General features: G+C 60.5%; 47 protein-coding genes, 6 tRNA genes and 1 riboswitch (1 of these 54 running past the window's edge). Of the genes, 16 read left to right on the top strand and 37 right to left on the bottom strand.

Annotation, left to right across the window (positions count from 1 at the left end; genetic code table 11):
• Positions 1–191: 191 nt before the first annotated feature.
• The 13 genes from NQ014_RS09235 to NQ014_RS09295 all read right to left on the bottom strand — a co-directional run bounded on the left by NQ014_RS09235 (position 192) and on the right by NQ014_RS09295 (position 12,306).
• Positions 192–277: transfer RNA gene (locus tag NQ014_RS09235), tRNA-Ser, on the bottom strand.
• Positions 278–455: 178 nt separating this feature from the next.
• Positions 456–803 carry a metal-sensitive transcriptional regulator gene (locus tag NQ014_RS09240; RefSeq protein ID WP_070832679.1) on the bottom strand — a complete coding sequence of 116 codons (348 nt, stop codon included), beginning with the start codon at positions 801–803 and terminating at the stop codon, positions 456–458.
• A complete protein-coding gene (locus NQ014_RS09245; protein ID WP_257074971.1) occupies positions 796–3,006 on the bottom strand; it encodes a cation-translocating P-type ATPase in 2,211 nt (736 codons plus the stop codon). The genes NQ014_RS09240 and NQ014_RS09245 overlap by 8 nt, the downstream gene beginning before the upstream one ends.
• Positions 3,007–3,026: 20 nt before the next feature.
• Positions 3,027–3,236, bottom strand: coding sequence for a heavy-metal-associated domain-containing protein (locus NQ014_RS09250; RefSeq protein ID WP_049172422.1), 210 nt, complete (start codon positions 3,234–3,236; stop codon positions 3,027–3,029).
• 37 nt (positions 3,237–3,273) lie between these two features.
• Positions 3,274–4,452, bottom strand: a complete 1,179-nt coding sequence (locus NQ014_RS09255) for an HNH endonuclease signature motif containing protein (RefSeq protein WP_257074972.1) — start codon at positions 4,450–4,452, stop codon at positions 3,274–3,276.
• 120 nt (positions 4,453–4,572) lie between these two features.
• Positions 4,573–6,093, bottom strand: coding sequence for an AMP nucleosidase (locus tag NQ014_RS09260; RefSeq protein WP_257074973.1), 1,521 nt, complete (start codon positions 6,091–6,093; stop codon positions 4,573–4,575).
• A gap of 102 nt (positions 6,094–6,195) precedes the next feature.
• Complete coding sequence (locus NQ014_RS09265) at positions 6,196–6,549, bottom strand: hypothetical protein (protein WP_038627330.1); 354 nt, start codon at positions 6,547–6,549, stop codon at positions 6,196–6,198.
• Between the two features lie 10 nt (positions 6,550–6,559).
• Positions 6,560–6,680, bottom strand: a riboswitch (SAM riboswitch).
• Positions 6,681–6,771: 91 nt separating this feature from the next.
• Positions 6,772–8,040 carry an Nramp family divalent metal transporter gene (locus NQ014_RS09270; protein WP_257074974.1) on the bottom strand — a complete coding sequence of 423 codons (1,269 nt, stop codon included), beginning with the start codon at positions 8,038–8,040 and terminating at the stop codon, positions 6,772–6,774.
• Between the two features lie 38 nt (positions 8,041–8,078).
• Complete coding sequence (locus NQ014_RS09275; RefSeq protein WP_076773150.1) at positions 8,079–8,531, bottom strand: flavodoxin family protein; 453 nt, start codon at positions 8,529–8,531, stop codon at positions 8,079–8,081.
• Positions 8,532–8,555: 24 nt separating this feature from the next.
• Positions 8,556–9,497 (bottom strand): tRNA glutamyl-Q(34) synthetase GluQRS, encoded by a 942-nt coding sequence (gluQRS, locus tag NQ014_RS09280; protein WP_257074975.1) that lies wholly within the window; start codon positions 9,495–9,497, stop codon positions 8,556–8,558.
• A 64-nt stretch (positions 9,498–9,561) separates the two neighbouring features.
• On the bottom strand, positions 9,562–10,011 hold the full coding sequence (locus NQ014_RS09285; RefSeq protein ID WP_257074976.1) for a thioesterase family protein: 450 nt from the start codon (positions 10,009–10,011) through the stop codon (positions 9,562–9,564).
• Positions 10,005–11,135: an acyl-CoA dehydrogenase family protein gene (locus tag NQ014_RS10995; protein ID WP_373467721.1), complete on the bottom strand. Its 1,131-nt coding sequence runs from the start codon at positions 11,133–11,135 to the stop codon at positions 10,005–10,007. Before NQ014_RS10995 ends, NQ014_RS09285 begins: the two co-directional genes overlap by 7 nt.
• Positions 11,131–12,306 (bottom strand): MFS transporter, encoded by a 1,176-nt coding sequence (locus NQ014_RS09295; RefSeq protein ID WP_257074977.1) that lies wholly within the window; start codon positions 12,304–12,306, stop codon positions 11,131–11,133. The genes NQ014_RS10995 and NQ014_RS09295 overlap by 5 nt, the downstream gene beginning before the upstream one ends.
• Before the next feature lie 182 nt (positions 12,307–12,488).
• On the opposite strand from NQ014_RS09295, the gene NQ014_RS09300 reads away from it, so the two are divergent.
• Positions 12,489–13,214 carry a helix-turn-helix transcriptional regulator gene (locus NQ014_RS09300; protein ID WP_257074978.1) on the top strand — a complete coding sequence of 242 codons (726 nt, stop codon included), beginning with the start codon at positions 12,489–12,491 and terminating at the stop codon, positions 13,212–13,214.
• Entirely contained in the window at positions 13,204–13,980 is a 777-nt protein-coding gene (locus NQ014_RS09305; protein WP_373467720.1) for a queuosine precursor transporter, read from the top strand. Before NQ014_RS09300 ends, NQ014_RS09305 begins: the two co-directional genes overlap by 11 nt.
• Before the next feature lie 60 nt (positions 13,981–14,040).
• On the opposite strand, the gene NQ014_RS09310 is transcribed toward NQ014_RS09305, so the two are convergent.
• From NQ014_RS09310 to NQ014_RS09330, 5 genes are all read right to left on the bottom strand, one after another.
• Complete coding sequence (locus NQ014_RS09310) at positions 14,041–14,820, bottom strand: ABC transporter permease (protein ID WP_257074979.1); 780 nt, start codon at positions 14,818–14,820, stop codon at positions 14,041–14,043.
• 13 nt (positions 14,821–14,833) lie between these two features.
• Positions 14,834–15,787, bottom strand: a complete 954-nt coding sequence (locus NQ014_RS09315) for an ABC transporter ATP-binding protein (protein WP_257075019.1) — start codon at positions 15,785–15,787, stop codon at positions 14,834–14,836.
• Positions 15,788–15,975: 188 nt separating this feature from the next.
• Positions 15,976–17,277 carry a tRNA guanosine(34) transglycosylase Tgt gene (gene tgt, locus NQ014_RS09320; RefSeq protein ID WP_257074980.1) on the bottom strand — a complete coding sequence of 434 codons (1,302 nt, stop codon included), beginning with the start codon at positions 17,275–17,277 and terminating at the stop codon, positions 15,976–15,978.
• Between the two features lie 61 nt (positions 17,278–17,338).
• Positions 17,339–20,356 (bottom strand): MMPL family transporter, encoded by a 3,018-nt coding sequence (locus tag NQ014_RS09325; RefSeq protein WP_257074982.1) that lies wholly within the window; start codon positions 20,354–20,356, stop codon positions 17,339–17,341.
• Between the two features lie 427 nt (positions 20,357–20,783).
• Positions 20,784–20,874: transfer RNA gene (locus tag NQ014_RS09330), tRNA-Ser, on the bottom strand.
• A gap of 233 nt (positions 20,875–21,107) precedes the next feature.
• Here NQ014_RS09330 and NQ014_RS09335 point away from each other — a divergent pair.
• Positions 21,108–22,088, top strand: a complete 981-nt coding sequence (locus NQ014_RS09335; RefSeq protein WP_257074983.1) for a diaminopimelate dehydrogenase — start codon at positions 21,108–21,110, stop codon at positions 22,086–22,088.
• A gap of 108 nt (positions 22,089–22,196) precedes the next feature.
• Here the strand turns inward: NQ014_RS09335 and NQ014_RS09340 are convergent, their stop codons facing one another.
• The 3 genes from NQ014_RS09340 to NQ014_RS09350 all read right to left on the bottom strand — a co-directional run bounded on the left by NQ014_RS09340 (position 22,197) and on the right by NQ014_RS09350 (position 23,598).
• Entirely contained in the window at positions 22,197–22,385 is a 189-nt protein-coding gene (locus tag NQ014_RS09340) for a CsbD family protein (RefSeq protein WP_005510930.1), read from the bottom strand.
• Between the two features lie 135 nt (positions 22,386–22,520).
• Entirely contained in the window at positions 22,521–22,964 is a 444-nt protein-coding gene (locus NQ014_RS09345; protein ID WP_257075020.1) for a nucleoside deaminase, read from the bottom strand.
• Between the two features lie 76 nt (positions 22,965–23,040).
• Positions 23,041–23,598 (bottom strand): tRNA adenosine deaminase-associated protein, encoded by a 558-nt coding sequence (locus tag NQ014_RS09350; RefSeq protein ID WP_005510946.1) that lies wholly within the window; start codon positions 23,596–23,598, stop codon positions 23,041–23,043.
• 38 nt (positions 23,599–23,636) lie between these two features.
• Here NQ014_RS09350 and NQ014_RS09355 point away from each other — a divergent pair, with 38 nt between their 5' ends.
• Together NQ014_RS09355 and NQ014_RS09360 are read left to right on the top strand one after the other, a co-directional pair.
• Positions 23,637–24,662: a prephenate dehydrogenase gene (locus tag NQ014_RS09355; protein WP_257074985.1), complete on the top strand. Its 1,026-nt coding sequence runs from the start codon at positions 23,637–23,639 to the stop codon at positions 24,660–24,662.
• Between the two features lie 9 nt (positions 24,663–24,671).
• The gene (locus tag NQ014_RS09360; protein WP_257074986.1) at positions 24,672–25,520 is read left to right on the top strand and encodes a CoA transferase; all 849 of its coding nucleotides are present in this window, start codon (positions 24,672–24,674) and stop codon (positions 25,518–25,520) included.
• Between the two features lie 47 nt (positions 25,521–25,567).
• Here the strand turns inward: NQ014_RS09360 and NQ014_RS09365 are convergent, their stop codons facing one another.
• The 5 genes from NQ014_RS09365 to NQ014_RS09385 all read right to left on the bottom strand — a co-directional run bounded on the left by NQ014_RS09365 (position 25,568) and on the right by NQ014_RS09385 (position 31,556).
• A complete protein-coding gene (locus NQ014_RS09365) occupies positions 25,568–26,557 on the bottom strand; it encodes an LLM class flavin-dependent oxidoreductase (protein ID WP_257074987.1) in 990 nt (329 codons plus the stop codon).
• A gap of 285 nt (positions 26,558–26,842) precedes the next feature.
• Positions 26,843–26,915, bottom strand: a tRNA-Arg gene (locus NQ014_RS09370).
• 232 nt (positions 26,916–27,147) lie between these two features.
• Positions 27,148–30,807 carry a phosphoribosylformylglycinamidine synthase gene (locus NQ014_RS09375; protein WP_257074988.1) on the bottom strand — a complete coding sequence of 1,220 codons (3,660 nt, stop codon included), beginning with the start codon at positions 30,805–30,807 and terminating at the stop codon, positions 27,148–27,150.
• Between the two features lie 578 nt (positions 30,808–31,385).
• Positions 31,386–31,461, bottom strand: a tRNA-Arg gene (locus tag NQ014_RS09380).
• Positions 31,462–31,464: 3 nt separating this feature from the next.
• A tRNA-Ser gene (locus NQ014_RS09385) sits at positions 31,465–31,556 on the bottom strand.
• A 211-nt stretch (positions 31,557–31,767) separates the two neighbouring features.
• Between NQ014_RS09385 and NQ014_RS09390 the strand changes: the two genes are divergently transcribed.
• The gene (locus NQ014_RS09390) at positions 31,768–32,907 is read left to right on the top strand and encodes a histidinol-phosphate transaminase (RefSeq protein WP_257074989.1); all 1,140 of its coding nucleotides are present in this window, start codon (positions 31,768–31,770) and stop codon (positions 32,905–32,907) included.
• 14 nt (positions 32,908–32,921) lie between these two features.
• Here the strand turns inward: NQ014_RS09390 and NQ014_RS09395 are convergent, their stop codons facing one another.
• The 3 genes from NQ014_RS09395 to NQ014_RS09405 all read right to left on the bottom strand — a co-directional run bounded on the left by NQ014_RS09395 (position 32,922) and on the right by NQ014_RS09405 (position 34,942).
• Positions 32,922–33,815: a hypothetical protein gene (locus NQ014_RS09395; protein ID WP_257074990.1), complete on the bottom strand. Its 894-nt coding sequence runs from the start codon at positions 33,813–33,815 to the stop codon at positions 32,922–32,924.
• The gene (locus tag NQ014_RS09400; protein ID WP_257074991.1) at positions 33,808–34,581 is read right to left on the bottom strand and encodes a hypothetical protein; all 774 of its coding nucleotides are present in this window, start codon (positions 34,579–34,581) and stop codon (positions 33,808–33,810) included. Before NQ014_RS09400 ends, NQ014_RS09395 begins: the two co-directional genes overlap by 8 nt.
• Positions 34,582–34,857: 276 nt before the next feature.
• Positions 34,858–34,942: transfer RNA gene (locus tag NQ014_RS09405), tRNA-Ser, on the bottom strand.
• 197 nt (positions 34,943–35,139) lie between these two features.
• On the opposite strand from NQ014_RS09405, the gene NQ014_RS09410 reads away from it, so the two are divergent.
• A complete protein-coding gene (locus NQ014_RS09410; protein WP_070603645.1) occupies positions 35,140–36,108 on the top strand; it encodes an NAD(P)H-quinone oxidoreductase in 969 nt (322 codons plus the stop codon).
• A gap of 16 nt (positions 36,109–36,124) precedes the next feature.
• On the opposite strand, the gene NQ014_RS09415 is transcribed toward NQ014_RS09410, so the two are convergent.
• The gene (locus NQ014_RS09415; protein ID WP_049193883.1) at positions 36,125–37,393 is read right to left on the bottom strand and encodes an aminotransferase class V-fold PLP-dependent enzyme; all 1,269 of its coding nucleotides are present in this window, start codon (positions 37,391–37,393) and stop codon (positions 36,125–36,127) included.
• A gap of 471 nt (positions 37,394–37,864) precedes the next feature.
• Between NQ014_RS09415 and NQ014_RS09420 the strand changes: the two genes are divergently transcribed.
• The 3 genes from NQ014_RS09420 (at position 37,865) to NQ014_RS09430 (ending at position 40,924) form a co-directional block, all read left to right on the top strand.
• Complete coding sequence (locus NQ014_RS09420; RefSeq protein ID WP_083310490.1) at positions 37,865–38,833, top strand: ABC transporter permease; 969 nt, start codon at positions 37,865–37,867, stop codon at positions 38,831–38,833.
• A 46-nt stretch (positions 38,834–38,879) separates the two neighbouring features.
• Positions 38,880–39,662, top strand: coding sequence for an ABC transporter ATP-binding protein (locus NQ014_RS09425; protein ID WP_005510871.1), 783 nt, complete (start codon positions 38,880–38,882; stop codon positions 39,660–39,662).
• 155 nt (positions 39,663–39,817) lie between these two features.
• Positions 39,818–40,924, top strand: coding sequence for a glycosyltransferase (locus NQ014_RS09430; RefSeq protein WP_257074997.1), 1,107 nt, complete (start codon positions 39,818–39,820; stop codon positions 40,922–40,924).
• A gap of 296 nt (positions 40,925–41,220) precedes the next feature.
• On the opposite strand, the gene NQ014_RS09435 is transcribed toward NQ014_RS09430, so the two are convergent.
• The 6 genes from NQ014_RS09435 to NQ014_RS09460 all read right to left on the bottom strand — a co-directional run bounded on the left by NQ014_RS09435 (position 41,221) and on the right by NQ014_RS09460 (position 48,067).
• Positions 41,221–42,351: an endonuclease domain-containing protein gene (locus NQ014_RS09435; protein WP_257074998.1), complete on the bottom strand. Its 1,131-nt coding sequence runs from the start codon at positions 42,349–42,351 to the stop codon at positions 41,221–41,223.
• Between the two features lie 154 nt (positions 42,352–42,505).
• On the bottom strand, positions 42,506–43,678 hold the full coding sequence (locus tag NQ014_RS09440) for a hypothetical protein (RefSeq protein ID WP_257074999.1): 1,173 nt from the start codon (positions 43,676–43,678) through the stop codon (positions 42,506–42,508).
• 147 nt (positions 43,679–43,825) lie between these two features.
• Positions 43,826–45,748: a glycosyltransferase gene (locus NQ014_RS09445; protein ID WP_016421829.1), complete on the bottom strand. Its 1,923-nt coding sequence runs from the start codon at positions 45,746–45,748 to the stop codon at positions 43,826–43,828.
• A gap of 18 nt (positions 45,749–45,766) precedes the next feature.
• Complete coding sequence (locus NQ014_RS09450) at positions 45,767–46,300, bottom strand: GtrA family protein (protein ID WP_016421828.1); 534 nt, start codon at positions 46,298–46,300, stop codon at positions 45,767–45,769.
• 78 nt (positions 46,301–46,378) lie between these two features.
• Positions 46,379–47,362: a hypothetical protein gene (locus NQ014_RS09455; RefSeq protein WP_257075002.1), complete on the bottom strand. Its 984-nt coding sequence runs from the start codon at positions 47,360–47,362 to the stop codon at positions 46,379–46,381.
• 51 nt (positions 47,363–47,413) lie between these two features.
• Positions 47,414–48,067, bottom strand: a complete 654-nt coding sequence (locus tag NQ014_RS09460; protein WP_257075004.1) for a hypothetical protein — start codon at positions 48,065–48,067, stop codon at positions 47,414–47,416.
• A 19-nt stretch (positions 48,068–48,086) separates the two neighbouring features.
• Here NQ014_RS09460 and NQ014_RS09465 point away from each other — a divergent pair, with 19 nt between their 5' ends.
• The 6 genes from NQ014_RS09465 to NQ014_RS09490 all read left to right on the top strand — a co-directional run bounded on the left by NQ014_RS09465 (position 48,087) and on the right by NQ014_RS09490 (position 57,426).
• Positions 48,087–48,314 (top strand): hypothetical protein, encoded by a 228-nt coding sequence (locus NQ014_RS09465; protein ID WP_048761551.1) that lies wholly within the window; start codon positions 48,087–48,089, stop codon positions 48,312–48,314.
• Between the two features lie 113 nt (positions 48,315–48,427).
• Entirely contained in the window at positions 48,428–49,897 is a 1,470-nt protein-coding gene (locus NQ014_RS09470; RefSeq protein WP_257075005.1) for an FAD-binding oxidoreductase, read from the top strand.
• A gap of 25 nt (positions 49,898–49,922) precedes the next feature.
• Entirely contained in the window at positions 49,923–50,684 is a 762-nt protein-coding gene (locus NQ014_RS09475) for a decaprenylphospho-beta-D-erythro-pentofuranosid-2-ulose 2-reductase (protein ID WP_049189783.1), read from the top strand.
• Positions 50,685–50,804: 120 nt separating this feature from the next.
• Complete coding sequence (locus tag NQ014_RS09480; protein ID WP_257075007.1) at positions 50,805–52,826, top strand: galactan 5-O-arabinofuranosyltransferase; 2,022 nt, start codon at positions 50,805–50,807, stop codon at positions 52,824–52,826.
• 132 nt (positions 52,827–52,958) lie between these two features.
• On the top strand, positions 52,959–56,357 hold the full coding sequence (locus NQ014_RS09485; RefSeq protein ID WP_257075009.1) for an arabinosyltransferase domain-containing protein: 3,399 nt from the start codon (positions 52,959–52,961) through the stop codon (positions 56,355–56,357).
• 40 nt (positions 56,358–56,397) lie between these two features.
• Positions 56,398–57,426: a TIGR00730 family Rossman fold protein gene (locus NQ014_RS09490; RefSeq protein WP_257075010.1), complete on the top strand. Its 1,029-nt coding sequence runs from the start codon at positions 56,398–56,400 to the stop codon at positions 57,424–57,426.
• 27 nt (positions 57,427–57,453) lie between these two features.
• Here NQ014_RS09490 and NQ014_RS09495 read toward each other — a convergent pair whose 3' ends face one another.
• Positions 57,454–57,671: the final stretch of a glycoside hydrolase family 25 protein gene (locus NQ014_RS09495; protein WP_257075011.1), read on the bottom strand. 748 nt of this gene lie beyond the right edge of the window; the window shows 218 of its 966 coding nt (coding positions 749–966); its start codon lies off the right edge, out of view — the gene reads right to left on this strand; its stop codon occupies positions 57,454–57,456.

Here is a 57,671-nt window from a genome sequence, read left to right on the forward strand (position 1 = left end):
CAGGACGACCAGCCCTCTACGACAACGCTATCGACACCGACTACACCCACTCAATCGGCATCCAGAAAGGCCAAATCTAACCCCCGCGCGACACGCCGAGCCAGACACACATTTTGTCGTTTAACCCGCGAATCCACTCACCTGCATAAATACAAGAAAACCCCCGGCGTAAACCGGGGGTTTTCAACCTGCGGAGGATGTGGGATTTGAACCCACGAGGGATGTGACTCCCGCACGCGTTCCAGGCGTGTGACATAGGCCGCTAGTCGAATCCTCCAACGTCGTTAAAGACTACCCAACAAACCCCATTTTCCCAAAACGCGCCCTCTACCAGGGAAAACGAGACATTCAAGCGGCACTCCCGCACAATCGGTGCAACCAACAGCAACCGACGCCGGTTGCCGACTGCCGACTGCTGATTCGCCCCACCCCCACTCCCGGAATTTTTCCGGGAGTTACTTAGCCAGCCGAGCAATCGCCGCCGAGGCCTCCTCCAGCTTGGCATCCAACTCCTCCGGGCCGCCCTCAGCCGCATGCACCACACAGTGATGGAGGTGAGCATCCAGAAGAGTTAACGCCAACGACTTCAACGCCGAATTCACCGCCGAAATCTGGGTCAAAACATCAATACAGTACTCTTCGTTCTCAATCATCCGACCAATGCCACGAACCTGCCCCTCGATGCGACGAATACGGGACTCATAACGCCGCTTCTCTGAGAGATAACCGGGATCAGTGGTGTCATGGCAGCAAGAACCGTCGTCAAGCGAATGCGATTGCGACGAACAACAAGACTCACTCATGAGTTACTCCTTTTTGACTATCTGGTTGACTCGGAGAAAAACCGCGCAGACGCAGACTGTTGCCGACCACAAAAACCGACGAAAACGCCATCGCAGCGCCAGCCAACATCGGATTCAACAACCCCAGCGCGGCGACAGGAATTGCCAAAACGTTGTAGAAAAACGCCCAAAAAAGATTCGAACGAATCGTGCGGAGCGTCCGACGCGACAACCGCAGCGCATCCGCAGCCGCCAACAAATCACCACGCACCAGCGTGATATCCGCGGCCTCCATCGCCACATCGGTGCCCGTGCCCATCGCCATGCCCAAATCCGCCTGCGCAAGAGCCGCCGCATCATTGATGCCATCACCGACCATCGCCACACACGCACCGCCAGCCTGCAACTTCTCAATCGTCGCGACCTTATCCTCCGGCATCACTCCCGAAATCACATCCCCGCGAGCAATACCGACCTCATCCGCAACCCGAAACGCAGGGCCGGCAGCGTCGCCGGTCAGCAGAATCGGCCGCACCCCCCACTCCCGGAACTTCGCGACCGCAGCCGCCGACGTCGGCTTCACCGAATCCGACACCTCCAACGTGCCCAGGAGCTCGCCGTCGCGGCGCACCGCAACCACCGTCCCCCCACTCCCGGAATTTTCCCCGGAGCGGCCGACCTCGATGCGGTGGCCATCCACGGTGCCTTCAACCCCCACTCCCGGAATATCCCGGAAATCCGAAACCGGGAGTAGAGAATCCGGATCCACCGCACGCACAATAGCCTGCGCAATCGGGTGGTGCGACGCCGCCTCCACCGAAGCGGCAAGCGGCAGCAGATTTTCGGGAGTGGGAGGGACCTCCGTCAACTCCATCACACCCGTAGTCACCGTGCCGGTCTTATCCAGCACAACCGTGTCGACCTTCCGCGCCGACTCCAGCACCTCCGGACCACGCAGCAGCACACCAGCCTTGGCACCTTCACTCGTGCCGACCAGGAGCGCTGTGGGCGTCGCTAAGCCAAGCGCACACGGGCACGCGATGATGAGCACGGCGACCGCAGCCGTGACCGCCTCACTCGCGCCGTGCCCTGTAAGCAACCACGCGCCCAGCGTGACCGCGGCAATCGCGATGACGGCGGGCACGAACACTCCCGAAACCCGATCCGCCAGCCGCTGCACCGGCGCCTTACCCGTCTGCGACGCCTCGACCATCGCCGCCATCTGCGCCAACTGCGTCTCCGAGCCGACGCGCGTCGCCCGCACGAGCAGCCGCCCCGACGTATTAATCGTCGCCCCCGTCACCTCATCGCCAGGGCCGACCTCGACAGGCATCGGTTCGCCGGTCAGCATCGACGCATCCACCGCCGACGCGCCCTCCACGACAACGCCGTCCGTCGCGATTTTCTCACCAGGCCTAACGACGAACACCACTCCCGGACGGAGCTGTTCCACGGGCAGCCGCTTCTCCACTCCCGAACTTTCGAGAATGGAGACATCCTTGGCGCCAAGCTTCATCAACTCCCGGAGCGCCTGACCGGCGTTGCGCTTGGAGCGCTTCTCGAAGTAACGACCAATCAGCACAAACATGATGATGCCGGCCATCGCCTCGAGGTAGATGTTCATATCGGCATCACCAGGAGTGACCGTGAAGTGGAACTCGTGCTTGAGCCCCGGCAGCCCGGCACGCCCGAAGAACAACGCCCACACACTCCAGAGGAACGAAGCGGTCGTCCCCATAGTGATCAGCGTGTCCATGGTGACCTCGCCATGACGCAGATTCTTCAGTGTCGCGCGGTGGAACGGCCAGCCGGCCCACACAAAGACCGGCGCCGAGAGCGTGAGACACAGCCACTGCCAATTAGTGAACTGGAGGGCAGGAATCATCGACATTGCGATGACGGGAGCGGTGAGGATGACAGCGCCGATGACTCGGTTGCGCAGGTCTTCCAGCTCCCGGTCTTTCCCTTCGGGAGCAGCACCCGGTTCCTGTTCGGGCTCCTCCTGCGGAAGCTCAGCGGTGTACCCCGCTGCCACGATTGTGTCGATCAGTTGCTGCGGGTTGATGTCCGCCGGCGCCTCCACATGCGCCTTCTCGGTCGCATAGTTCACGCTCGCGTTAACGCCATCAAGTTTGTTCAGCTTGCGTTGAACACGGTTTGCGCACGACGCACACGTCATCCCGCCGACGGGGATATCAAGGGTGAGAAGTTGCTGCTCAGACATCCGCTTTCCTCTTTGGGGGTTTAGTTTGCGACCGCCTTGTAGCCAGCTTCATCCACTGCTGCGATTACGGCAGCGGTGTCAATGTCTGCATCCGAGGTCACGGAAAGGAAATTCCGGGAGCGGTCAACCTGGACATCAGTGATTCCCGGGAGTTCAGAGACTTCCTCCCGCACCGATGCCTCGCAGTGTCCGCATGTCATGCCAGTAACAGTAAAAGTTTGATTAGCCATACCCCAAGATATACCCCCTATGGGTATATCTGTAAAGCTATTCGCGCTGGCGGTAGCCCGAGTAGGCCCGCCCCGCGAGAGCTGTCGGGAAGGCAAGGTTGAATTCGGGCGGCGCGTGCGGAGACGGCGGGTGGAGGTAGACCGCGCCGGAGCCGTCGTCACGCTCGAGGTGCCCGTTGAGGCCTTGCCTGTCGTCATCGTTGGCGGCGTTGTGTTCTTTGCAGGTCATGACCATGTTTTCTATGGTCGTGGCGCCCCCGTTTTTCCTGGCGACCAGGTGATGGGCCTGCCCGGCGTGGGCGGGGCGCGGACACCCGGGCCACGCGCAGATGGGATTGTCGAGGATCATCGCGATGCGCTGTTCCTCCGTCGCCAGGCGCGGGTTGTGTATCGGGAGTAGGTCGGTCGGCGTGTTGTGCTCGTCGTAGACCAGCACCCAGCCGGTATCCGCGAGCAATGCCTCGACGAATTGTCCGGGAGTGAGGACGGAACCGTTGGAGGTCGCCGCAAACCGCGGGCTGTACTCCACGATGTCTTGTGCGGTTACGATGAGCGCGGGCTGGTAACGGAGCTTGTCGACGTCGTCAAGCGGCCCCTCCGACCCGTGCGCCAGGCGTTCTGCCAGCGCCTGACCGACACACCGATCCCGGGTGTAATCCTCGTGCGCTTTGGCGATTTCAGCTGCGCGCACGGTCAGCGGCGCGACCAGGTCGTCAATCATGTTCGCCGGACCGGTGACCTGCAGATGCTTCATCCCGCGGATGTCCGGATTCCGGGAGACGTGGGCGCGCAGGTGCTGCGGCGGCTCGTCGGTGCGGTTGAGCTCCTTGACCTTGGTGCGCATGTAGGTGTCGAGGCCCTCGAAGTCGTAGGCCGCGGCGGCGCGGGTGAAGTCCAGGCGGTAATACTCCCGGATTTCGACGTTGTTGAGCTGCCCGGAGCGCTTGTCGATCTGCATGACCGTGTCCAGCGACAGCTTCAACTCCCGGGCGATCGCGACGGCCTTGTCGCGCGATTCGACGTCCACATCGCCCTCGACGGTGCCGAACAGCCGCTCGGCGCAGCGCAGCAGGCGCTTGAGCCGGAAGGGATCGAAGCCGATGCTGGCTGCCAACTCCCGGTGTCCGGTGGATTTTTCCGGGAGTGCGGCGCGCAGGTCGGCGAGCACGTCAATCCCCCGTGTCGCCAGCGCGCTGAGCAGTCCCAATGTCGTCATGGGGCTAAGGCTAGTTTCCGGGAGTGGGCGGCTTCAATCGCTTTTTGGCGTTGTCCACAGCCGTCGTAAAGCATGCACAATCTGCACAAACGGGCTTGACGACGCGCTCCCGAAAGTGCCCTACCGGAACGCGACCTCTCCCACCGGCCGGCGCAACTTCCGGGAGTGGAGGGTGTCGGGAGCGGCGGCCATGTCCTCACACGCGCGCACGGCGGCCATGAGGTGCTCTTCCTTGGAGGACTGGTAGAACTCGCGGGCGGATTTCGGGAGTTTGGGTTTGTCGTGCAGCGGCATGTCGGAGACGCTGAGCAGCGCGCCGTAGGGCACGCGGAAGCGGTAGCCGTTGGCGGCGATGGTGGCGGATTCCATTTCGACGCCGATGGCGGTGGATTTCTGCAGCTCACGGTAGAGGTCGGCCTGGGAGCGCCACTCCCAGTTGCGGTCGGAGGTCGACAGTACGGTGCCGGTGCGCAGGCGCTTTTTCAGCTCATCGCCGGTGAGTCCGGAGACACGTGCGAGCGCGTTAGTGACGGCGAGCTGGATTTCCGCAATCGGTGGGATGGGTTTTTCCAGGGGCACGTAGTTGTCGAGGACTCCGTCGGCGCGGTCGTAGCCGTTGGCGAGAATCATGTCGCCGATGCGCATGCGACCGTCGAGGCCGGCGCAGTGTCCGACCATCATCCAGCAGTGCGGTCGCGTGACGGCGAGGCAGTCGGTGATGGTTTTGGCATTCGAGGGGCCGACGCCGATGTCGATGATGGTGATGCCGCATTGGTCGTCGCGAAGCAGGTGGTACGCCGGCATCTGCGAGGCGTGCGCGTGCTGACGGCAAATTCCGGGAGTGGGGATGGCGCCAATGTCGTAGCGCTTCCCACCCGGGCACACCAGCGCCGTGTACCCGTGCGGATTTCCGGGAGTGAGGGTGGCGGCGTATTCGAGGAACACGTCGGTGTGCAGCTGATAGTTGGTAAACAGCACGAAGCGCTGGATGTTTGCGGCGTGCGAGCCGGTGTAGTGCTCGAGGCGCTGGAGGGCGAGGTCGATGCGCTGGGCGGTAAAGAGGCTCAAGGGTTTAACGAGAAGGCCCAGGTAGTCGGCTTCGCCATCGGCGATGGTGTCGTCGATGCAGGCGGAGTCGATGGGGGTAAACGTCTTCTCCACTGCCGCCAGCATGCTTGCCGACGCCCCTTCCCTCCCCGCCGCTTCCTCGGCGGCCGCGTCGAATCCGCGGCACATCCGGAGTGGGATGGGCTGGTCGGAGACGCGCACCTCGACTTCGCCGCCGTGGTTGGTGAGCAGGTCGGTGATTTGCTCGATGAGGTAGGTGCGGAACATCACCGGGCGGGTGATGGTGGTGGCATACACTCCCGGACGGTCGACGAAGCCATGTGACAGAGAGGGGTCGACATCCTCGACGGCGCTGCCGGCCGGGACGGTGAAGCGTAGTTCGGGGTAGTAGGCGCGCACCGGCCCACTCCCGGAATTTCCTTCGGTGGCGGCGGTGTATTGCTCGACTAGGTAGGCCATCCCTGCCCGGTGGATTTCGGTGAGCCGGTCGACGGCTGCGGCGGCGTCGGTGTAGAAGTCGCCTTCGCCTTCGGTGGGCCAGAACGGGGGTGTTGCGGAGTCTCGTACCTGCATATCCCAAGGCTAGGCGGAGAGGTTCCCGCGCGCATCCGCGCCACGCTCATCACGCCAGACGCGCCACGCTCATCCACGCAACGCCACGCTCACCGAGCCAGCTCAGTGCCGGCTCCACACTCCTTCGCGGCTGCGGCGGACCTCAAAGACCTGGTGCACGTGGTAGCCGCCGACGGTGGGGATGGTGAGGAAGTGACGGCCGTCGTCAAGCTCGTGCCAGAGGATGCGGCCGTAGCGCACGCCGTCGCGGACGTGGGCGCTGAGGTAGTCGGCGCGTTGTTGTCCGCGGAGGGTGGCGTAGAAGGCGGGGTCGACGGGTAGTTGGACGAGATTCCGGGAGTGGGGGTCGATGTCTGCTTCTTGCAGTCGGATGGCGACGGGTCGGCCGTCGACGAGGAGGTCAGCGGTGTGACGGCTGAGGTGGATGATGTGGACGTCGCTTATTGTGGTGTGCATTTGGCGCTCCTATTCGCTCTTCCCCGCAGGCGGTCTGTGGGGCTGATCTTCCTTTGGGGCACCGGGTCCGCGAATCGGGCGGTTGCCTATCGACGCTGTCAAAGGCCATTTCTCGTCGATATCTTGTGATCGTGTCGCCCACCCTAACACCAACTAGACAGCTTTGTCTACCATCGCACGCACGCTTTACGACGAGGCCCCACCTCCCCCCCCCCCCGGAAGCTACCCCTTCCCCGTCAGCACCAGGACCACCAGCGCCACGTTGAGCGCGATGATGAGCCCGCAGATAACCCACGCAATTCGGCGCAGTAGTGGGGTGTTGGCCCAGATGCCCATCTCGGCATGCGAGGAGGTCATGCGCACCAGCGGGACCAGCGCAAACGGGATGCCAATCGACAGCACCACCTGGCTGAGCACCAGCGCCCACGTCGGCTCCACGCCGCTGGCGATAATGAGCAGCGCCGGAATGATGGTGACTATTCGGCGCACCAGCAACGGCACGTGCACCTTCAGCAGGTCGCGCATAATCAGGTCACCGGCGTAGCAACCGACAGAGGACGACGCCAGCCCGGAGGCCAACAACCCAACGCCGAAGAGCACGCCCACCACGGGGCCAAGCACGCTGGTCACGGCAGCGTGAGCGCCTTCGATGGAGTCAGTCCCCTCCACTCCCGGAAGCGCTTCGGCCGCGAGACACAGCATGCCGATATTCACCGACCCAGCCAGCACGAGGGCGCCGAAGACATCGAGGCGCGTGGCCCGCAGGTGCTGGCGCAGCGAAGCATCATCTTCCACCTTGTACTCGCGGTCGCGCACCAGCCCGGAGTGCAGGTAGACCGCATGCGGCATCACGGTCGCACCCAGCATGGATGCCGCCAGCACCACGGTGTGCGCGCCTTGGAAGCGCGGCAGAATTCCGCTGGCCATCTCCCCGAGACTCAGGCCCGTGACAAACAGCCCGGCGAGGAACCCCACCGTAATGACCAGCAGGAACGCCACAATTACGCCTTCAAAAGTGCGTTGCGAACGCCCACCCTGCAGCAGCAACAGCCCCAGCGAGACCGCACCGACGATGACGCCACCGAGTAGCATCGGCGTTCCAAAGAGCAGATACAGCGCGGTGGCACCACCAATAATTTCCGCCACATCCGTCGCTGCCGCCACAATCTCGGCCTGCACCCAGTACGCCAGCCGCCCCGGCCGGTTCGAACCGAAGCGGTCGGCAACGCCTTCGGTCAGCGACCGCCCCGTCACCAGGCCATACTTCGCTGACAGGTACTGCACAACCATCGCCATGAGGTTGGACACGACCAGCACCCACAGCAGCAGATACCCGTAGCTCGCGCCCGCAGACAGGTTCGCAGCCACATTTCCGGGGTCCACGTAGGCAATCGCCGCCACAAACGCAGGCCCCAGCAGACTCATCATGGGCTTGCGGTTTTTCTCGCTTGACGACGTCACTTGCGACCCTTGTGTCCCTGAATCTTTCACCCGGCCATTATTTCACGGCCTCGATACTAAATCTTCAATCAGCCCAAAATTTGGGCAGCCATGGTGCCACCGAGATTCACCAGGCGGTCGGGGATGTCGTCGTCAAGCGAACCGACAAACACGACGGGCTCGGCCGCAAGCTCCCACTTGTAGCCGGTCGTGATGGTTTTCATGGCGTTTTCCGCGCCGGTGGTGTCGAAGCCGCCGCGGATCCAGTAGGAAAATGGCAGCCCCTTAGTGGCTTCCTGCGCCTCCCGGAAGGTGGTGTCGAAGAAGTGCTTGAGCGCGCCGGAGATGTATCCAAAGTTGGCGGAGGTACCGAGCAGGATAGCGTCGGCGCTGGTCAGGTCATCGATGGTGGCGTCGAGAGCCTCGACAACCTTGACATCCACGCCCTCTAGCGCGGGGTCGTTGGCGCCCTCGAGCACGTGGCTTAAGACTTCCTGCAGGAGCGGGGTTGGGGAATGGTGGACGACAAGAAGAGTAGGCATGCCCCGAGGGTATCGAAGCGCCCCCTAGAAAATCACCTGTTCGCGAGGAATTTTCAGACCCGCACGCAAGGCTTCAGGGAGGTCGGCAATGGAGTCGAGCTCTGCGCTCGCGCCACCATCGCTACCAACACCGCCACCGAGCGAATCCAGAATCCACCGCTGCGCTGCACCCACGGACACCTCGCCGAGAGTCACGTCACCATCACGCTTGGACAGTCGCCGTCCTTCAGAGTTCACCACCAGTGGAACGTGCACGAACGAAGGCGCCGCATACCCCAAAAGACCAGCCAGGTACGCCTGGCGCGGGGCGGAGGCCATCAGGTCATCACCACGCACGACCTCGGTCACACCCTGCTCGGCATCATCGACAACGACCGCGAGGTTGTAGGCCCACATGCCATCGGCACGCTGAAGGACAAAGTCATCGATCGGGGCGGTAATCTCGCCATGCAGCTCATCGGTCGCAGTCCCCTCACTCACCTGAGATTTCAGGCGTAGCGACGGCCTTCTCCCAGCCGCCGCAAATTCGGCCTTCTTCGCGGAGAGGTGCTCGTCGTCAAGCGAACGGCACGTGCCGGGATACTGCCCCGGCACGCCATGGGGCGCGGAGGAGGCGGCGAGGATTTCGCGGCGCGTGCAGAAGCAGGGATAAGTCAGGCCGCGTTGCGTGAGGTCGGAAAGTGCGGATTCATACAGCTCAGAGCGTTCGGACTGGCGGACCGGCGTGCCATCCCAGTCGATACCGATGGCCTCGAGATCGGCGAGCTGCTGCGCCTCATACTCGGGGCGGGAGCGCTGGCGGTCGATGTCCTCGATACGCACGATGAAGCGACCGCCCTGCGCACGGGCGTGCGCCCAGGCCAACACTGCGGTGCGCAGGTTTCCCAGGTGCAGCCGACCGGTCGGCGAAGGGGCGTAGCGGCCGGTGGGAGGTCTCTGATGTGGTTGAAGAGCGAAGCCAAACATAGGTCGAGAATAACGCCAAATATGCTGAACGCACTTCACTGGAATCCCACAATGGAATTAGCGATTAAAGTCCATCACGCAGGGTTTTACCGCCATATAGACTCATACTTCTGTCTAACTCGTTTGTAAATACGTCCCTGTTAACGCAGACCCGCTCATGGATACCAGTGGCAATCACTAGCTCACCCAGTGTTGCAGACACTTCCCATTTAAAGCGATTTCTAGCCTGCATGATGCATTTTGCACGCACCTCAAGCTCAACCCCCTCAGTGCATGGAGCCGTGTGACGTATATTCACACCGAACCCCAAGCTCATCTCTCCTGGGTTCAATAGTTTTTCAGAATCAAGGTGCTTAATACAGGCAAGTTCCAACAATCCCACCGTAAAACCCGTTGCAAATATCGGAGGCATTGAGGCAAATTCGTCCTCGTCGGGATACAAATCGGGAACTGTCTTACCTTCGGGGATTGTATACCTAAAAGCATAGGTTTTTTCAAGAATACTTTTCACCATAACCCTACCTCTCTATAAGCACCTAAGCAGTCATCAGCTAGGCGTTTATTATTTACACTTGCTGTACCAGCGGGATACTGAATCTGAGTTGCAGCTAAAAGCAAATCAGTTAATCCAGTTTCGACCAGCCCGCCACGCGCTCCAAGCACGTTCATGCAGTCAACTACAGTCGTAATTGCACTGTTAACAGATTCGGTTTTCGCTGCGAGGATTAGCGGCTCATTGGGCGTTCCGCGATCTAAGCTAGCCGCTGCAGAAACGCACGCTGCGTTTGAAATAACAAATCGGCGATTGACATTGCCAAGCAGTCCACGGATCGCACTTTTTTGAGATAGGTTTTTTAACTTACCCGTTTCAGATCTTAGATATGCCTTGGTAATATCCAACGCCTTCTGCTGAATTCCCAAAGCAACTGCTGCCAAGTTGAGCTTTCCGAACAGCGTTATCGAACGATGAGCTACCTCCAATCCATCTTTGTCGGAGAGGATATTGTTATTGGTCACACTGCAGCCATCAACGAATTCAACACTTCCAATATTAACTCCTTCAAGCCCCGGCAATAAATACGTGTTTCCCGCCTGAATATTCCGCGAATCAGCCGGCACAATAACTGCCAAAAAATTATCGCCTACCGATCCATTAACATTTCTAGCAACAACACCATGCACATCTGCTATATGCGAGTTAACGATAAAACCCTTCTTCCCCACTAAGGAAGATTCCATCGCCCCTTTAAGTATCCGTGTCTCCATTTTCGCAAGATTCGACCCGGATACGGGCTCTGTTAAGCAAATTGAGGAAATTTTCTCTCCGCTACACAGCGGTGGTAACCATTCTTGTTTCTGCTCCTTGCTCGCATTTAAGAATACCGCTAATCCTAACTGAACGGACTGCACTAAAACGCCGATGCTTGGATCACAGTGAGACGAAGCCTGGATTGAAAATAGACGTTCTACATGAGATGCACCCGCACCGCCAAAATCTACAGGAATAGAAAGCCCAGCCCACCCCATGCGTCCTACTATTCGACATACTTCTCTCGAAAATTCAATCGAGCTTTCTTTGCAGCTTATATTGCCGAATTCTTCGGTTGCTCGTTCAAGGAATATTTCATACGACTTAATTTTTCTCCAATCTGACTTCTCGACTACCCATCACCGCAACCACTACAGCTACGACCGCGAATGCAATACACACAATCCCGACTATCGCGCTACTTCCACCGCTTAGCCCCGCTGCGAGCGGGCCAACTGCCGTTCCCACGTAGCCCACGATGTAGTAGCTGGAAACAGTCGCAGCAAGATCCTTTCCACGTGCCGCTTCGGAAACTCGCAGCAGCGAATACTTGAAAGAAATCCCTTGGCCGACACCACAGATAACGGTTGCGATAATCAGCAAAACAGCATTTGAGCTAAGCAAACTCAGTGTTACGCCGCCCAGCCCGAGCGCGAGAATCACCAGCCCCACCGGATACGAGACCCGCTGCACTCTCCGCCCGAGCATCACCTGAGTCACTGCCGATACTCCGAGCATCAAAGCTGTAATCGACGCGATCTTCAGCTGCGTATCGAAGCCCATATCCTTCGCAGCCAGGGGGACGACGGACTGAAAGAGACCGTTGACTCCATACGCACAGCCAATCGCTAACGCTCCCGGAATGAAAACTCGAATCACAGCCCGAGCCACACCAAACTGCGGCCGCCAGTTCGCTGAATTTCTCTCGAAGCTACGCTCCCGCACCCGAGCGACACCAACCATCGACACCACGGTAAGCGCTGCGTAGATCCAATACGGCATCTGCAGCGGCGACGATGAAAACTGTGCCACCACAGCCGAGTACAACGGACCTAAAGCTAATGCCCCAGAGACCGCCACCGTACTTGTGAGCGCGCCGATATGCGTGAGTAATTTCTCCTGCAACAAGGCAGTAAATGATCCCGTTGCGAGACCGACTGAGAATCCTGAAATCACTCGAGCGGCATATAGAACCATTTCATGTGAATCGACTAACCCCGCCGCCAGAAACATCAGGGTTGATGCCAATGACAGCGCCATACTGACTAGTGCGATCGGCTTTCGCCCCAGCGAGTCTGACAAATGTCCGTATGTGAGCGTGACCACTACACCCACCGCATAGCATGCAAAGACAACTACCGTTTTGTTGGCACTCAAACCCCAATCATGCTGGTATAAGGCATATAGACCGGAGGGCATCGTACTTCCAATTACTACGATGACCAGCCCAAGCGCTAGCGCTGCTCCATCTCGAACATTAGCTTGAACTTCACCCGACATTTCCACCTCCGTCCATACTTTCCGTTCATGAAAAGTATGATTTCACAGAATGTGTTGTACGGCTAGAGGTTTGGTGAAATCAATCTAGCCTCACGTTTGAAACAGCACTAAAACCCCGTTTCAGTCCATTCTTCCGCGTACGGTAACTTGCTTCGAACATCGCAAAGTGATTCGCTAACACCATGAAACAGCGCACGTACTTCGAGCAGGCAGCCGCGATTGCCGCAGAATGCTCATCGCCTGTGCGCCTGGCAATCCTGGAGTACCTTCTCAAAAACGGTCCCACTCGCGTGCGCAGACTTGCCGAGTCAACCAACATCGCCGAATCGACGCTGTCCAACAATCTCCGGCGCCTCCGCGAAGCCGAAATCGTCGATGTCGAACGACAGGGGAAAAGCGCGACCTATTCCATCGCTAACCCTTCAATACGCCAGGTAATTGCCAATCTTTTCCAGGCTGCCGGCGCCGACACTGCCGCGCCCATCCCCGAGCACCAACCAGCAATTACCTTCGCCCGGTCTTGCTACGACCATCTGGCAGGATCCCTCGGAGTACAACTCACGCGGGCTCTGTTCACCAAAGAAGCACTCATCACCGACGCCGGTGAAATCACCTTTGGCCCCAACGCCGAGAAATGCTTCGCCTACCTCGGCACAGGCCTATCCAGCCTCGATGCAAGCAGGAAGACAGCATTCCTCTGCAACGACTGGACACACGCCGATTCTCACCTGGCCGGATCGCTCGGCGCCGCGCTCCTGCGTGGCCTCATTTCAAAGGGTTGGTTGACCCCAATCCCCGACTCCCGCGGACTCGAACTCACAGAGGAAGGCAGAGTCGGCCTCGAAGACTTCATCGGCACTCGCTTGGAGCCCCAGCCGGCAGGTAACATTCCCTCCCGTGACAAATAACGAAAACCTGCCCAAGTCTGGGCCGGGCAACGCCGAGGCTGCCGCTGTGAGCACCTCGCACGCGCCCGAGAACGCAACTAAGTTTGAATCCACAGCAACCACGCCACGCCACATCCCGGTACCGAAATCGCTGTACCCGATGTTCACGGCCATTTTCATTGGCGTGCTAATCGTCTCCAACATCACCGCCACCAAGGGCGTGGAAATCTTCGGCCTGGCCACCGACGGCGCCTTCTTCCTCTTCCCCTTGAGCTACGTCATCGGCGACGTGCTTTCCGAGTGCTACGGCTACAAAGCCACCCGCCGCACCGTGTGGACCGGTTTCGCCATCCTCGCCGGCGCAATGCTCTGCTTCTTTGCCGCCATCAAGCTCCCGGCGGCACCGTGGTACGAAAATCAGGAAGCATTCGCCACCGTCCTGGGCACCGTCCCGCAGCTTGTTCTCGCAGGTCTGGCCGGTTATGTCGTCGGTCAGCTGCTCAACGCCTGGTCGCTCACCGCCATTAAGAAGCGCACTGGTGAAAAGGCTCTCTGGGCGCGCCTGATGGGCTCGACTGTGGTTGGCGAGTTCGTCGATACGCTCATCTTCTGCTCCATCGCCGCCACCGCGATTGGCATCGACACCTGGGGCACCTTCGTCAACTACGTCATCGTCGGCTTTACCTGGAAGACCGCCGTCGAGATCGTAGTCATGCCACTCACCTACGCCGTCATCGCGTGGGTCAAGCGCCGCGAAGGCTACTACGACACGCACGTTCCCGCTTAACGACGAAAAAGTGCCGCGACCTCGCCCTAGAAGCGAAGAAGTCGCGGCACTTTTTGCTTTTTACTTCACATCCCGTTTGGCATTGGCCCAATGAGCAACGCCAACAGCCACAACGATCCAGGCCACCAGCACCACGATGTTGAACCACATTGGCTGCGTCATGCCGGCCTCAAAACCAGTACGTGGATTCTCCGGGTTTGCTATCAGACCGCCCAGCTGCGTTGACAACTGCTGAATGCGTGCACCCGGCGTGACCAGCCACAGCGGCCGGAAAATCGCATACGCGAGCGCCGCGAACTCCAGCATGCTTTCCACCACCAAGATCCACACCAGCGGAATAGCGACAGCGGCAACGCGCGAGCGCGTCAACACACCCAGCGACATCGCGATCAGCCCAAACACAACAAAGCCGAGCACTCCAGCGAGAATGTCCGGGGCAGCGTCGCCGCCCTTGAACTCCACGCGTGGCGAAACCGTCACCGATAACCAAGCAAGCGCCACACCGATGACCCAACAGACAGCAATCAACACAAGCGTCAGCGTCATCCGCGCCGAAAGCCACAGGCTCCTTCGGTCCTGCGTCAAGAACGCATGCGCATTCATCTGATCGTTGTACTCACCCGCCAGGGTGGAGCCACCAAAGGCAATCACGATCATGTTGAAGATCACCGTCCCCAACAGCAGCAATTCCCAATCAGCAGTCGCACCAGCGTCCGCCGCCATACTGAAAGCCGCCATCGGCCCAGCTATCGAACCGACCAACAGCACCACATAGACCCACGTACCGCGCAGGCTGGCTAGCTTCGTCCACTCCGACCGCAAAGCGTTTCCAAAACTCATCTCAGTCACTCCCCTACTGCCCAATCGCCTGCGCGCGGTATTCCTGCGATTCCTGGGTCGCAGCCAGGAACTTCTCCTCCAGGTTGTCGCGCTTCGTGTGCAACCGCGTCACCAACAGCCCCTCGCGCAGGGCAGCGGCCGCAATGTCGCGGCGGAGTTGCTGCTCGCTGATGCCGTCGTAAAGCGGAATGCGCAATTGCTTATCGACGTCAACCCCACGCGCCACCGGCCCCAACGCCTGCAGCAGCCGAGCCGGATCGTCGACCTCAACTTCGATGACCGTGCCGTCGGAGAGGAACTCATCCATGCTGTACTCGCCGATCATGCGGCCGCGGCCGATGACGACGATGCGATCGGCGGTGAGCTGCATCTCGGAAAGGAGGTGCGACGACACGAGGACAGCGCAGCCCTGTGCGGCCAGCGCCTTGATGGTGTGGCGCATCCACGAGACACCTTCGGGGTCGAGGCCGTTGACCGGCTCATCCAGGATCAGATGCTGCGGCTTGCCGAGCAGAGCCGCCGCCACTCCCAGACGCTGCTTCATACCCAGCGAGTAGCCGCCGACCTTGTCCTTCGCCGCCTCGGTCATACCGACCTGCTCAAGACACTCCTCCACGCGGGTGTCGGGGATGCCGGCGCCGCGGGCGAGGGCCTGCAGATGAGCGCGGCCTGAACGAGCCTTGTTGTGCCAACCGGCATCCAGAATTGCGCCGGCGATGCTGGGCTTATTCTTCAGCGTGGAAAAGGGCTGGTTGCTGTAGGTGTTGCCCTGCGAATCCGTTCCGGTGAACAAGGCCTGACCCGTGGTCGGGGCATCGAGGCCCAGCATGCAGCGCATGGTGGTGGACTTGCCGGAGCCATTTGGGCCGAGAAAACCTGTCACGACACCGTCGGGAACGGTGAAGGACAGGTCATCGACGGCTAATTTCGAACCGTACTTCTTGCTGAGTCGTTCAACCGTGATCATGCCCTCCATGATGCCGGTTGAGACTGCCTCGCGCAGTAGAGCTAGGTCTAGTTTTGGGGTCCCCGGGCCCAAGTTCCACTTCACGCCACGGGTGTCACCTCATGCCACCTCCACAGCTGGCACGAGGTGACATGGCTGTCGTGAAGTGCGAAAAGGTAGAAGCCTAGCCCCACCCCAGTCCTCAGCCGCTAATTCCCCACCGCGCGACCACCGTTGGCGTAGTAGCGGCCCATGAACTCATCGCGGTACTCGAAGAACCGGTCCTCCAGGATCGCAGCGCGAATGTTCTCCACCAGCTGCACCATGAAAAACAGGTTGTGAATCGTGCACAGCGTGCCAGCCAGGTACTCCTTGGCCTTCAACAGATGATGCAGGTAGGCCCGGGAATAATTCAGCGAAGTATAGGAAGGCACCTCCGCATCCACGGGCCGGAAGTCGTTCTTGAAGCGGGCATTCGTCAAGGTCATCCGGCCATCGAGCGTGTACACACCACCACGGCGGGCAAGCCTCGTCGGAGCCACGCAGTCAAAGGTGTCGGCACCGGCCTCGACAGCGGCAAAAATATCGTCCGGCTCGGAAATCCCCAGTAGGTGGCGGGCGCGGTCGTCGGGAAGCTCGTCGTTGACCCAACCGCAGATCAGGCCCAGATTCTGTTTCTCAATCGCCCCACCAATGCCATAGCCGTGGAAGCCCAGCTGACCGGCGTCCTCGAACTCGCGGGAGAGCTCCGCTAGCCCGCGGGCGGCCTTGCGGCGCAGGTCTTCGTACTGCGCGCCCTGCACGACACCGAATAACTGCTGGATGGGCAACTGGCCGTCGTCAAGCGAATGGACGTGCGCGTCGACCTGACCGCGCGAAACCGTCAACTCGTTGTGAGCCTCCAGGCATCGGCGTGCCCAGCGGTGCGTGCGCTCGACAGATGCCTCCTGGTAGCCGCGGGTGTTCATCAGCGTGGTGAGCTCGTCGAACGCCATCATGATGTCGGCGCCCAGCGCGTGCTGAATACGCATGGACACCTCCGGCGTGAAGCGGTGCTCGGAGCCATCGATGTGCGAGCGGAAAGTCACGCCGTCCTCGTCGACGAACGCGTTGCGCTCTTTGCCCTCGGCGACGATGTCGTCTTTCTGCATGCCGGTGACGTCCATCGCGAGGGTCTTTTTAAAGCCCGCGCCGAGGCTGAGCACCTGGAATCCGCCGGAGTCGGTGAATGTCGGGCCGTTCCAGTTGGAGAACTTTGCCAACCCGCCGGCCTGGTCGACAATTTCCTCGCCGGGCTGCAGGTACAGGTGGTACGCGTTCGACAGCATCGCCTGCGCGCCGGTGGATCGCACCTGCTCGGGCGTGAGCGTCTTCACGGTCGCCTTCGTGCCGACCGGAATGAACGCCGGCGTAGCAATATCGCCATGCGGGGTGTGGATGGTGCCAGCACGTCCGCGCGCGCCTTCGATTTGCTTTACGACGTCAAAGCCCGTCGTCCTCGACTGCGACATGAGTCTCCTTGGTTGTGGTCCAGTGCTAATGCCTTGAGGTTACCTGGGTGCTATTCGCAAGTTACTCAGCGCTGTCGTTTTCCTCGGGCTGGGCGGCGTTTTCCGGGTCCCACACGGCGCGGCTACGACGTGGCGCTTCCTCCTCGAGGCCTTCGCGCTTCATCAGTTCCGCAACCGTAATCTTCTTCCGCTTACGAGCCGGGCTGTAGTACGGGCGAACCTCGACGTCTTTGGCATTTTCCGGGTTCAGCCGGGCGGCCTGTTCCGGCTGATGAGCGGATTCAGCTGGTGCGGGCTGCATGAGCTGTTCGGTCGGCTCTGCCTGCTCTGGCTGCTCGGCTGGTTCGGGCTGCTCCGGCTCAGCTGCCGCCGTCGGGGCGGACAGCTCGGCCGGTTCAGAGCATTCAGCCTGCTCGGCCTGGTCAGCGGGTTCAAGCTCCTTCAGCTTTGTCTTCTTCCGCTTCGGAATCCAGCGGTTACGCTTCTTGGTCGCGACAGCCACAGCAGTACCACCAGCTACGCCCGCCGCGCCCGCTGCACCAGCACCGACTTCACCATCGACACTGTCTGCTTCGCCCTCGTCAGCGTCAGCGTCGCCAAAGCCACGCCCAGCACCTTCACTTTCGGGCAACAGGGACTCACCGCGAGCCATACGCTCGCGGCGGCCCTTCTCCACCAGCTCCTCGGAAACCTCTTCCAGGGCAGAGCCTTCGACATCCACAGAAGGCAACACCTTGTCCAGCCACTTCGGCATGTACCAGGTAGCGCGGCCAAGCAGGAACATGGCTGCCGGGATGAAGGTCATGCGGATAACGAAGGCGTCGAAAAGCACGGCGGCACCCAGCGCGAAGCCGAAGACCTTGATGATCGCCAGGGGCTGACCGGCGAACGCCGCGAAGACGGAGATCATAATAATCGCAGCGGCCGTGACCACACGAGCGCCGAGAGTAAAGCCTTCAACGACCGATTCTTCGACCGCGTTGTACTTCGACTCTGGCGAGGATTCACCCTTGTTGTGGGTGTAATGCTCACGCATGCGGGAAACCAGGAAGACCTGATAGTCCATGGCCAAACCGAACGTCACACCAATGAGGAAGATTGGCACAAAGCTGACCAGCGGACCCGGAGTGCTAATCACACCCCAGAGGCCATCCTGGAAAAATGCCACCGTGACACCGAATGCGGCTGCGACAGAGAGCAAGAAGCCCACGCCGGCAGTCAACGGCACCATCAGGGAACGGAAAATCATCAGCAGCAGAATGACTGCCAGACCCACGACAACGCCCAAGTAGAGCGGCATCGCGCCCTGGAGGCGGTCGGTGATGTCAATTTCGATAGGAACCAGGCCAGTGACACCGGTGAATAGGCCGGTGGTTTGCTCAATCTGCTTCTGCTGATCGCGCACCGCGTTCATCAGCTGCTTGGTCGCGGGATCGAGCGGACCCGACTTCGGGGTCATGATCATCTTGACCGCAGTGCCGTCATGATTCAGGCCAATCATCTGGATGTGCTCGACACCGACGTTGGATTTGAACTGGTCGACAGCGTAGCTATAAGAAGCCTTGCGGGCGGCCTCTATGTCAGAGAGATCCGGGTTGGTCTGCTTCAGGGACTCGATAAGCGGTTTGAGCACCGGAGCATCGGGCTTCACATCGTCCGACTTGGCAATAATGATGAGCTGTGAATTACGTCCTGCGCCGAAGCCCTCTTCAATCATGGTGATGGCCTTGCGGTTCGTGCTGTCCTTCGCCGCAGTAGAGTCCGACGGCAGCGCCAGCTTCAAGTGCATAGCCGGGTAGGCCAACGCCAACAGCAAGACGATACAGCCGACCAGGAACAACCCTGGGGCCTTGTGCACGAAGGTGACCCAACGGCGCCCCATCGTCATCTCGCCGAAGAAGGAAGAGCGGCGTCCCTTGCGCGCATTACGCGAGGGGTTACCAGCAACACCGGGCACGCGACCAGCGAAGACCTTGTCGCCCAACAGAGACATAACTGCCGGCAGTAGGGTCAGAGAGACCAGCACTGTGAAGGCCACCGTGATTGCCGCCGAAATACCCATCAGGGACATGAACGGCACCTTGGCCACCGTCAGCGCTGCCAACGCGACAATCACAGTGAGGCCAGCGAAAACCACAGCGGAGCCCGCCGTACCCGTAGCCATGCCGATGGCATCTTCGTTGGTCATCCCTCGGGCTCTTTCCGCCCTGTAGCGAGAGAGGATGAACAGTGCGTAGTCAATACCGACAGCCAGGCCGAACATGACGGCAAGCACCGGGGTAATCGAGTTGACGTCAGTGAATGCGGTCATCAATGTCACACCGAAGACACCGATGATGATGCCCACTACCGCCGTCACAATAGGCAGGAACGAAGCCACCAGAGAGCCGAAGGTGACAACCAGCACGATAAACGCCACGGTCACACCGATAATCTCTGAGGTCGGAGCTACCTCAATCGCAGGCTGCATGCCCGGGCCAGAGGCCTCGACCTTGATACCGGCGTCACGACCGGCCTGCATCGCGTCGAGAAGCGCCTGCATATTCTCCGGCTCGATGTCCTGCGGCATCTTGGCATCGAAAACGAAGGTGGAAATACCGTAGCGACCGTCATCGGACACGGTACGCATGGCATTGGCATCGGCCTCGGCAACATCCTTGGGCAGGCCGGCGGCCATGCCCTGTTCCTTGACCATCGCCTGCATCTTCGGATTGAGGTCTACCGGGTTGTGAAGCTGCAAATCGTCGGCGATTTGGCCGACATTGTCGCGGATGCCGTTAATAACCTTGTCAACGGCTTCTTTATTCTGTGGGTCATCGAGCCTCTGCCCCTCGGGGGCTTCGAAGGCGACATAAATACGCTGCTCTCGAATTGGGTTCGGAACATCGGGGAACTTTTCCTCAATCACGTGTGAAGCCGTTGCCGACGGCATGCCGGGGATCGAGAACTGGTCGATAAACCCCTTCTGGAATGCGGAAACTGCACCGCCCAGCCCCGCCAAAATCAGGAACCACGCGATGATCACAGTCCATTTATGCAGGTAGGAGAACCTGCCGAGTTTGAACAAGGCCTTTGCCATGTCAAGTTTCCCTTACGTCTAATATTCGCCTGGACCGCCCCCAACTGCAGCTTCCCCAAGTTCGCGCTAACCAAGCACTTCCTCGGACCTCACCTGCAGTTTGAAGCCTCTTCGCTACTCCGATGCTAGCGACCACCCCGGATTGGCCAACATCAACTCTGGCGCTGACGCGGTCATTGGGGGCGGGCACGACATAAAAACCGGAAATACTTTTGCTAAGAGTAGCGGACTTCCCGGATAAACGTGAACAATGGGGTGTGTGTTACTGATGTTATTTTTGTGATTTAGGCGCTCCAGGTCGGGCGCCTCACCATTTGCCGCTTTACGACGGACACCTCCCCCACCCCCACCGCACCCAGACAATCAGAGCCGATTAAATGCAAAACCCCCGGGGGCTCCTACTTAAAGGAACCACCGGGGGTTTTATTGGCGGTGACGGAGGGATTTGAACCCTCGGTACGGGGTTACCGCACAAAGCATTTCGAGTGCTTCACCTTCGGCCGCTCGGACACGTCACCGCTAGAAAACGTTACAGGTAGCCCCTTTATCTACCAAATCCCCAGGTCAGAGCGCCCAGGCTTCTGCCAAGGCACTCTCGCTGCACTGCACCCTGCGCCACCCCAAGCCCGTCAACCCTCCACCGCGCTATTCGGGGTGGCCAACGCCCGCTGAGATATGAAGGAATAGTCTGTAGCTTGAAATCTAGAAACTTAAACACAGAAGTACAGCCACACAGAAAGGGTTCTCCCTCATGATTCGTTCCGCCATCATCGGCTACGGCAATTTGGGCCGCAGCGTCGAAAAGGTCATCGCTGACCAGCCGGACATGGAACTCGTCGGCGTTTTCTCCCGTCGCGATCCGCTGGACACTGAGGCCCGCGTACTCCCGGCGGCGGATGTCGAAAAGTATAAGGACGAGGTAGACGTGCTGTTCGTGTGCCTCGGCTCGGCCACCGATGTCCCGGAGCAGGCTCCTGAGCTGGCAAAGAACTTTACGACGGTCGACACCTACGACAACCACCACGAGATTCCGAAGCACCGCGCGGCCATGGACGCCGCCGCCCGCGAGGGTGACAACATCGCCATGATCTCGACCGGTTGGGATCCGGGCCTGTTCTCCCTGAACCGCGTTCTGGGCGCTGCTATCCTGCCGGGCGCAGACCAGATGACCTTCTGGGGACCTGGTCTGTCGCAGGGCCACTCCGATGCCGTGCGTCGTGTGCCGGGAGTGAAGAAGGGTGTCCAGTACACCAAGCCGAACCCGGAAGCTATCGCGGCCGTGAAGAAGGGCGAGGGCGCAGACCTGAAGGGCAACGAATGCCACCTGCGCCACTGCTTCGTCGTCGCTGAAGAGACCGGCAACGCCGACGAGGACGCCAAGCTCAAGGAGCAGATCCGTGAAACCATCGTGACCATGCCGGATTACTTTGCCCCTTACGAGACCATCGTGGACTTCATCTCCGAGGAGGAGTTCGACCGCGACCACCAGGGCATGCCGCACGGTGGCCAGGTCATTACCCGCGGCCAGGCCGGTACGTCCGGTCACGTCATCGAGTTCGGCCTCGACCTGGAGCGCAACCCCGACTTCACCGCAGCCGTCCAGGTTGCCTACGGTCGCGCCGCCTACCGCCTGAAGCAGGCTGGCGAAACCGGTGCCCGCACCGTCTTCGAGATTGCCCCGTACCTACTGTCCGCCGAACCACTGGATGACCTGGTGGCCCAGAAGCTGTAACCAGCCCCAACGCCGACAGCCGGCCATCGAAACACAAAGAACCCCGACCTTCTCCACACATCGGAAGCGGAGAAGGTCGGGGTTATCTTTACTCGAGAACTAAGCGCTTTACTTGTCAGTCAGCTTGCCCAGGGTCTCAGTAGCCTTGTCCTTCAGGTCCTCAGCACCCTGCTTGACCTTCGAAGCAGCCTGCTCACCCTTGCCCTGGTTTGCCAGGTCGTCGTTGCCAACGGCGTCGCCGGCAGCTTCCTTAACCTTGCCGCCCAACTCGTCGGCCTTGTTCTGCAGCTCGCTCATTATGTAAGCCTCCTATGTAAACGACTTATCTATTCTCTAGAGCCGCCGTCTAGCAGCTCCACCAGTTCCGACGGTACGTGAAAATGAAGGCTCGTCACGGCTACAGCGGGAATTGTGACCTAACTGTGACGCCGCTCACGCCTCCAACTGCCGTTGCCGTTCGAAGAATTCCCGCAGGTAAACGGAGCATTCGTCGGCAAGCACACCCCCACGCACCTGGGGCGTGAACGCGTGGGCGGGATCGCGGATGACATCGGCGATAGAGCCGCACGCGCCGGTCTTGGGCGACCACGCACCGAAGACCACACGCCCCACGCGCCCCATGACGCAGGCGCCGGCACACATCACGCACGGCTCAAGTGTCACGACCAACGTGCACTGCTCCAGCCGCCAGCCATCACCGACGGCGCGGGTGGCTTCGCGCAGCGCGATAACTTCGGCGTGGGCAAGCGGGTCACCATCAACTTCCCGACGGTTCGAGCCCCGGCCCACAACCTTGCCCTCGGCATCCACGACCACAGCTCCCACCGGCACATCCCCGGGTGCCGTGTGAGCAGCTTCGGCGATAGCCAGGCGCATCCACTCTTCGTCGAGAATGTCCTGTTTTCGACGGGGCAGGGCGCTTGACCGCTCGGTCAGATGACCTTTGTCAGGTTTAGTCGTCATAGGGGTCGTAGTCGTCATCGTCGCCGTCGTAGTCCAGGTCGGCGACATCGGCGAGCTCCTCGGCGCACCCCAACTCCTCGGCAATGGCCAGAAGCTGCTCGGACGCCCACAGCGACTGATCGTCACAGATGGACTCCAGGGCTTCCTCCGAACAACCCAGGTCAGCGAGGATATCCATGTCTCCTTCGGCCCAGGCGTCGACATCGTCGAGCTCATCCTCGTCGAGGTCGGGGATATCCAGATCCAGCTCGTCGAACACATCTGCCGCAATGTCATCGGTCACGGCAGCGGTAGCGTCGGAAAGCACAACGCGCAGCGACCCAACGCCCTGGCGCACAAGAATGAAGTAGTCGTCGTCGATATTGAGCATTCCGACAGCAGCGCGTTCCGAACGCAGATTGCGCAGCGCCTGTGCGGCATCAGCGAGGGAATCGGTGGCGTCGTCCCCGAGGTCGACGACGCGCCAACCGCGCTCCCCCATAGTTACGGCAACCGCAAAGGAACGGTCGTCATCGGAGGTGTACCCTCCGGAAAAGGTCGTGCTCATAACCCACAACGCTAGTCGCTGTATGTCATGCTTGTCAGGTGAGCAATTTCGAGTCCCCCTCCCCTGCTTCGTCCTCCCTGTCAGCTGCACAACTACCCGCGGTATGCATCCTCGGTCTGGGCCTCATCGGTGGCTCCATGATGCGCGATCTGCGGGTCCAAAACGTCGAATGCTTCGGTTGGAATCGCTCGTCCACAACGGTCGAGGAAGCCACGAAGGAGGGATTCGACGCCAGTACAGATCTTCAGGCCACGCTCGAACGCGCAGAGGCCAGCCGCGCGCTCATCGTGATCGGCACCCCCATGACAGTCATCGGCACGATGCTGGATGCTATCAACGAGCACGCCCCCAGCTGTGGCATCACGGATGTGGTCTCCGTGAAGGCGGCCGTCGCCGCCGAGGTCTCCGCTCGCGGGATGGAGGAACGCTTCGTCGGCGCGCACCCAATGGCGGGGTCCGCGCAGGCGGGCTGGTCCGCCACGCTCGAAGGGCTTTTCGACGGCGCCCCCTGGGTCATCACCTACGACCTGGCAGCTGCTGCCGACGCTGCGGGCAAGCCCGTCCCGGAGCGCTGGATTGAGGTCTTTTCGCAGGTCGCCAACTTGGGAGCAGCTCTTGGCAGCCAGCTCATTCCAGCACTGAGCGATCACCACGATGCCAGCGTCGCCCGCATCTCCCACATGCCACACCTGGCGGCCTACGCAATTGCCGCCGCCGGGGAAGCCGGTGGTCCCCTGGCCATTTCGCTGGCGGCCGGCTCTTTCCGCGACTGCACTCGCGTCGCCGCCGCTGCTCCCGACATGGTCATGTCCTGGTGCGAGAACAACACCGAACCCGTGCTCACCGCGCTTGACGACGTCATCGAGCGCCTCACCGCCGCGCGCACCCAGTTGGCCACCGAGGGAACCGCTATGGACCTGGCCAAAACCGGCCAGATTGCCCGTATCCGCTACGAGGCCCGCCCCGCTCACCGCCCGATTTTCCGACTGCGCGTCGGAGAGGGCGACTGGATCAACCAGTTGAAGTTGGCCGAAAGCGTCGGCGGGCAGGTAGATGTGTTCTAGTGTGGAACTATGTTCTCCCCCGAGCTGCACACCAGCCTCGCAGGCATCACCGTCGTCAACTTCGCCATTAACGTTCCGGGGCCACTGGCCGCTCAGCACTTGGGCCAGCTAGGCGCCCGGGTGATTAAGGTCGAACCACCCACAGGCGACCCGCTCGGTTCCTTCGGCCGCCCCTGGTATGAAGCTATGTCCGCAGGTCACGAGATTATCCAGGCGGATCTGAAGAGCGATGAGGGCCGCGCACAGCTGAGCTCGCTGATTGATGAGGCCGATGTGGTCATCACCTCGGTTCGCCCCTCCGCGCTGGAACGCATGGGGCTGGCGGGGCTCCACGAGCGCCCGAATGGGCCGGTGCATATCGATATTGTCGGTGATACCAAAGCTCCAGAAACACCTGGCCATGACCTGACCTACCAGGCGGAGGCCGGAACTCTCACGCCTCCGGCCATGCCGCCGGTGCTGTTGGGCGACATTCTGGGTGCACACTTTGCGGTCACCGCTGCCCTTGCCGGGTTGATTAAGCGGGCGGGTGCTGGGGCGGACGTCGTAAAGCAGCCTGGGCTGCACTGCCGCATTGGCCTGAAGCAAGCCGGTGAGGCCGGCGCCGAACCGCTGAAGTACGGCATGACGGCGCCCGGCGGACTACTCGGTGGCGGCCTGTGGACGTACGGCCTCTACCCCAGCGCCGACGGCTACGTGTCCGTGGCAGCGCTGGAACCACACTTTGCCGCCGCCCTGACCGAGGCCACGGGTGCAAGTGGCCGCGAGGAGCTTGCGGATTTCCTCCGCGAGCGCACCAACGCCGAAATCATGCAGCTTGCCAGCGAAAAGGCACTGCCGCTGGCTGCGGTGGAGTAAGCGGGGCAGTTTAAGGCCGCGCGCCTCGGAGAGCCGGGCCTCGAGCCTTACGCGGTCAACCCCGCGGCCTCCGCGGTGAGCTCCACCGAACGCAGTCGGTCAGGAACCTTCAACGACTGATGAGCCACAATCAGCTCATCCGCCGTCGAGTACTCACCGAACTGCGCAATCTGCTCACGCACCTGCGCCACCGTGCCGACCGCCGTGTGACGGAACATATTCTGCACCTGTCGCCCCTGCGGAGTATCCATCAGGATCTCCGCCTCATCGTCAGTGAGATGATGCCCACCGCGACTCAGGAACCGCCTGACCATGTTCCTGCGGGTAGCGAAGTACTGCTGCTGCGCGTCCTCTTCGCTTTCCGACGCAATCACATTCATGGCCGCAAAAGCGTACGGCTTATCCAGCTGCTTAGAAGGCTGGAACTGCTCGCGGTAGACCGCGATGGCATCGCGAAGCGCGTCCGGAGCGAAGTGCGAAGCAAACGCGTACGGCAAGCCGAGCGCCGCTGCGAGCTGAGCACCAAAGAGCGAGGAGCCCAGAATGTACAGCGGCACATGGGTGCCGCGGCCTGGAATTGCGTTGATGCCCTTGATCAGCGACTCGTCGGAGAGGTAACCGCGCAGCTCCTGCACATCCTGCGGGAAGGAATCGGACGAACGCGGGTCACGACGCAGCGCGCGCATCGTGGCCTGGTCCGTACCCGGCGCGCGACCAAGCCCCAGCTCGATGCGATCCGGGTACAGATTCGCGAGCGTGCCGAACTGTTCCGCGACCGTCAGCGGTGCATGATTCGGCAGCATGACGCCGCCGGAGCCGAGGGTGATGCTCTCGGTTTTTGCAGCCACGGCTGCGATAAGAACTGCCGGCGACGAGGACGCAATGGAGTTCATATTGTGGTGCTCTGCGTACCAAATACGCTGATAACCAGACTTTTCCGCTGTCTGCGCCAAATCGATGGAGCCCTGTAGGGCGTCTGCGTGGGACTGCCCCGAGGCTACGGTAGCGAGGTCAAGAATGGACTCAGTACGAATCATGGTTCCACAGTCTAGACCGTTAGTCGGATATTGCGAGTTTGAGATGTTTCGAATACTGAGGCGCTGGGGTTTGGGGTTTTGGGGATTCGGGTGCGGGTGGCTCGTGGGTGGTATTCACTCATCGATGAGGTATTCACATATCGATGAGCTATAGCCTGGCCACAAGTGAATAGCTCATCGATATGAGCGCAGGCAGAGCCAATACCGCGCGCATAAGTGCCAGAAAACCATCGATAAGTCAGGCAGACAAAAAGACCCGCACCTTATCGGTGCGGGTCTGCGTTGTGCGCCCGAAGGGATTCGAACCCCTAACCTTCTGATCCGTAGTCAGATGCTCTATCCGTTGAGCTACGGGCGCATTTTGTTGTTATTCAGCGACTCTGGGGTAATTCCCTCGACCCCTGCAACGAATAGATACTTTACTCATCCTGCTAAGTTTTACAAAATCGCCTGTTCAAGCAACCTTTTCGGCACTTATTCAAGTACATATTCGTTGCACATTAACAACAGGTTTCGTAGCGGTTACCCCGGCCTATCCGAACAGGACCGACCGAGGTAACCCTGACCGAGGTAACGGAGAAACCGAGGAACTACTCGCCGCGGACCCAGCGGACAGCGTTGCCAAAGATGTCCTGCTCACCAATGCCCGGAATGTTGCGCATCAGGCCCTCGCGGAAACGCTCTGGGTGGCCCATCTTGCCCAGAATCCTGCCGTCAGCACTGACAATGCCCTCAATGGCGTAGGAGGAACCGTTCGGGTTGGCTGGCGCTGTCATCGTCGGCACGCCCTCGGCATCGCCATCAGTATCGACGTACTGGAAAGCGACCTGGCCGGCCTCGAACAGGTGGCGGGCCTCGTCCTCGGAGACCACGAAACGGCCCTCACCGTGAGAAACCGGCATGAGGTGGGTCTGGCCTGGCTCGAAGCCACGCAACCACGGGGAATCCACAGTCGCGACGCGAGTGGTAGCGATGCGGGACACGTGACGCAGCTGGCGGTTGTGGGCCAGGGTCGGCGAGTCCTCGCGGAGCTGCGCCGGGTCGCCGTACGGCAGGAAGCCGGACTTGACCAGCGCCTGGAAACCGTTACAAATTCCGAGCACAAGACCGTTGTCGGCCACGAACTCCTTGACGGCGGCTGCGACGTCGTCGGAACGCAGGAACGCGGCGATGAACTTGGCGGATCCGTCCGGCTCATCACCCAGGGAGAAGCCACCGGAGAATGCCAGGATGTCGGCGTCCTGAAGCTTTTCGATGAACGCCTTCGTGTCCTCCGCCAGCATTGCCGGGGTCAGGTTGCGGATCACGTGGAACTCGTAGGTAGCGCCCGCTGCGACGAATGCCTCGGCCATGTCGTACTCGGAGTTGGTACCCGGGAAGACCGGCAGCAGCACGTGGACATCCTTCTTGCCCGGGCTCTGCAGGTCGGTCTCGGTCGCGCTGACCTGGTTAGCGAACTCCGGCAGGGCCTCGCCCTCGTAGTCATTGAGGGGGAATACCTCACGGTAACCGGACTCCATTGCCTCCAGAGCCTCGGCGACAGTGAAGGACTCCTCACCGAAGCGCAGCGTGCCCGATTCGTCGGTGGCACCGATCTTCACAGCACCCTCAACAGCACCATCAACATCCTGACCAGCCGGAACAGCCACAACAATGGAACCCAGTGGAGCCTCCGGGAGGGATGCCTCCAGGCCCACGCCATTGCCCACAGCCATGTTGACCAGGGTCACAGCCAGATCCGCGTTAGTAACAGCCGAGGCCGCAACCGGCCGCAGCTCCCGCACGGCAGCAAATAGTTCGTTGAGCTGCTCGTAGTTCGGTTCCCCGGACTCGAGCGGCTTGTGCGCAAACAGGTAGAGGTCGAAGTTACCTGCCGGGATTGCAGCAGAGACAGCGTCGGTCTCGTCCATCGCGGCAACTGCGAAGGTCACCAGAGTCGCCGGCACGTGCAGGTCCTCGCCGTAGGTGCCGGACATGGAGTCCTTACCGCCAATAGCCGCAACCTGGAAGCCATCCTGAGCCTCCAGCAGGCCAAGCAGAGCCTGCGCAACCTCACCCCACCGCTGCGGATCCTGGTCCAGGCGCTGGAAGTATTCCTGCACACTCAGCCAGGCACCGCGCGGATTGCCACCGGCCGCTGCGAGCTTAGCTAGTGCCTCCACGACGGAGTAGGAACCCATGAGGTACGGGGACTCGTCGGCAAGCGATGGCGAGTAACCCCAGGTCATGATGGACGCGGTGCTCGTGCCGCCATCGACCGGCAGCGTCTGGATTGACGCCTGCTCGTCGGTCTTCTGCGTCGCACCGCCGTACGGCATGAGCACGGTGGAGCGGCCGACGGTCGAGTCGAACTGCTCGATCATGCCCTCCTGGGAGCCCGCCGTCGCCGCACGCAGCGACTCCAGCACGCTCGCCGGTGCCTGCTTTACGACGCCGCCCTCCGCAGCAACCATCTCGACGTTCTGGGCGCGGTCGGCGCCGTTGGTGTCGATGAACTCACGGGAGAGGTCGAAGACGACCTCGTCGCCCATGAACATGCGTAGACGACCGGTGTCGGTGATGTCTGCCAGCGCGACGGCCTCGATGTTCTCTTCGTCAGCGGCGGCGATGATGAAATCGGCGTCCTCCGGGCGGACGACCAGCGCCATGCGCTCCTGGGACTCGGAAATTGCAATCTCGCGGGCATTCAGACCGGCGTACTTCAGCGGCACGCGCTCGAGGTGAATGTCAATGGAGTCAGCCAGCTCACCGACCGCAACGGACACGCCACCAGCGCCGAAGTCATTACAGCGGACAATCTTGGTAGCGACATCCTCGCGGCGGAACAGGCGCTGAATCTTGCGCTCGTTGACCGGGTTACCCTTCTGCACCTCAGCACCGGAGCGGCCCAGCGAGTCCTCATCGTGAGCCTTCGACGAGCCGGTCGCACCGCCGACGCCGTCACGACCGGTGCGGCCACCGAGCATGATCACCACATCGCCCGGCGCAGGTTCGAGGCGCTTGACGTTGTCTGCCGGGGCAGCGGCGACGACGGCACCGAGTTCCATTCGCTTAGCGACGTATCCCGGGTGGACCAGCTCGCGCACACCAGTGGTGGCCAGACCGATCTGGTTGCCGTAAGAGGAGTAGCCGGCTGCGGCGCGGGAGGAAATATCGCGCTGCGGCAGCTTGCCCTCGAGGGTCTGCTCGCGCGGAGTGTTGATGTCACCTGCGCCGGACAGACGCATGGCCTGGTAGACCCAGGAGCGACCTGACAGCGGGTCACGGATTGCGCCGCCGAGACAGGTGGAGGCACCGCCGAATGGCTCGATTTCGGTCGGGTGGTTGTGGGTCTCGTTCTTGAACATGAGGAGCCACTTGCGGTCATCGCCCTCGACGTCGACGTAGACGGAGCAGGCGTTGATTTCCTCGGAGACTTCCTGGTCATCCATCACGCCCGTGCGACGCAGTTCGCGGCCCATGATGGTGCCCATGTCCATCAAGGAGCGTGGCTTGTGCGTGCGGCCGTTGAGCTCACGCAGCTCGTCGTAGCGACGCAGCGCGCGATCCAACTGCGCGGCAAAGCGCGGCTCGTTGTTCTCGATGGAGGTCAGCTCGGTGTTGAAGGTGGTGTGGCGGCAGTGGTCCGACCAGTAGGTATCCAGCGCGGACAGCTCTACCTCGGTCGGAGTGCGGCCCTCGGAGCGGAAGTAATCCTGGATGGTCTTCAGGTCGGCCAGCGACATGGCCATGCCGTCGGCTGCGAGCAGCTCGGCCAGGCCTTCGTCATCCAGCTCGGTGAAGCCCGGGTACTCCTTCAGCGGCTCGATCTCGCCCATGCTCGGACGGCGCAGGACGCTCAGGTTCTTCTCCCCCGATTCGACCGGGTTAATGAGGTAGGAGCGTACGGCGTCATTCACCGGAGCGTCGAAAACATACAGCGTTGCCGAGGTGATCTGCGCCTTCGTTTCCGGGCGGAGCAGGCGCAGGGCCTGCTCGGCGGCATCGGCACGCTGGTCGTACTGGCCAGGAAGAGGCTCGACAGCAAGATAGTTCCCCAGCTCGGCGGGGGCCGGGAGCTCGACCAGCTCGTCGACACGCGAATCAGCAACCACCGACTCACGCAGCGCGACAAGATCCTCCTCCGTCGCATCGAAAGCATCGTAGAGATAGTAGATTGCCACCTCGCCGTCCTGGCCGATCGAGGACAGCAGCGTAGCTTCCTCATTGCGGAACTCGGGCTTACGGCGAACGGCTAGACGGGCGTCCATCAAGGCTCCTATCGAAATACGGGGAGGGCAACCGGGGTCTAAGTCTATTGCAACTGTTCAGGATAGGAAAATGTCCCCCGGTGTGCGAGGCGGCGCGGGGCGAGGCGTCGCGGGGCGGCGCGGGGCGGAAGCCCCGATTGACCAAGTACAAGGCCAGGCTAATCGGATTCGGCCAGGCAAAGGCTGCGCGGGGGTGTTGGAGGTACGGCCGTGGCGGCTCAGGGAGGTGGCGAGTCGGACGGCAGGTCCGGGTTGGTGCCTGTTGTTGCACCTTGCTACCTGTCGCTGCGCGTTGCTGAAGCAAGGGAGCTGGTTCGTTGTCTTATCGATGCATAGTTCACCCATCGATTCGCTATAGCTTGGCCACAAGTGAACAGCGCATCGACAAGTGCACACGTAGCACCCACAGCGCGCGCATAAGTGGCGCAAAACCATCGACAGGACACGAGAAACCATCGATAAGTGACCGAACCCTGGCCACAAGTGAAGGACCGCGCTGCCCCGCCCCGCAATGCCCCGGCTCGCGCTGCACTAGCAGGTAATAAAAAAGACCCGCACCTACAAGGTGCGGGTCTACATGGTGCGCCCGAAGGGATTCGAACCCCTAACCTTCTGATCCGTAGTCAGATGCTCTATCCGTTGAGCTACGGGCGCGTGTGGCGGAGGCGAGAGGATTCGAACCTCCGGCCCGTCGCAAGACAGGCAACTCCTTAGCAGGGAGCCCCATTCGGCCGCTCTGGCACGCCTCCAAAACCACTGGCATCGATCCCGCTTCAGCAAAGCTGTTCGCCATTGCGTGGACGAGACCAAATAACCGCAGCCAATCCTACAGAACACAAGAATTGAAAAGCAAAACACCCGCGGAGCCACCAAATACGGCGCTACAAATAGCGACCACACCTTGGGATTTTGCGGGGATTCTGTACTGCCCAATCCGGGCCATGTTCTACAGTTAGGCCTATGACCAACGATGCATCTTCAGTTCAGCCCAAAACCCGCGCCGACCTCGAGCAGGTTCCGGCCTATGTCCCGGGTAAGGCTGTGCCCGGCGCGCTGAAGATCGCGTCCAATGAAATGACCCAACCGCCGCTTCCCTCGGTGGTGGAGGCCATCTCGCAGACCATCGCTGACCCAACTACTAGCCCGAACCGCTACCCCGACATGGGCGCGGTTGACCTGCGCATTAAGCTCGGCGAACACCTGGGTCTGCCCATGGAGCAGGTCGCGGTCGGCTGCGGCTCCTCCGCTCTGTGCCTGCAGCTCGTGCAGGCCACCTGTGCGGATGGGGATGAGGTCGTGTTCCCGTGGCGCAGCTTCGAGGCCTACCCCATTCTCGCTCGCGTCGCCGGGGCTACTCCAGTGCCGGTGCCGCTGGATGCGCAGGGTCGCAATGATCTTTCGGCAATGGCTGCCGCTATCACCGACCGCACACGCCTGGTTTTCGTCTGTAATCCCAATAACCCGACGGGCACGACCATCACTCGCGAGGCATTCGCGGAGTTTATGGCGCAGGTTCCGGGCGATGTTGTGGTCGCTCTCGACGAGGCCTACATCGAGCTGGTGGACGAGGCCACTCACGCCGCTACCCCGTTGGCGCATGAGCTGCTGGATACCTACCCCAACCTGGTCGGCTTGCGCACATTCTCCAAGGTCTACGGTTTGGCCGGGCTTCGTGTGGGCTACATGTTCGGCCCGGAGAAGCTTGTGGAGGCCGTGAATAAGGTCGCCATCCCCTTCTCTGTGAACACCCTCGCGCAGATCGCCGCGCTCACTTCGCTGGACGCACAGGAAGAGCTCACCGCCCGCATTGCTGAGGTCCGCGCACAGCGCGTCGCTGTCACCGAGGCCATCAATGCCGCCACCGGCCGCGAGACGGTGCTGCCGAATTCGCAGGCCAACTTCATTTGGATCGACGAGGCTCGAATCGCGGATCTCTCTTTGCTTGACGACGTCTCGGTGGCCACCACCACGGATCTCGGTGACTTCCTGGCGCAGCGCAACATTCTCATCCGTTGCTTTGCCGGCGAAGGTGTTCGTATCACCATCACTACTGAGGAAGAGACCTCGCAGCTGCTGGCTGCGCTCGGTATCGAGCGCTAACAGCTATCGCTCAGCTAGCAGCTACCGGCGCGGCCGGTGGTCGCGCCACCGCTGCGCTCAATCGCCTTTGCGATGCGGTCAAGCATTTGTTGGCCGGTCTCATAGGTGCCGTCGTCAGGCTGGGCTGCGATAGCTACACCAACGAAGGTGCCCGGCTTCTTGCCCGGCAGATAGCCGAACTGCCGCACAAGGTAGACGCCTTCATCATCTGGACCCCAACCGCCCTTGAAGTGGGCGCCGCGGATGCGTCCGAGGCCGTAGGACTGCTCGTCGGCAATCTGTCCCATGAGGTCAGCGACCTTTGGGCCCGCCTCGATGCACTGCAAATTGGCGCCGAAAATAGCCTGGTCGCGCAAATCCCACTGCGTCTGCCCGAAGACGGTGTATTCCGCGCGGATGCGGTCAGTGCCCATGACGGTGCGGGTGTCGTGGCCCTCTCGGAGAATCTCGTCGGTGGTCGCGCCTGCGGTCGCGTCATCGCCCAGGGAGTACCACATGGACTCAGCCGCATCGTTATCGGAAACCGTGATTGCGGCTTCGACCAGGGAATCCACGCCCGATTGGCGCACATAAGCCACCGCTACCGGCACCTTGGAGGTAGACCAGGCCGGACCCGTTTTGAAGTCGCCCGTGGAAACCACTTCGGAATCCTTATCCGGCGTTGCCAGAGCGGCGCCGGCCAGACCACCGAGTTCCTTTTGCGCGGACTTCACTGCCTCGACAACTTCGCGAGGCATCTCACCGGGCACAACTTTCCCGTCGGAGGATGCGCCGCCGGGGCCGTCGTCAAGCGGATTGGACAGCGTCGGCGACGGCATGTCCGCCGAGTCGGTGCCGATGGTGCAGGCGCTAAGGCCGAGCGTGACGACGGCGGTTGCGGCCAGAGCCGCTCGGAGACGTTTAGACAATGTGCACCGTCGCATTCGTACCGCCGGTGCAAGTGACAACCTCACCGTTATCGCGGCAGGTCATGCTGTATGTCTTGCCAGTTGTTGGGCTGCTAGCGGTGACTGTACCGTTGAGCTTCTTCGTAAGTTGGTACTGCTCAACGAAGGAATTGCGCACGTTGGTGGCAAACTGACAGGTCGTAGTGTTACCACCGACATCTTCTGCATATACCAAGTTCAAATCACCCGGATCGCCCGAGCCGGAGCAGTGACGCCAGTTCGATGGCGGCTGGAACCCTTCAGCGCGACGCTTCTGCTCAGCGGTCGACGACGTGGAGGAATCCTCAGCACTAGCTGACTGAACCGACTGGGGCGAGTTGCTGCCGGCCGAATTCACTCCCTTCGAATCGGAGAAGTAGAAGAAAGCCATTGCGCCGACGAAGAGAGCGACCGCAACGAGCGCCAGGACAATAACCGCGATGGTCAGCCCCTTGTTGTCATTGCTCGGCGCAGCAGCCGGGCCAGCTTGCGGACCTGGAACATAGGGGGCGGGGCGGTATGGTTCAGGCTGCTGGGATTGTGGATACTGCTGCTGCAGATACTGCGTTTGCTGGTTCTGGGGCTGATAGTCCTGCGTTTGCCCCTCAGGCTGCTCCCACTGTGCCCCATCCACAGCGCTCCACGCATTTGCCGGCGTATCAGCGGAGGGTTGATCATCTGACGTGCCCGGATTTATGCTCCACTCACCGAACGAGTCGTCCGAGTGGTTGCTCCGATTCGTTGCCATTGTTCGACCTTTTCCCTCAATACCGTCCGCCAGTATGACGCTGGGTTTGTATTACAGCAAGACCGAGCTTACCGGTTTTGGCAATTTGCCCGTATTGTTTCAGGCCACAGTACACGTTGGTCGGAGCAATTAAATTACTCCGCAAAATTACCTGTGGCAGATTTCGGACACACGAAACCCCCGACCGCATGCGACCGGGGGTTTACGTTCTGTAATTCGCCCTTTTAAGAGAAATGAAGAAACCCCCGGTAGAAAATCTACCGAGGGTTTCATCTGCGGAAGCAGGGGGATTTGAACCCCCGGAGGTGTGACCCTCGCTGGTTTTCAAGACCAGTGCATTCGGCCGCTCTGCCATACTTCCAACGCCAACATCATAACCGCATACCGCCGTAAGGCAGCAAACGCCCTCATAACACCCCTTGCCAGCACCTTTCGCAAGCCCTTCATCGGAAACCACACCCCAAGCATCCACCTCTACAGACATAACTATTTTTGCTAACTGCAAAAGAGCTTGAAATACCGCGTGCATAACCAGTTTTTGCATTACCTTTGAAGACTATGAAGGCAATCATTCAGACTGATCTTTCCAACCCCCGCGCCCTGGAATGGGCCGATGCTCCGGAACCGACTCTCGAGGATGGGCAGGTGCTGGTCAAGGTCAAAGCCGCTGGCGTAAACCGCGCTGACCTGCTGCAGGCCGCTGGCCACTACCCGCCGCCAAAAGGCGTAACCGACACCCTCGGCCTGGAGTGCGCAGGTGTCATTGAAGAGGTCAAGGGCGACTCTCAGGGCTGGAAAGTCGGCGACGAGGTCTGCTGCCTTCTCTCCGGTGGCGCTTACGCCGAAAAGGTCGCAGTCCCGGCCGGCCAAATTCTCCCACTGCCACATGGCTACTCCTTCACCGAGGCCGCATCCGTCGTCGAGGTTGCCTGCACGGTGTTCTCGAATGTCGTGATGATTGCCGGCCTAAAGGAAGGCGACCTGCTGCTGGTCCACGGTGGCGCGGGCGGCATCGGCACTTTCGCTATTCAGATGGCCAAGCGGCTCGGCGCTCGCGTCGCAGTCACCGCCGGTTCGGCGGAGAAGCTGGCTAAGTGCAAGGAGCTCGGCGCCGACATCCTCATCAATTACAAGGAAGAGGACTTCGAGGAGATCGTCGCAGCTGAGGGTGGCGCCAATGTCATTCTGGACATCATGGGCGCAAAGTACCTCGACCGAAACGTCAAGGCCCTGGCGAAGGACGGCCACCTGGTCATCATCGGCATGCAGGGAGGCGTTAAGGGCGAGCTCAACATCGGCCGCCTGCTGAGCAAGCGCGGCTCCATCACCGCCACCGGCCTGCGCTACCGCGATCTCGCTGACAAGGCTCGCATCGTCAACGCCACAGAGGACACCATCTGGCCAATGCTTGCCGACGGCACCGTCACCCCTCAAATTCATGAGGTCATGGATATGCGCGACGCAGCCAAGGCCCACGAGCTGCTCGACAGCGGCGCGGTCAGCGGCAAGATTGTGCTGACCGTCTAGTTAGCTGACTACCTAGCTAACCGAGCGAGGCAACTGCGCGCACGAGCTGGTCAATGTCGTGCGGCGTATTGAACGGCTGGAGGCCAACTCCCACGGCGCCTCCAGCCTCGTCGATGCCCATGGCCTCCAGCAGTGGCGATTCGTATGCATCAACAATGCTGGTCACCAGGCCATTATCCAGCAGCCTGTCCACGACTACCTTCGCCGACACCCCATCGACGAGGAAGCTAACGCGCGGAATATGCTGTGCCCGCGACACACTCGCGAAAGAATCATCTTCGGTATCCATGCCGATGATGTACACCCGCGGCAGGGTCATCAACGCCGCAATCAGGCGTTCCGACAACGTCGTCAAGTAGCGAGAAACCTGCGGCATCGCCGTTTCAATGCGATGCCTACGTGACCCCCTCGCCGTGCTATCCAGCGATGCCAGGTGCAGCACCGATTCAGACACTCCGCCGAGCAATGCCGGCGACACCGGGGAAACCTCGATCCGCTCGACGCCGCGCACATTCGGCACATAGCTTAACGACGTCATGCGCTCGAACATCTCGGGATCCTTGAACACCAATGCTGCGACCTCAGGTCCGCCCAGCACGGAGGCATCAACCAGCATGATGTCGGCGCCCAGCTTGCTCATCGACACATCGCGGTAGGCGACAATATCCGAGGCATCAACCAAAACCCAGGCGTTGGAGTACTCATGCACCCGCCGAGAAATGTCAGCTACCGGGGCAATGGTGCCAATGAACGGATCCGCGGCCGGGACGACAACGAGGCGAGTGTGCTCGTCTACGAGCTCGTCGAACTGCCAGGACGGCAACGTACCCGAGGACAAGTCAGCCTCAGCAATGCGGACTTGAGCTCCGTAGAGATTGGCTGCTCGGCGTAGTGGTGCGTGTACGACCTGCGAACCAATGCGAGAAATCACCAGGTTAGAGCCGAGCGTCAAGCGTCGACTCATTGCGGACGTGAACTGCTCCATGAGCACCTCACGCGAAGATCCCAACACCACGCCGGCGACCGGGCCGCCAGTGAGGTCGGCAAAAGCCCGGCGCGCACTGGCGGTTAGCTCCGCTGCAGCGGGAACGCCCGAGCTGCGCGACTGGCCATGAGCCCCCGCCCCAGTCTCACCAGGAAGGGACTTCTGGGCATTGCGAAATGCAGAAATCATCGCAGCCTGGACACGCTCGGGTACCTGGGTGCGTTGACCCGCATTGAGGTATGTCCACCCGTCGGAAAGCGACGAGTAAGCACCCCTGGTTGTCGGCACATCGAAGGCCATGAAAACCCTTTCCCGGTTTCGAATTCAAGCTGCGATATCTATTTCAGAGTTAACTGTGCAATCACCCACGAATCGAGCGTTCATGCCCCGAACCGTGTATCGCTTGCACATCTTAGTTGGAGCCAATTCTATCGAAGCAACCCCATATAGGATAATCTTTATCCCTTTTTAGCAGTTGCTTAAAATTGGCCGAACTTTTCCTGCCTGTATCCATGCGCAAGCACTCCCGATGCGTGAACCTTATGCACCAGCTGCATGCCATAAAGCAGTTACAGCGGCGATTGTATGTAAGTTTTCCAGGGTCACATAACCAGTCACATAACCAACCGTGGAAACAGCCTCAGAAGCACCACGTCACCACCAAGGACGACCACCCCACGCGACGGTTGTTCGCCGTCACGACGTGGAATAATGGCTCGCCCGGTGCCGTCGGTATTCAATCTAAACCGCCCTAGCTAGTAGTTTGGAGACGTGACTAACGCAGAAAATGATCGCCAATCCGCAGCTGCAGCCGACCAGCCGGCCAATACTGTGCGCAATGGCTCCGCTATCCGCACGGAGGAAACTCTCCGTCGCGACATTGCGCGCATAACTGACGCAACAGGCGAGGCACCGGCTTTCAAGTCGCGTTCCCGCACCATGGGCGCTGCCTGGCGGGATCTAGCTATCGGCTTCGGCCAGCGCGAGCTGTGGCTGCAGCTGGGCTGGCAGGACATCAAGCAGCGCTACCGCCGCTCCACGCTTGGCCCACTGTGGATCACCATTGCCACCGGCGCCATGGCCCTGGCTCTCGGCCTGCTGTACTCGCTGCTGTTCCAGCAGGAGCTGGCGTTCTTCCTGCCACACGTGACCGTCGGCCTGATTATCTGGGGCTTCATCTCCGGCTGCGTGCGCGAGGGCGCAACCGTCTTCATTGAAAACGAAGGCCTGATCAAACAGTTGCCCAGCGCGCTGAGTGTTCACGTCTACAGGCTGGTATGGCGGCAGCTGCTCTTCCTGGCCCACAACATGGTGATCTGGCTGATCCTCGTGTTGGTCTTCCGGCCGGATTTGGGCTGGAACTTCTTCCTGGTCATCCCCGCGATGGCGCTGCTGGTGGTCAACGGTGTGTGGGTGACGATGTTCTTCGGCATCATCGCTACGCGCTACCGCGACGTGGCACCACTGCTGGATTCCCTAATTCAGCTGGTGTTTTACATGACTCCAATTGTGTGGACCACCAAGACGCTGGAGGAACAGGGCGGTGCCGTCGCCGAACGCGCACGCATCGCCGAGATTAATCCGCTGTTCCACTACCTGGAAATCATCCGTGCCCCGCTAACCGGCGAGCCGGTGGATACCTACCACTGGTGGATTGTCCTCGCCTGCACCGCAGTCGGCCTGCTGCTGGCACTCGGGGCTATGCGCCTGTGGCGCTCCCGCGTGAGCTACTGGGTTTAGGCTGCAAGGGCCGTCGTAAAGCGAATAGAACTAGCAAGGGATAAGCATGGTCAGCATTGATACTTACAACGCGTGCGTTGACTTCCCCATTTTCGACGCCAAATCGCGGTCGATGAAGAAGGCGTTCCTCGGCGCCGCGGGTGGTGCGATTGGCCGCAATGACTCCAATGTCGTGGTCATTGAAGCGCTGAAGGACATCAACATCCACCTGCGCGAAGGCGACCGCGTCGGCCTGGTAGGCCACAACGGCGCGGGTAAGTCCACGCTGCTGCGACTACTGTCCGGCATCTATGAGCCCACGCGCGGTGCTGCCGATGTACGCGGCCGTGTGGCTCCGGTGTTCGACCTCGGTGTCGGCATGGACCCGGAGATTTCAGGCCTGGAAAACATCATCATCCGTGGCCTGTTCCTGGGGCAGACGCGCAAGCAGATGAAATCCAAGCTCGACGAGATCGCAGAGTTCACCGAACTCGGCGACTACCTTCACATGCCACTGCGCACCTACTCCACCGGTATGCGCGTGCGACTGGCACTCGGCGTGGTCACGTCCATTGAACCGGAGATTTTGCTTCTCGACGAAGGCATCGGAGCCGTCGACGCCGCATTCATGGCGAAGGCCCGGACGAAGTTGACCGAGTTGGTCGACCGCTCCGGACTGCTGGTGTTTGCGTCGCACTCGAATGAGTTCCTGGCGCAGCTGTGCGACACGGCGCTGTGGATTGATCACGGTACGGTTCGACAGGCAGGGCTTGTCGACGAAGTGGTCGAAGCCTACGAAGGTAAAGAGGCCGCCGACCAGGTGCGCCGCGTGCTCGCGCAGCGACGGTAGTAGCTTCGCGGGGAGTCCGGTCGCGGTTCCCCATAGTGGCCGAGCGGGCAGCTCGCGGGCGGCCGGTGGGCGGCACGGATGCTTGGAATTGCCCACCCGGAGCAACATGGCAAGATAGACAGCAATAAAAACAGTAATAAACGGTACTTCCCCCGATGGAGAACGAAGTGAGCGAAAACTCGGCTGACCACCCAAAGCACGATGAAGCAGCAACGGCCGCAATCGTGGTGACTCACAACCGCATCGAGGACCTGCGTCAATCGCTTCCCATCGTTTCCAGCCAGACCCACATGCCGAAGTGGCTCATCATCGTCGACAACGGCAATGACCCGAAGGTCAAGGAGCTCGCTGAGCAGGTGGCGGCGCAACAGTCGTCGGAAAGCGGATCTGCGCCGGAGATTCACTACCTCGGCTCCAAGACGAACCTGGGCGGCGCTGGTGGTTTCGCACTGGGCATGCTGACTGCGCTGTCGCTGGGCGCGGAGTGGATTTGGTGCGCCGATGACGACGGCCGCCCGGAGGACTCCTACGTGCTGAAGGCGCTGCACAGCTGCGCGCGACGCCACCAGCTCGACGCTGTCTCGCCGGTGGTCTGCGATATTAAGGCTCCGAACAAGCTGGCATTCCCCCTGCGCCGCGGGCTGGTGTGGCGTCGTCATCGCGAGGAGCTTTTCGAAAGCGGCATCAACCCCAAACTCCCAGAAGTACGCGACTCCGAGGGCACCAAGTGGTTCACCAACTTCGCAGATCAGAAGGCTGCGACCGGGCTCGAACTGCCTAGCGACCTCGAAACCATCGACGGCAACCACGACCTCCTGCCCGGCATCGCATCCCTGTTCAACGGCGCACTGTTTAGCGCCCGCTCGCTGGAACAGCTCGGCGTTCCCGACTACCGCCTGTTCATCCGCGGCGACGAGGTCGAATTCCACCGCCGCCTGGTCCGCTCCGGCCTCCGGTTCGGCACATGCTTGACGACGGCCTACCTGCACCCCTCCGGATCGGGTGAATTTGTGCCCATTCTCGGCGGCAAGATGCACACGCAGTACCCGACCAATGACTTCAAGCGCTACTTCACCTACCGCAACCGTGGCTACCTGATGAGCCAGCCCGGGATGCGCAAGCTCATGCCACAGGAGTTCCTGCGCTTCGGCTGGTTCTTCCTGGTCCAGCGCCGCGATGTCCGCGGCTTCTACCGCTGGTTCAAGCTGCTGAAGCAGGGCCGCGCGGAGAACTTCGAGCGCTTTGATCCGAAGTCGAAGTAGTTCGGGCTGGGGCTGCGGCGCTGGCCTGCATATTTGACCTCTCCCGGGTCGTGTAGTCCGCATTCCGAGTGCTCAGCGCGCAAAAGTGTTACTTAACCCCTGGTTCCCTTCTCCTCCACTGACATATCGATGAGGTATTCACTCATCGATGCGCTACAGCCTGCGCATAAGTGAATAGCCCTACGATAAGTGCGCGGGCCAGGCCAACAGCATGGCCATAAGTCCTGAAAACTCATCGACAAGTGGCGGAAAGTTGGCCATAAGTCAGCACAATTGCAGCAGGCCAGCAGCTGAACCTAGCTGGAGTCGCGAGAGGTCGGTGCATTTTCCAGAAGCTGCAAACGCTGCTTACGCTGCTGGATTCTGGACTCACGGAGCTGCCGATCTTTATACGGGACAGTGGCTTGACGAAAACGCCCAACTTCGGACGAAAATACCAACCCACCTGCCTGAATACGCTGCCTCTGCCGAATAGCGAACTGTCGCAAGACCTCCACGCAGTCCCCATTAATGACCTGTGACCATTGGAAGCGGAGTACATCTAAGTGGAGGTTTCGCAGACGCTTCTCGCGAGCTTGCTCTTTCAGAAGCACAGTCTCCGTAGCTGCTACCCCGCCACCGGAATACTTAGTCAGCCCATCGAACTCAATGATCAAATTCAGATGAGGCACATAAAAATCGACGCGCCCAATGAATCCTTCACTGTCATAGAACTCGACTTGCTGCATGAGCACGCATTTTTCGTCGTAAAGCGTGGCAATTCCTGAGTCGATTATGCATTTCTTTGTGATTGACTCACCGATGGTTTCGCTGTGTGCGCTGGCAGTTCGAAGTAGCTCGCGGGCGCGGCGGATACCCGGCGAACGTGGGTAATTTGTGAGGACGGTGTGCAGTTCTTCGAGGTCACACCACTGTCGCAGTGCGGTGTCAACGATGATTGGCCCGTTTTCGGACTCGGCGGTGCGGCAGATATCGATGACGGTTTTCGGCACATCGGTAACGCAGCGCCCACCAATACGAACGATGTCTTGTTCGAGGATTTTGCCACCGACATGGCGCAATCCACCGCCGGGTCGGCGCAGGCCGGAATTGGCAAGCGCAATTGTGGCATTTCGAACAAGCAACGGGATGCCATGCAACGCAGCGGCTGCTTCGCCCGTAATGATTGTCCCGGAACCTGGCTTGACCAGTGCCTTTATCTGCAGTTGAAAACGTTCGAATGCTGACAGCGCATTCCAGCGAGAGCACTCGATGTAGGTGCCGTACGCCAGTCTGAGCAGGGATTTATCTCGAATATTTGCGCTTCCGACGTGCCCGTGCAGATTATCCAGCTCTGACTTGGCACTGACATATTCACAAGGATGCTTGATTTGTTTCTGCGAAGCCGCGTGGATGAGGCCATCGGAATCGTAAGTCCAGTTAGGCATTGGTTTAGGCACGCTCCCCGAGGTCGGCTACAGGAATTCACGCATGGAATTAGTGCCTTCATTTATGACTGACTCCGTGAATATTGGCAGAAGAAAAGCCGCCGAATTGCCCGTTTCTGTGGACAATTTGGCGGCTGTGGATAACTGTCAAACGTTAACCTCTTGGTGCATCCTCGAGACGGATACCAAAAGGAACTCCGGGATCAGAGGGCCAATAGTATTCATCATCCGAAAAGGTAATAGTGGCGCGCTCGCCATCTCTGTGCAGTGCCGGATTGACGATCGCCTGTTCAATCGTGCGCGTCTCCGGTCCGTTTTGCCCCGACAGCTGTGCAGTAACTTCGGTCGGCTGGTCCAGAATCAAGATTGCGTAAGGTCCCCTGTCCGGTGAACCGGGGTTAGGATCCTGGCGCTGCTCATAGGCTAGAACATCTGCCTTGGTCTGGAAAACCTTCACGGTTCCCGTAATCGAATTGGTTCCAGACGTGCTTGACGAAGAACTAGAACCCGAACCAGACCCCGACCCCGAAGCCTGCTGCCCCGCCGTCGGATTCGGGCCACCGTTGGCACCATTAGCGTCATCGGCACCAGAACCATCAGCTCCAGCACCTGCCCCCGAGCCCGAGCCCGGCGCGCAGTCATTACCAGCAGCAATGGCCTCGACGATATCCAGGTTGTCAGCCTGAATCCAGTTAAACTGTTCGTACTCCCCAGCACCCGGATTCGCAGGCGTTTCCACCAGCTCATTGCCCTGGCGCGTCACCAGCAAATCTTCCTGATTGCGCCCCATCCTCTCTGCAGAAAACGAGAACATACCCGGCTGACCAGTAGCTCGCTGGAGGGCGCGACGTACACCGCCCGTTGAAGAAGCACCGTCATGGTAGGAATTCTGGAACTGAATTTCCTGACCATTTTCGTCAACGCCGTAGACACCAATCGCATCAATTTCGGCGCTCATCGCACTTGTGCCGTAGTTCAGCACCAGCTCGGGCACGCACCCATCATCAAGATGCACGAGCGCATATTTCATCGCTCCACCAGGGCTAACTTCACCGACAAAAGTCTGCAGCGGCGCCGGGTTCGCCAGCACCTGCTTGTACACAACGACGGCCTTCTCCGCCTGCGCCTGTCCCTGCGCATCGCCATTTTCGCTTGACGACGATCCACTGCCCTCGGCAGCCGCCGAATCGCCACCCCGATCCCCGGAGATCTTAACGAACAGAAAGATGGCCAGCGCAAGGATGATTAGTACTAGCAGCACCAAGATGGTGATGAGCTGTTTGCGTGTTTTGTCGCCTGTGTTATTCGGGGGCATGGGCGTAGTCATACGAGGCGGGGCTCCGTTCGAAAATTTATGAACTTTTAAGGTGAATAAACAATATTAAAGCCAGAAGCTGGCGGATTTCCTGCTATCCGCCGGTTTCTGCACTTTAGGGGTTAACCCCGCCCAGGCTCAGCCCAATCTCAGCAAGAACTACTCGCCCTGGAAGAACTTTTCCCAGTTGTCTTCGCTGGTCAAAGACGGCACGGCGGCACGCCACTGCTTCGCAAGGTCGTCCCACTTGGAGGACAGTTCGCGCATGAGGCTGATGGTCTCGGCACGCATGGACTTTTCCTTGTCCAGGTCGCGGACCAGGTGACGCACACCGTTCTGGGAGGCATCGGTGACCCAGACGTCGTCGAAGGTGGAAATGTGCCACCAGAAGGAGTCCTCGAAGGCCACAGCCACCGGCCCCGGGCGCTTCTTGCCCATCTGGGTATAAGCCAAACGCTTTGCCATCGTCTTGTTTTCGCTGGAAATCTCGTGTGACGGCGGGCGAACTGGGGTCAGACCGCCCGGCATCTCGTGCATCGGCAGCAGCTCGGTCTCCGGGAAGTTCTTTCGACCAGCAGAAATGCGTGCGAAGTCGCCCTGCGATGCGTTCTTCAGCACCTCCGGTCCTCGCAGCAGATCACGGACGGCTTCCATCTGCGTCCAGGCCAGGCCGTAGCGCATGGAGACCAGGTTCGAGAGGATTCGTCGTGAAGCGACGTTGACCATGTCCTTTGCGGTGACATCGCCGTGCATGGTGGCGGCGATGAGGGAGTTGCGCAGGCCGAAGTACTGGGCGGCGTTTTCGATGTCCTTCCAGTAGAAATCGGCGTGCCAGACGGCTGCACCCGGAATGGTGTCAGTCGGGTAGCCGGCCTTGGCGGCGCGGAAGCCGTAGTCGATGTCGTCGTACTGGAAGAACAGCGGCAGCGCCAGGCCAATCTTCTTAATGACCTCGGACGGCACCAGGCAGGTCCACCAGGCGTTGTAGTCAACGCCCAGGCGACGCAGCTGGTGGTACTTGCGCACGTCCACGTCGGCGTAACCGAACTTGGGGTCGTTCTCCTCGACCGTCAGCGCCTTCCAGTTGTAGGTCTCGCCGGTGCGGAAGAGACTGGTCGGGTTGAACAGGAAGAGCATCTGCGCGCCGAGCAGCATCGGCTTTTCCGCGCATACGGCCAGGGCGGATAGGCGCAGGGTGGTTTCGGGCTCCGGGCGGATGTCGTCGTCGGTAAGCAGAACCATGCAGTCGCCCGCAGCGGTGGCGTCGCGCATGCCGCGGGAGAAACCGCCGGCGCCGCCGAGGTTCGGCTGGTGGACAACGTTCAGGCGCTCGCCGAGGATCTCCTTGGCCTGGATAAAGTCAGCTTCGTCGGCCGGGTGCTGTTCGCCCTGGTCAACGACGCGGATGGTGCGAACGCGCTCAAGGGCTGGCAGGTCCTCAGCCAGCGTGGCGACGGTTCGAGCACAGTCAACCGGTCGGTTGTAAGAACAAATGACCAGGTCAGTCGGAATATCGCGCTTGATAGCCGACTTGGGCACAACATAGCGGACATCGGAAATCTTTGCGCCTGCGTCCTCGGTGTCGAAGCGCAGGTGAATGGCACCGCCATCGGCGAAGCGGTCCAGCGGGACGGTCAGGCGAACCTCTTCATTGGCAGAACCCGACATCGGCGAGTGCTCACCGGTCCAGTTGCCGTCGGCATCCGAGCCACCCGCTGCCCAGGAGTCCTCCAATCGGAGGTGGCCCCCAATATCCTCGGTGTAGGCCAGCACACGCGCGGAACCGACCACGCGCGCACGGATTTCGACCTGCTTAATTGAGGTCCAGCGCTGCCAGTAAGAAGCTCGGAAGCGCCCGAAGTAGGTGTCAGTGCGCACTACGGTGTGGCGACCGAGCGTGATCGAGTTACGGGTGGCCTGCACCGAGCTGTCGTAGGCGCCAACGCCTTCGACTCGGTAGTACAAATCCGGCTCCACCCAGTCTGCGGGCGGAGCAAACAGCACGCGCTGAATAGTCAGCATGTCAACATCGGTTTCGGCGGTCAGCTGAGTGGATTCCTTATTAGAAGCAGTCGAAGTCACGTCCCCCAGCGTATCGCGCTATTTCACACGGAAGATGAATACACGCTGAATGATGAAGTTAATTACCGTCGCAACGCCCTGTGCGACGACGAATGCGCCGAACTGTGCCCACTGCGCGTTCCAATCCCAGGCCTCGACAAGCCAGGGCTGCAACACATTAAAGATGCCGACCTGGGTGGCGTAAGTGATCAGGTACAGCACCGCAACTGCCAGCACCTTCTTCGCCGAGGACTTCGACTTGAAGGTCCAGCGGCTGTTAATGATGTACGCCGTAATCGTGCCGAAAACCCAGCCGACCGTCTTACCCCAGAAGTTGGTCGCCCCGAAGACGTTGAGCATGATGAACGTCAGGCCGAAGTCCACCACCGCCGCGATGACGCCGGAGATAATAAAGCGCATCATCTGCACTTTCAGTCCGTGCTCGTCCTTGGTCTCCGTCGCCATTGGCACTGCGGCCGAGTCCTCTACGACAAAACCGTTTTCGTGGGAGCCGTTTCCGAGCTTGCCGTTGTCGCGGTTCGGGTTTTCATTTGCTGTTTCATTCGCTGACACGCCTAGGAATTCTAGGCCACCGGCCAACTAACAAACAGCCAGCGCGAACATAAAGAGGCAATAATGAGGAGAAAAGATCTAACGCCGCAGCGCCTCACGCAGCAGATCCAGCCGTTCCACCGGCGAGAGCGCATCCTCCCCAGCTAGCCCCAGCGCGCTCATCTCCGCCCAGCTAGCCGCTGCCAATTCCTCCACGTCCTCGCCGGATAGCGGGATGCCCTCGTCGCTCTCCCAGCCGAGGCGCTCCATCACATGCGCCGCCACATCATGCCGCAGCTCATCCGAGGTCAGCGCCGCCAAACACAGTAGCTCCACCAATGCCGCATCGTGCCCGGCTGGGTCTTTCTCGGCGTCCTCTATAGGCAATGCACGCAATCGCTTGACGACGCTCTCCCCCGCCTCCCCGGTCAATTCCAGCGCGGTTGATTCCGACCTCTGCAAGTCCAGAGCCTGTAACAGGGGCACGAATTCAAACACCCCCGACCTCTCGATGATGTCCACGATATCGGCACGAGCGGTCGCCAACGTATTTTGAATGGAGTCCCGTCCGGTCAATTCCCTATTGATTGCGGCAATATCTACCGGCTCCTCCGCGTCCACATCCCCCAGTGCGCGGATAGAGCCCGAGCCACCGATGCACAGGGCATCCGGGGTGGCCTCATCGCGGGCAAAAGCTTCCCTGACCTGCAAAGTATGTTCCCACAGGCCCCACTGCCAAATAAGGGTATCGCCGGGACTCTGCAGTACCTCGGCAACTGTGGTGGACAAGGGAACATCGACGACTCCGACCGCTGCGGGTCTGCCGCCAGTCACCAGCTGTGCCGCAGACTCCACCGCAGAGCCGGGCAAATGGAACTTCGTCGGCACGCTTTCGTCGCCCCACCCAAAGATGACTGCTAACACGCGGGACAGGCTTCGCAGATCCATCTGGTCATTGACCCCGAAGACGCGGTGGGCACTGCACGGTTCTTCCTCTACAGAGGCACCGATAATGAGCGTGGCCGGTTCCGTGGCCACGCGAACGCCTGGAAAGGCGACTACGTTATCGGTCTGTGCTGCCATACCTCACAGCGTACGCAGGAAAAACAAGGTGGCCTGGATAGCAAAAACTCGCTACAATGCGCGCGTTTTTACCAACGGAATCTGGCGCGGCTCCGCACCCCATGGCTCTACCAAGTACTTGCGACGCAGGCGCTGCGACTCCACCGCCGTCCACTGCGCCACCAGCTCTTCTACCCCGCGGGCAAGCCCCAGCACCGGCCCTGCGATTTTTTCGCCAACATGCGGAAAATCAATAACCTCCACGTCGTTGACCTTGGGAAACCGTGGCTCCGTCAGATTTCCCTTGCCGGGCTTGGCCTTCTCTTCCTTCGCGGCGGCGCGCAGCTGTCCGATGTGGTCACGAATGCCGGCCACGGATGCCGTCAGGTCAATCACCGTGGCCCCCGACTGCTCAATCGCCTGCGATAGCAGGTCCGCCCCCTCAGCGCTCTCAGCACCCTCAGCTGCAGCGTCACCGTCACCATCGCCCGCGGTCACAGTCGCAACAAAGCAACCGGTGAGCAGATTGGTGGCGGTCTCCAGGGCTCCGTCGTCAAGCGGATCCACCAGCCATGCACCCGACAACCTCTCCCCTGCAAAGGACGGCGAGAGCTCCACATGCCAAATGACAACGGGCGATGTGGAACTACATACGGCAAGGGTCTGCGGAGTAGCAGCGGGCGTGGATGTCATGAGGTTGATGGTATCGCGAGTGACGGATCCCACGCGGGGTAGCCTTTATCGCATGTTCGACTTTTTCAAGAAGAAGCCGCGCGAAACCATCAACATGGCCGCCGAGTACACCAATACCCCGCTGTCGAACCAGATGGTCATGCTGTTCGCTGAGGAACTGCCCATCCTCGACAGCGCAGAGCGCGCACAGGTCTACCGCGCACTCGAGGCGTACGACGGCCCGCAGATCACCTCGCAGGAAATGCTGCCGGAAGAGATCCGAAAAATTATGGATCTATAGCCTCTCCGTACATTTCGCTCGCTTTCCGACGGCCCGTGCGCGGCCCCAAGCGTGACCAACACCTCGGAGCGTCACGGGCGACGGAGCCAGTGCAAAGGGGTAGCCTAGCCTTGATGTCCACTAACACTAACGGCAAGTCCAGCACCGATGCTTCGAACGGTGCCTACGGAGCCGTACACACAGAAGCCAGGACCCTGACCGGTTGGGGTCGTACCGCCCCCGCTAAGTCCCAGGTGCTGTCGACGCCGGACTTGGATGAAATCGTTAACGCCGTCAAGGCTGTCGCAGACCAGAACTCCGACAAGCCTGCCCACCTGTGCCGCGGTGTAATTGCCCGCGGCATGGGCCGCTCTTACGGCGACCCCGCTCAGAACTCGGGCGGTCTGGTCATCGACATGCAGAAGCTCAACAAGATTCACTCCATTGACCAGGAGTCGGCGATTGTTGATGTTGACGGCGGTGTCACGCTGGACCAGCTGATGAAGGCCGCGCTGCCCTACGGCCTGTGGGTGCCGGTACTGCCGGGCACTCGCCAGGTGACCATCGGTGGTGCCATTGGTCCGGATATTCACGGTAAGAACCACCACTCCGCAGGTTCCTTCGGCAACCACGTGCTGTCGATGGAGCTGCTGGTCGCTGACGGCCGTATCCTGCACCTTGAGCCGGAGGGCTCTGCAGACGACCCGGACGGCAAGCTGTTCTGGGCAACTGTCGGCGGCATGGGCCTGACCGGCATTATTGTCCGCGCTCGGATCAAGATGACCAAGACCGAGACGGCTTACTTCATCGCCGACGGCGACATGACCCACACTCTGGACGAGACCATCGAGTTCCACTCCGATGGCTCCGAGGAGAACTTCACCTACTCTTCCGCGTGGTTCGACGCCATCTCGCCGGAGCCGAAGCTGGGACGCGCCGCAATTTCCCGCGGTTCGCTGGCAACCTTGGCTCAGCTGGAGGAATACGCCCCGAAGCTGGCCAAGGATCCGCTGAAGTTCAACGCTCCACAGCTGGTGACTGTGCCGGATATCTTCCCGTCCTTCACCATGAACAAGCTGACCATGATCAGCATTGGTGAGCTGTGGTGGCTGAAGTCCGGTACCTACCGCAACCAGGTGCAGAACCTCACGCAGTTCTACCAGCCGCTGGATCTCATCGGCGAGTGGAACCGCGGCTATGGCTCCAAGGGCTTCCTGCAGTACCAGTTCGTTGTTCCGCGCGAGGCCGTCGAGCCGTTCAAGGAGATTGTCCGCGATATCCAGCGCTCCGGCCACTACTCGGCACTGAATGTGTTCAAGCTGTTTGGCGAGGGTAACCGCGCTCCGCTGTCCTACCCGATGCCGGGTTGGAATGTCTGCGTGGACTTCCCGATTAAGCCGGGTCTCGGCGCCTTCCTCGATGATCTGGATAAGCGCGTCATGGAGTTCGGCGGCCGCCTCTACCTGGCCAAGGAGTCGCGCACTTCCGCCGCTAACTTCCACCAGATGTACCCCGAGATGCAGAGCTGGCTGGACACCCGCAATGAGATCGACCCGCACGGTGTCTTCGCCTCTGACATGTCGCGTCGACTGGAACTGCACTAAAAGAACCGAGAGGATTTAAGCCCCAATGATTAATGCTGTAGGCGCTGCCCAGTCCATCCTGCTGCTCGGCGGCACTAGTGAAATCGGTCTGGCTATTACCGCCGAGTTCCTGAAGAAGGGCCCGGCCAAGGTCATCCTGGCTTCCCTGCCGAACGATCCGCTGCGCGAGGCCTCCGCTGAAAAGATGAAGGCCGCCGGCGCTTCCGAGGTGGTCACCCTCGACTTCGACGCAACGGACTTCGACTCCCACCCGGAGGTCGTCGATAAGGCATTTGCCGACGGCGACGTGGATATCTGCATCGTCGCGTTCGGCATGCTTGGCGACGCCGAGGAGCTCTGGCAAAACCAGCGCAAGGCTGTCCTGGCTGCGAACATCAACTACACCGGTGCAATGTCGATGGGTGTTCTGGTTGGTCAGAAGTTCAAGGCGCAGGGTCATGGCCAGTTCATTGCCATGTCCTCCGTTGCTGGTGAGCGCGTGCGTCGCTCCAACTTTGTCTACGGTTCCACCAAGGCCGGCCTGGATGGTTTCTACCTGAACCTTGGTGAAGCCCTGGAGGAGTACGGCGTTAAGACCCTGGTTATCCGCCCTGGTCAGGTCCGTACCCGTATGTCCGCTGACGTGGACGAGGCTCCGCTGACCGTGAATAAGGAAGATGTCGCCAAGCTCGCGGTGAAGTCCGTCGAGGCCGGTAAGACCCTGGTCTGGGCTCCGCCGGCATTCCAGCTGGTGATGATGGTGCTGAAGCACATTCCGCGCCCGATCTTCAAGAAGCTGCCGATTTAAGAGCGGGTTTCGAAGGACTCGAGGAAACTTGGCGGGGCTTGGCGGGGCTTGACGGGCTGACGTACCCACCTTTAGCTCCGCCGTTCGTCGGAGTCCGGTTCCTGTGCAAAACTTGAGGGCATGGTAGACAAGCAGGCCGAAACCTCGAGCGCTGACACCACGGGTGCCGACAACACTAGCGCCAACACAACGGGCGCACGATCCTATAGTGAGCTAGTCGACGAAGATCGCTACGAGATCTTCAACGATGACCAGCTCTCCCTCAAGGCTGCCCTCCTCTACCTGGTTGCTGCGCTTGTGGGCGGTTCGGTGATTGCTCTAGCGTCCTGGTTCGTGTTCCACCGCCTGTCGCTGCCGGCCTTTGGCGGGTCGCAGCTGACCAGGGCAGTCGCGACAGCGCTGATTGTCATCACGCTGACGCTCACCACCGTCCTGCTGTATTTTTTCGCCACCAAGGGCAAAGACAATCGCCCCCGATGGCTAACGTGGTTGACCTACCTGATGGCTTATATATCACCAGCCATTCTGGTGGTCTCTGCCGTCGGCCTGCCGCTGGGCTCGACCAGGCTGTGGTTGGACGGTCTGTCTGTCGACCAGGAGTTCCGCACTGAATACCTCACCAGGATGGCCTCGGAGCCTGGCCTGCACGACATGTCGTACATCGACATCCCGTCTTTCTACCCAGCTGGTTGGTTCTTCCTGGGCGGACATCTGGCCAATATTCTTGGCATTGCCGGCTGGGAGGTCTTCCAGCCCTGGGCATTGATGACACTCGCTGCCGCTGGCTGTGTTTTGGTTCCGGTGTGGCAACGCCTGAGTGGCTCCCTGCCCGTAGCCACTGGCATTGCGCTGACAACCACGGCGGTCGCCCTGGCCACTGTCGCCGATGAACCCTACGCCGCAGTCGTTGCTATGGGTCTTCCGGCGATGACCGTGATGGCCTGGCGCGGTCTCACCGGCGCTTGGTCCGCCATGTTTGGCGTGCTCGTCTTCCTGGGTATTTCTGCGACTTTCTACACTCTTTACACTGCCGTAGGCGCGCTTATTGTGGTCGTGTTGGCCGTGGTCGCGTGGACGTCGTCAAGCTCGTGGATGCCTGTAGTACGCCTGATCATTATGGGCGTGGGATCGATGCTGATTGCGGCGACGGTGTGGGGTCCGTACATGCTGGCGGTTGCGACAGGGGCACCGCGCTCGGGCGCGACAGCGACGCATTACCTGCCCCCGGAGGGCGCGCAGCTGCCTTTGCCAATGCTCGCCGCCAGTGTGATTGGTGTGCTGTGTTTCATCGGTGTCGTGCGCATGCTGGTCAGCGCCACAGAGCCGGATGCACGCGCGCTCGGCCTGGGCACGCTGGTGCTCTATGGCTGGGTAGTGGCCTCGATGGTGGCGACGCTGCTCGGACGCACGCTACTGGGGTTCCGCCTCACCGCACCGATTACGTTCATGTTGATTGCGGCTGGTGTGGTCGCGCTTGCCGACGCCCGTCTCAACGGCATCGAGAAGTACTGGCCACAGGCGGCACCAGCCCACATTGCCAAGCGCGTTTCCGCGGTAATGGCGGCAGTCTTGCTGCTGGCGGGCATTGGCTACGCGCAGTCGATTCCGAATAAGTTGCATGGTGCCATCGACTTGGCGCATACCGACACCGACGGCAACGGCGAGCGCGCGGACCGCTTCCCACCAAATGCCGGGGCGTGGTACTCAGCGGTGGACCAAACGCTGAAGGAGGCTGGGCTCGATCCGGCCCAGACAGTGGTGCTGACGGATGAGAAGAATTTCCAGGCACTCTATCCCTGGTACGGATTCCAGGCACTGACCAGCCACTACGCTAACCCTCTGGGTGAGTTTGACCGCCGTAATCAGGCATTGGAGGAATGGTCGGAGATTCACGATCCCGATGAGCTCGTGCAGGCGATGGATGCAACGCCGTGGCGCGGACCGGATGCCATTGTGCTGCGGGGCGAGGTTGAGACATCTGATGGCGAGGATGCCGCTCCACTGACGTTGGACATCGCGGATGATATCTATCCGAACAATCCGAATGTGGTCTTCCGGAGCCTGAATTTTGCCCGCTCTGCATTTGAGAAGCACTGGGAGCTAAACCAGGTCGGCCCGTTCGTAGTGGCGGTTCGCAAGTAGGTATTGGCAAGTAGGTATTGGGCGGCTATCCCCTGCTGTAAACGTGATTCCTGTTACTAATGTGGAAACTGTGATGTAACTTTCGCGTTGCAAACTCAAAGAAAAACGCCAATTACCGTAGTATCTTTCCTTGTGACTGCCGAAACTAAAGAAATCAAAGAAAGTGTCGACGGCTCACCCGAAGTGACCATCGACCGCGTGGAGAGACCGCCTATGGACGGCCCCTCTCCTACGACGCTGACTCGTTGGACAGCGATTATCGCTGGAATCGTCGGTTTCATTTGCTTTGTCATCACACCGTTCCTCCCGGTCGTGAATACTCAGTCCTCCGTGTCTTGGCCTCAGCGCGACACACTGAATTCAGTGGATGCACCGCTTATGGCGCAGGCGCCGTTGGATTTGAGCGTCGATTTGCCTCTGTCGCTGACGGATGAGCTTTCCGACAAGCGGACAACCCTGTTGTCGACTATCCCGCCGACCGCGGATAAGCCGACCAAACGGGGCTTGATGGTGCGTTCGGGCAAGGACGGCCTCGATGTCATTCTGCGCGACAGCGTGGTGATGAGCCTGGATAAGAAGGAGCTTGCCAGCAACAAGGGCAAGATCCTGGAGATCCGCTCAAACGAGCATGAGACCACCGTCAACATCGACGGCGCCAAGAACTCAGATGGCGAGAAGCTCACCGCCACCACGCAGGGCGATTACCGCCCGCAGGTCACCGGTATTTACACTGACCTGCCCGCTGACGGCGACGTGGCCAAGGCGGTAGCCGATGGACTCGATGTCCACATGAACATCGACTCCCGCTACACCTCACACCCGACAGTGGTGAAGTACATCGTCATGTACTTGGGTCTGCTTCTGACGCTGGCTTCCCTGGTCGCGTTGGCTCGCATTGACCGTATCGACGGTTCCCCCTTCACTCCGCTGTTCAAACGCGGTGCGTTGAAGCCGACTCCGCTGGACATCCTGGTCGGCACGATTTTGGTTGTTTGGCACTTCATCGGTGGCAACACCTCCGATGACGGTTACATCTTCACCATGGCGCGCGTCTCCGACGAGTCGGGCTACATGGCGAACTACTACCGTTGGTTCGGCGCTCCTGAGTCACCGTTCGGCAGCCCCTACTACGACCTGCTGTCGCTGATGGTGAAGGTATCCACTTCGTCTCTGTGGATGCGACTACCGGCGCTGCTGTCCGCACTGCTGGTGTGGTTCATTATTTCCCGAATGGTTATCCCGCGCCTCGGCGACAAGATTGCCCAGCGCCGGGTGGCCTACTGGTCTGCTGCTGGTGTGCTGTTGGCCTTCTGGCTGCCGTACAACAACGGACTGCGCCCGGAGCCGGTCATTGCTCTGGGATCCCTGCTGACCTGGGTATTCATCGAGCGCGCAATTCTGACTCGACGCCTGCTGCCAGCTGCAGTCGCAGTGGTTATCGCCACGCTGGCACTGGGCTCGGGCCCAACGGGCCTAATGGCAGTTGCCGCCCTGCTCGCAGGCATCCCGATGCTGGTGCGCATTGTCGTTGAGCGCCATAAGGCTCTCGGTGGTGGTTGGCAGGCCCCACTGATGCAGATTGCACCGTTCCTGGCTGCGGGCACCGCCATCTTGGTCGGTGTCTTCGGCGACCAGACTTTGGCCACGGTCCGCGAGTCCATTCGCGTCCGCAGCATCATCGGCCCGTCGGAGCCTTGGTACAACGAGTTCGTCCGCTACTACTGGCTGGTGCTGCAGTCGGTCGACGGCGCCTTCCCGCGTCGTTTCCCGGTTCTGATTGCACTGGCGTGCTTGAGCATCACGATTGCCGCGCTGCTTCGTCACCGCACCGTTCCGGGGGCTCTGGCCGGTCCGTCGGCACGCCTGGTGTTCATGTTCATCGGCACCATGTTCTTCCTGACCTTCACGCCGACAAAGTGGACGCACCACTTCGGCGTATACGCGGGCATCGCGGCTTCCCTGGCAGCACTTGCCGCTATGGCCATTAGCCATTGGGTAGCAGGTAACCCGCGCAACCAGCTGTTCTTTGCCGGTGGTATCACCTTCATCCTCGCTTTCTCGCTGATGGGCATTAACGGTTGGTGGTATGTGTCGTCCTACGGTGTGCCGTGGTTCGACAAGACTATTCAGTTGCGCGGCCACCAGCTGGGTTCAGCAGTATTGGCTCTGGCCTTGCTACTGCTGCTGGCTGGTGCCGTAATGAACTTCGTCCAGGAGTTCCGTACCAAGCCGAAGTCGCAGGAAAAGTCGGCACGTGTGCGCCGCATCAATGCAGTTGCATCGTCCCCGATTGCAGTGACGACGCTGCTGGTGACGATGTTCATGGTGGCTTCGCTGGGCAAGGGCGCAGTGTCGCAGTACCCGGCATACTCGGTCGCCGCAGGCAATATCCGCTCCTTGGCTGGTCAGACATGTAATATGGCGAGCGATGTACTGATGGAAACCGATCCGAACGATGGCTTCCTGAATACCGTCGATGGCAAGCCGCTAGCGGAATCGCTGCGCGGTGGCGACAAGAACCGTGGCTTCGACCCGAACGGCGTCCCGTCAAACATGAAGGCCGAAGCTGTGGACACCAGCCAGAGCCAGGCAAGTACTGCCGACACTGATGATCAATCTACTGATCCGGAAGCCACAGTTGAGGGCGGTTCCGCGTCGGGCACCGACGGCGGCAAGCGCGCCGACAAGGGTGTCAACGGCTCGCAGGTCGAGCTGCCATTTGGCTTGGATCCGGATAAGGTGCCGGTGCTTGGCTCCTACTCCGAGGACATTCAGCGTCCTGCAAGCCTGGAAACTTCCTGGTTCCAGCTGCCTGAGATTGACGAGGACCACCCGCTGCTCGTCGTATCGGCGGCCGGCCGTATCTTCCACCACGACATAAACGGTGTGGCTCAGCCGGGTCGCAAGCTGGTGGCACAGTACGGTCGCACTGGCGGCGACGAGGATGGCTTCGAGGTCCTCTCCGAGTCGGAGCCGATTGATATCGGCCCTGCTCCGACCTGGCGTAACCTGCGCTTCCTGACCGAGGAGATCCCAGAGGGAGCCACCGCTGTGCGACTGGTCGCGGAGGACAATGACGTCTCCGAGGATCAGTGGCTGGCGCTGACCCCGCCTCGCCTGGCCGAGCTGCAGTCGATGACTGATGTCATTTCGCCGGAAACTGCGACTATCCCGGACTGGCCGGTTGCCTTCCAGTTCCCGTGTCAGCGTCCATTCGACCACTACGCCGGTGTCGCGGAACTTCCGGAGTACCGCATCACTCCGGACCGTGGCCTGAAGGTCGTCGGTGCAGATGTCTGGCAGTCGGTCGACGGCGGTGGTCCGCTCGGATTCTCCGATGCTGTGAATGAGGCTACGTCCGTACCGACTTACCTCAAGAACGACTGGCGCCGCGACTGGGGTTCCGTCGAGAAGCTCTCGCCGCGTCCGAATAAGGACAAGGTCAAGCCGGATGTCGCCGAAATTGAGTATGAAGATATCACTCGCTCGGGTCTATACTCGCCCGGGAAGATGATTGTGAAGGATCCCTAGGCAAAGGAGCCTCGGTGCTTCCTTCACCTAAGGAGCCCGAGTGACTGCACAAACCCGTTCCATCGTTGTCGCCGCAATGGTTGTGACTGACCCGGTGGGGCGGGTTTTGTGCGTTCGTAAGCGGGGTACGGATACGTTCATGCTGCCCGGTGGCAAGTTCGAGCCGGGTGAGTCCGTCGATAACCCGGAGGTCACCGCCGCGCGCGAGGTCTCCGAGGAGCTCGGCGTGGACATTGAGCTATCGCAGTTGCGTCCGTGGAATATCGCCCGTGCGGCCGCCGCCAACGAGGCGGGCTTCGAGGTCGTCGGCCACCATGTGCGCTATGTCGGCGAGTTCACCGATGAGCTGGCGAACGTTCAGCCCCACGCCGAAATTGAAGAGGTCCGCTGGCTCGACCCCTGGCTACCGACCGGGAAAATCGCCCCTATGCTGGTCGAAACCACTCTGCCGAAGCTCCGCGAAGAGCTGCCCCAGCTTGCCGCTGGCCGTGAACAGCCACAGCGCGCACTGTCGTCACTGACTGTCTTCTGCGGCTCCGGCTTCGGCAACGATCCCGCCTGGCGCGTCACCGCCGAACGCCTCGGCCAGACACTCGCGGAAAATCGGGTGGAGCTCGTCTACGGTGGCGCGGCGATTGGTCTTATGGGCACGGTTGCTAACGCGTCGCTTGACGACGGCGGCAGTGTCACCGGTGTCATCCCTGAGGTCCTGGTCAAGAAGGAAATTGCCCATCCGCGGCTGACTCACCTGGAAACTGTCGCGACCATGGCCGATCGAAAGTCACGCATGTATGAGCTCGGCGATGCTTTTGTTGCGCTCCCCGGCGGTGCGGGCACGCTGGAGGAGTTCTTCGAGGTGTGGACGCAGCAACACCTGGGGATTCATGTTAAGCCAGTGGCGTTGCTGGGACCTTCGGGCTTCTGGGAGCCCCTGCTAGCGCTACTGCGCAATGTTGTGGATGCGGGCTTTGTGCGGCCGGAGCTTCTCGATGCGCTTATTGTCGTCGACGACGTCGACAAGCTCCTGCCTGCGTTGATTGCGTGGCGTGCGGGGCGGACGAAGTTTTAGTCCGGCCCCTGACCCCACAACACGCTGCTAGTGAGCAGCAGCCAGCTGCTGCAGCTCAGCTTCGGTTCCGTTGAAGACGTCCTCGTCCACGTTGGTCGGGATGCCATCGACGCGGCCGGTGGAGGAACGCTGCCAAAAGGCCATGCTCTCCCAACCGCCCGGCAGCGAGGTCGGAGCGTTGTCTTCGTAGGCGGCGAGCCACAGCGGGTAGTCGGTGAAGTCGGTCGAGTCGCCCATCGGGTTCT

Origin of the sequence: Corynebacterium sp. 5QC2CO, from assembly GCF_024580435.1 — a bacterium.
Lineage (GTDB): Bacteria > Actinomycetota > Actinomycetes > Mycobacteriales > Mycobacteriaceae > Corynebacterium > Corynebacterium jeikeium_D.

Coding starts and splice junctions, on each gene's coding strand:
- NQ014_RS09440 (WP_257074999.1), bottom strand. CDS start 43,678: ATGACTACGCCCATGCCCCCGAATAACACAGGCGACAAAACACGCAAA.
- NQ014_RS09310 (WP_257074979.1), bottom strand. CDS start 14,820: ATGAGTTTTGGAAACGCTTTGCGGTCGGAGTGGACGAAGCTAGCCAGC.
- NQ014_RS09325 (WP_257074982.1), bottom strand. CDS start 20,356: ATGGCAAAGGCCTTGTTCAAACTCGGCAGGTTCTCCTACCTGCATAAA.
- NQ014_RS09425 (WP_005510871.1), top strand. CDS start 38,880: ATGGTCAGCATTGATACTTACAACGCGTGCGTTGACTTCCCCATTTTC.
- NQ014_RS09375 (WP_257074988.1), bottom strand. CDS start 30,807: ATGGACGCCCGTCTAGCCGTTCGCCGTAAGCCCGAGTTCCGCAATGAG.
- NQ014_RS09430 (WP_257074997.1), top strand. CDS start 39,818: ATGGAGAACGAAGTGAGCGAAAACTCGGCTGACCACCCAAAGCACGAT.
- NQ014_RS09315 (WP_257075019.1), bottom strand. CDS start 15,787: ATGATCACGGTTGAACGACTCAGCAAGAAGTACGGTTCGAAATTAGCC.
- NQ014_RS09435 (WP_257074998.1), bottom strand. CDS start 42,351: ATGCCTAACTGGACTTACGATTCCGATGGCCTCATCCACGCGGCTTCG.
- NQ014_RS09360 (WP_257074986.1), top strand. CDS start 24,672: ATGTTCTCCCCCGAGCTGCACACCAGCCTCGCAGGCATCACCGTCGTC.
- NQ014_RS09410 (WP_070603645.1), top strand. CDS start 35,140: ATGAAGGCAATCATTCAGACTGATCTTTCCAACCCCCGCGCCCTGGAA.
- NQ014_RS09250 (WP_049172422.1), bottom strand. CDS start 3,236: ATGGCTAATCAAACTTTTACTGTTACTGGCATGACATGCGGACACTGC.
- NQ014_RS09475 (WP_049189783.1), top strand. CDS start 49,923: ATGATTAATGCTGTAGGCGCTGCCCAGTCCATCCTGCTGCTCGGCGGC.
- tgt (WP_257074980.1), bottom strand. CDS start 17,277: ATGTCGCAGTCGAGGACGACGGGCTTTGACGTCGTAAAGCAAATCGAA.
- NQ014_RS09285 (WP_257074976.1), bottom strand. CDS start 10,011: ATGGTGAAAAGTATTCTTGAAAAAACCTATGCTTTTAGGTATACAATC.
- NQ014_RS09295 (WP_257074977.1), bottom strand. CDS start 12,306: ATGTCGGGTGAAGTTCAAGCTAATGTTCGAGATGGAGCAGCGCTAGCG.
- NQ014_RS09480 (WP_257075007.1), top strand. CDS start 50,805: ATGGTAGACAAGCAGGCCGAAACCTCGAGCGCTGACACCACGGGTGCC.
- NQ014_RS09340 (WP_005510930.1), bottom strand. CDS start 22,385: ATGAGCGAGCTGCAGAACAAGGCCGACGAGTTGGGCGGCAAGGTTAAG.
- NQ014_RS09275 (WP_076773150.1), bottom strand. CDS start 8,531: ATGCCTACTCTTCTTGTCGTCCACCATTCCCCAACCCCGCTCCTGCAG.
- NQ014_RS09245 (WP_257074971.1), bottom strand. CDS start 3,006: ATGTCTGAGCAGCAACTTCTCACCCTTGATATCCCCGTCGGCGGGATG.
- gluQRS (WP_257074975.1), bottom strand. CDS start 9,497: ATGTTTGGCTTCGCTCTTCAACCACATCAGAGACCTCCCACCGGCCGC.
- NQ014_RS09350 (WP_005510946.1), bottom strand. CDS start 23,598: ATGAGCACGACCTTTTCCGGAGGGTACACCTCCGATGACGACCGTTCC.
- NQ014_RS09390 (WP_257074989.1), top strand. CDS start 31,768: ATGACCAACGATGCATCTTCAGTTCAGCCCAAAACCCGCGCCGACCTC.
- NQ014_RS09465 (WP_048761551.1), top strand. CDS start 48,087: ATGTTCGACTTTTTCAAGAAGAAGCCGCGCGAAACCATCAACATGGCC.
- NQ014_RS09260 (WP_257074973.1), bottom strand. CDS start 6,093: ATGCAGGTACGAGACTCCGCAACACCCCCGTTCTGGCCCACCGAAGGC.
- NQ014_RS09400 (WP_257074991.1), bottom strand. CDS start 34,581: ATGGCAACGAATCGGAGCAACCACTCGGACGACTCGTTCGGTGAGTGG.
- NQ014_RS09415 (WP_049193883.1), bottom strand. CDS start 37,393: ATGGCCTTCGATGTGCCGACAACCAGGGGTGCTTACTCGTCGCTTTCC.
- NQ014_RS09255 (WP_257074972.1), bottom strand. CDS start 4,452: ATGACGACATTGGGACTGCTCAGCGCGCTGGCGACACGGGGGATTGAC.
- NQ014_RS09265 (WP_038627330.1), bottom strand. CDS start 6,549: ATGCACACCACAATAAGCGACGTCCACATCATCCACCTCAGCCGTCAC.
- NQ014_RS09455 (WP_257075002.1), bottom strand. CDS start 47,362: ATGGCAGCACAGACCGATAACGTAGTCGCCTTTCCAGGCGTTCGCGTG.
- NQ014_RS09335 (WP_257074983.1), top strand. CDS start 21,108: ATGATTCGTTCCGCCATCATCGGCTACGGCAATTTGGGCCGCAGCGTC.
- NQ014_RS09300 (WP_257074978.1), top strand. CDS start 12,489: ATGAAACAGCGCACGTACTTCGAGCAGGCAGCCGCGATTGCCGCAGAA.
- NQ014_RS09240 (WP_070832679.1), bottom strand. CDS start 803: ATGAGTGAGTCTTGTTGTTCGTCGCAATCGCATTCGCTTGACGACGGT.
- NQ014_RS09470 (WP_257075005.1), top strand. CDS start 48,428: ATGTCCACTAACACTAACGGCAAGTCCAGCACCGATGCTTCGAACGGT.
- NQ014_RS09365 (WP_257074987.1), bottom strand. CDS start 26,557: ATGATTCGTACTGAGTCCATTCTTGACCTCGCTACCGTAGCCTCGGGG.
- NQ014_RS09345 (WP_257075020.1), bottom strand. CDS start 22,964: ATGCGCCTGGCTATCGCCGAAGCTGCTCACACGGCACCCGGGGATGTG.